Raw genomic sequence first — 41,407 nt, 5'->3', positions numbered from 1 at the left:
CTGCCCGCGGCATCGCTTCCGGTCACTCGCGCCCACACGGCGCAGCCACAGGTCGCCGGGCCTCGTACCCCAGGCGGGCACCCGCCCCGGAAGCTACGGTGCTCATTGATCACGACCCGATACGCGCCCTAGGCACCTTCCGCCGGCACCGAGAACAGGGGGCGGAAGTAGGAAGGGTCCGCCTTCTCCTCGACCATGCGTCCCTCAGCCTCCACCCACGCATGGGCGCCGAAGGGCAGGCGGGCCCGTACGCCCACCGTCCAGGTGGGCCAGGTGCCGCGGGCCCGGCACAGCAGGACGATCGCCAGTGAACGAGGCAGGCACCCTTCGTCCCCGGCGCAGCGGAGGCTGACGGCCACCACGGCCTCCCGGGCGGCGCGGGCCTCCTCGTACGTGGCCGGGCGGGCGCCCCCGCGCAGGCGGGTCAGTATGGCGCGGGTCCGGGCCGGCGGCTTGGCGGCCAGGCGACGGGCGACGGCCACGGCGAGCAGCACCAGCAGGCGGCGGCCCGGGGAGAGCCGGACCTTCGTCCGGTGCGGTACGACCGAACTCAACGCTGCTGCACCACCTTCGCCTGCTGGAGACTGGCCATCAGCCCCTCCACGTCCGCGCGGGCGCGTGGCTCGTCGACGTCGTAGACGGCCATCAGCCGCTCGGTGGCCTCCTGCACCGTGCTGCCGTCGACCAGGGCGCGGAAGGCGAGGGACGCGGTCCCGTTGAGCTGCCAGTAGCGGCCGTCCCTGCCGTCCAGCAGAACCGTCCCGTAGTCGGTGTCCACGGTTGAGACGTCGGGGTGCAGTCTCCATGTCATGGTTGTCTCCTGCCTCCGGCCTGTGGCTCAGGGGTGGGTGGCGGCTGTCGGCCGGGTGGCCGTGGCCCGGGCCCACAGTTCGCAGCTGAGCGCGGACTGCATCGCGCCTCGGTGGAGGCTGTCGTTGTAGGACAGATCGAACAGCTCGCGCAGCGGACCGGGGTCGATCAGGCCCAGGGCGGCCAGGCGGGAGCCGTCCCACAGTTCCGCGAGTTCCCGCCGGTGCGCTTCGAAGCCCTCGGCGACGAGCGTGGTGCCGTCGCCCTTGGTCCGCCGGGTCAGCACCCCTGGCGGCATGATGTCCGCCATCGCCGTCTTGATGAGGGGTTTGAACTCCCAGGGGGTGACACGCTCTTCGGGCCGGACGGCCAGGCACACCTGGATCACCTGGTCGTCGAGGAAGGGGGAGGTATGGCTGAAGTCCTGGGTTTCGGTCAGTTGGTGGCACTGACGGACGAGCCGTCCGGCGTCCTGGATGCCGAGGAGGTCGTTGTGCCGCCCCCGCGTCGGCGCCAGCGGCTCAGCCGTCGCGGCCGCGTCGTGCAGGGTGCGGGCCACCAGGTCCCTGGCGTCCGGGGTGAGCCATACGGGCAGGCTGGGGAAGTGGCCCCAGTCCGACAGGGGGTTCGGGGTGCGGCGGACGCGGCCGTGGGCCCGATCCGCGAACCAGCGGCGGTAGGAGCGGCCGTCCAGCAGACCTCTGGCCTCCACGCCCCAGCTGCTTCGCCGCAGTTGGCTCAGCACCCGCAGGCGCTGGGCGGCCAGCAGCGGCCTGTGGCGCAGCAGGTCGTGCTGATAGGCCGGGTGACCGCGCAGCAGTTGGTCGCCCCCGAGCCCGTCGAGGTGCAGCCGCGAGCGGTGCGCGAGGGCCCGCTGTCGTATGGCGCGCAGTCGGGGCGCGCTCAGTACGGCGGTGGACGGCTCGTCGGGAACGCCGTCCATCTCCATGAGGCCGCCGAAGAACGGCGGAAGTTCGCGGTTGGAGTAGACGATGTGGTTGAGGTCCGGCAGGCCGGCAGCGGCCTGCCTGGCCCACTGGACGTCCTCATCGGCCTGGTCGTCGTTCTCCATGGTGAACGTGGTGAACGTGGTGGGCGAGGGCCGGTGCCGGGCGGCCAGCAGGGCGATGCTGGTGGAGTCCATGCCACCGGAGAGGTCCGCGCTGACGGGCTGGGTGCCGCGGGTGCGCACCCGTATGGCGTCGTCCAGCGCCTGGCGCAGCAGTTGGCCGCCCTCGGTCAGTGAAACCACCGGTTCGGGGGCTTGCCACCAGCGTTTGACCAGGGGCTGCCGGCCGTCCGGATCCAGCGCCAGGTACGAGCCCGGAGGCACCGCGGAGACGTTCTGCCACGGCGGTAGGTCACCCAGTGGGTGCGGCAGCGCGTCCAGGGTGCGCAGGGCGAGCAGGGCCGGGTCGAGCGGGGCGTCCAATACGGCCGCCAGGACGTCCGCGCGGTCCGCGGCGACGGTGAGTGCGCGCAGCTCACCGTGCGCACCCAGTTCACCGTGCGCGCCCAGCTCACCGTGGAAGACCCGGCGCAGTCCGGAGGCGGTGCCCTGTACGCGCAGGCGGCCACGTACGGAGGCGACGAGGTGGTAGCTGCCGGCCCAGGCCAGGCCCAGTCGGTCGAGGTCGGTCAGATCGTCGATTCGGGCGGCCGCCGCAGCGAGTTCGTCCTGGGTCGCCGAGCAGTGGCCGATCACGGCGAGCCGGGTGTCGCCTCGCTCCGCCACCAGGGCCCGGCTTTCGGCCGTCCGGCCGGCCACACAGGGCCGGCCGGACGGGTGCCTCAGCAGGATGTGCACGCCGTCCGTGGGGAGCCGGCCGATAGCGGCTGCCGCGCCCTCAACATCCGGCAGCGCGACGAAGTAATGCCAACCGGCATCGGCCATGTCAATGTCCTTAGGGGGTGTGCCGCATCAGCGTCGGCCTCAGAGGCTTAGAGCCTGTCGTAGAAATGAATCACGTTCTCGTAGCCGGTCAGGCCGAAATAGCCGGTGTCCTCCTGGAAGGAGCCACACTCGACCATCTTGGGCGTTTCATAGGCCTGGAGCTCGTTGGTCTCCTGGAGTTCGTCGCCCTGCATCACAGTTCACCTCCCCGTTGACTGGTGTGACCGCTCAGGGCAACGCGTTCCGAAGCGGAAGGTTTCGCGGACGCCGGAATAACTCCCAACTGACCGCTGACCAAAGGGACTTGAGCCCCTATCGCCGCCCTGGGCGTGATCGACAGCGAATCACGCGGCTCACCGCGATTCAAGATTCACGATCGACCGCCCTGCCATGAATATTCCGGAATGCTCCCTCTTACTTTTGCCCCGACCCCACAGGGCACAGCTCCGGCCGATCTCCGCCCGGGCACGCCGGCTGGTTTGACGCCTCTTTAGATAACCGCTATCTATTGGGGAGTCGCAGAGGAGGGTGGTCCGTGCAGGACGTGGTGCTGGCGCTGCTGGCCAAGGAGCCATCGCACGGGTACGACCTGCGCGGGCGGTTGGTGGCGGCGCTCGGGCCGCTGGGGGAGACGCTGAACGCGGGGCAGATCTATGTGACGCTCACCCGGCTCGAAAAGGCGGGCCTGGTCGTCCAGGAGCGTGAGGACGAGCCGGTGCGCGGCCCGCGCCGCAAGGTGTACGCGCTGACCGCGGCCGGGCAGGAGCGGGTGGCCGCGTGGATGGCCGAGGACCCCGGGCCCAGAGCGGACGTGGCGGAGTTCCACCTGAAGCTGGTGGCCGCCGGCGAGTCGGGCCTGGCTGATCCGCTCGCGCTCGTGGACGCGCGGCGGCGGGAGCTGATGCGCAGCCTCGCCGAAACCCAGCGCGCCGCCCTCGCTCACGACACGGGCTCGGAGGCCGGGCTGCTTCTGGAGGGCATCGCGCTCCGATTGCAGGCCGATCTGCGCTGGTTGGAGGCGTGCGAGCGGACCTGGTCCGCCCACATACGGCGTGGGAAAGGCAGAGGAAACGGATGACGAGTGACGGTCAGCGGGCCAGGGGCCGGTCGCGGCGGCAGGGGGCGGACGACAGCCCGGGCGCGGGGTGGTCCGGCCGCGGGCACGGTACGGCGGCCGGGCCGGTGCTGCGCACGGTCGGCCTGGCCCGGGTGTACGGCGAGGACGAGAGCGCGGTGTGGGCCGTCGACGGGGTCGACCTCGATGTTCCCACCGGGCAGACGCTCGCCGTGACCGGGCCCAGCGGCTGTGGCAAGTCCACGCTGCTCCAGCTTCTCGGCGGTCTCGACCGGCCCACCGAGGGAGAGGTGTGGCTCGGTGGGCGGCGCGTCGACGACCTCGGCGAGCGGGCGCTGGCCCGGCTACGGCGCCGCGCCGTCGGGTTCGTCTTCCAGGCCTACCACCTGATGGACGAGCTGACCGCGGCGGAGAACGTCGAGCTGCCCGCGCTGCTCGCCGGCGCCTCACCGCGCACCGCCCGCCGCCGTGCCGCCGAACTCCTCGATCAGGTCGGGCTCGCCGACCGGGCCCGGCATCTGCCCTCGGAGCTGTCCGGCGGGCAGCGGCAGCGGGTCGCCATCGCCCGCGCCCTGGTCAACAAGCCGCTGGTGGTCCTCGCCGACGAGCCCACCGGAAACCTCGACAGCGCCGCGACCCACGACATCCTCCGGCTCTTCGACGAGCTGCGCGCCGCCGGCCAGACCCTGGTCATGGTCACCCACGACGAACGCGTCGCCGCCACCGCCGACCGCATCGTCTCCCTGCGCGACGGCACGCTGGCCCACGACACCCCCTTGGGCACCTCCCTGTACACCGACAGCGGCAGCGACAGCGACAGCGACAGCGGCACCACACGGCTCGGCACGCTCTTGAGCTGGGAGGACTGACCGTGGGGCATCTGCTGCTGATGTGGCGCCTGGTCCTGCGCGATATGCGCCGCCGGCCCGGCGAGGCCGTCATGTTCCTGCTCGCCGTCACCATCGCCGGCGCCAGCCTGACCCTCGGACTGGCGACCAACGACGCCGTGGTCACCGGGTACGAGAAGACCCGCGCGGCCACCGCGGGACCCGACATCATCGCCACCACGACGGCCACTGACCCGTCCCGCGTGGCCGAACGCCTCGCGGACGCGCCCGGTGTGGCCGCGCACGCCGACCCGGTCTTCGCGTTCGACACCTACATCAAGGCACACGGCGAAACCGCGCACTCCTCCGTCGAGGGGCGCGAGACCTCACCGTCCGCCGTGGACCGACCGCTGGTGACCTCCGGCACCTGGGTGCGTCCCGGCGGCGCGGTGGTCGAGCGCGGGTTCGCGCAAGCACTCGGCGTGCGCGTCGGCGACCGCGTCACCATCAGCGGACGCGGCTATCCCGTCGTCGGGACCGCGATCAGCGCGGCCACCGGGGTGTATCCGGCGAGCGACGCCGCGCAGGGGGCCGGGCCGTCCGACTACGGCGGCAGGATCTGGCTCACCTCCACCGACACCCGCGCCGCGGCGGGGGACGAGCCCAGTGTCCACCTGATCCTTCTGAAGCTGACCGATCCCACGGCGACGAAACGATGGCAGGACACCGTGTTCGGCCACGACCGCGAGGTCGACTCCTCGGTCAACGTCCACTACTGGCAGGACGTCCTCCAGTCGGACCTGTCCATGATCCGGGCCATCCAGCCTGCCCTGGTGGTCGGCGGCTGGCTGCTCGCCGTCGCCGCGATGGTCACCCTCGCCGCGCTCGCCACCACCCGCGCCGCCCGCGACAACCGGCGTGCCGCACTGCTCAAGGCCGTCGGCGCCGGACCCGCCACCGTCACCTCCGCCCTGCTGGCGCAGTACCTGCTGCTGACCCTCCTGGCCTCCGCGCTCGGGCTGACCGCCGGGACGCTGGCCGCGCCCCACCTGGTCGATCCCAGCGCCGGGCTGCTCAACACCGTCAGCCCTCCGGACTCCGACACCGTCACCGCCGCGATCTTCCTCGCCGTGGTGGTCGCCCTGACCGGTGCGCTCGGCCCCGCCCTGCGCGCCGCCCGCACCAGCACCGTCCACGCCCTGGCCGACCCGGCGCACCTGCTCACGCGCCACCCGCGGCTGAACGCCATGACGGCGCATCTGCCCACCTCGCTCCTGCTCGGCATCCGGCTGCTCGCCCGCCGGCCCGGCCGCGCCGTCCTGGCCTCCGCCGGTACGGCCACCACCACCCTCATGGTCACCGCCCTGCTCACCTGGCACACCGAACTCGGCGGGAGGCCCGACTTCAAGCGGTTCGGCCCCGTCGAAGTGCGGGTCGACCTGACCGGCGAGGTGCTGCTCGCCGTCACGGTCACGCTGGTGGCGCTGTCCACGCTCAACACCGTGCTGCTCGGCTGGAGCACCGCCGTACAGGCCCGGCGCGCCCTGTCCATCGCCCGTACCCTCGGCGCCACACCCGGCCAGGTCGTCGCGGCGCTCTGCGCCGCGCAACTCCTGCCCGCCGTGCCCGGAGTGGCGGTGGGTGTTCCGGCCGGGCTCGGCCTGTACTGGTTGTTCGGCACGCAGGTCACGCCCCCGGGATCGTGGCTGCTCACCGCCGCGCTCACCATCCTGCTGGCCATCGCGGCGCTGACCGCGCTGCCCGCATGGGTCCACACCCGCAGCCCCGCCGGGCGCGTCCTCAACGCCGAACCCGCCTGACAGACCCGTCCCCCGCCTGACGGACTCCTCCCGCCTGCTCAGAGTCTGCACACGATGATGCGGCCGGTGTCGCCGCCAGAGGCGACGAGCGAGCCGTCCGCGGAGACCCTGACCGTATAGGTGCGCCCCGTGCCGCGCTCTCCTGGGTGGCGTACGAAGGCGGGGTCGCTGTGGCGGGTAGCGGCGTCGACGACGTCGGTGTCGCCCCGTCGGCCGATGGCCAGGGTGGCGCCGTCGGGCGAGTAGGCCCAGCCGAAGCAGGTGGCCCAGCGGTCGGTGAGGTGCGGGTTCGGGTGCGGGAAGTGCCAGACGAGTTCGCCGGTCTCCAGGGAGTACGCGCAGGGTCCCTCGGCGGACTCGGGGTTGGCGACCAGCAGCGTGTCGGCCGGGTCGAAGCCGATCGCATGCGGTTTGCGGTCCATCGGGATACGGCACAGGACCGCACCCCGGTCGAGGTCCCAGATCTCGACCTCGGTGACCTCGGGGTCGTCCTCCTTGTACCGGGACCCCTTGGTGAAGCACAGCGCCATGAGCTTCCCGGACGGCGAAAGCGCGCCCGCCCAGCAGCGCATGGCGGGCCTTTCCGCGGACGTCGCGAACACCTCGTTCCATTCCTGGTCGAGTGCGTCGAGGATGCGTACGCGGTCGCCCGTGTCGAAGAGCAGCAGCAGCCGCCGGGCCGCGTCCCACGAAGGACGGACGCGGAAAGGGTTGAAGTCGGCGTCCTGGAACTCCCGGTACTGGCCGAGAATCCGGGTTCGGCCGCTTGCCGGATCAAAGAGCCGCGTTTCCTCGTTGAGCGCGTAGACGATGCGCTCACCGCCGGCGTCGAAGTGCACGGCGTGCACGAATGTCTGCCTCTTGCCCACTGGTTCGGCGTGGATCAGCCGGCGGTGTCCGGTGGCGACGTCGATCAGGTGGATCTCGGCGCCGTACGCGTCCTTGAGCATGGTGCCGACGGCGATGGTCCGGCCGTCCGGAGACAGGTCGAACGCCTCGGCCCAGGACCGGTTGGGGACCTTGACGTCGAGCACGATGTCGCCGCGCGCCGCCTGGGCGGCGTCGGCGACGCAGGCGAAGCCCTCCCGCAGCTTCTTCCAGCGCAGTTCCTCGAACTCCCGCGCCGCCTCTTGCTCGTTCGCGCACTCCGTCACGGTCTCCCGGGGCCGCCTTCCCTCGGTCCACGCCGAGCGGATCAGCCGCGGGCCCTCGACGGCGATCCGGTAGAACTTCACCTTCGCCGGGTCGGCCGACGACCTCATCGTTGTGTCCAGGCTGGTCATGGCAGGTCACCTTCTCGGCCGTGAACGGCCGACCTTGTACGCTCGGCCGTTCACACCTCGTCGCGCTCCCGACTGTCCCCTACGACAGGACGGTAACGGGTCGCATCCACCCAGCCCCCGACAGGTGTCAGGGGGAGGGTGCGGGGGCGGTGACAAACACCCACGCCGAGCGTGCGCGATCACGCACGTTGACCCCGGCGACGACAGTGGAAATGGTCCCGGTCGGGCCGGTTGGCCCGCTCGGTATGCCCGCAGCGCGGACAGCGCTGCGAGGTGTAGGCCGCGTCCACCTCGAGGAACGGCACCCCGGCCCTGCGGGCCTTGTAGGCCAGGTGCGCTCCGAGCTGGCGGAAAGGCCAGGAGGAGAGAGTGCCCCGCTGGTCGCGGCGTAGCCGTACCCGCTCGCGGATCCCGCCGAGTGCCTCGACGGCGATGCCGCGACCGGTGCGTTGCGCGACGGACACGATCTCCTTGCTGATCCGGTGGTTCACATGCGTGGCATGACGCTGTTCCTTCCGCCTGCGGCGGGCAAGGCGCCGCCGGGCTGAACGGCCTTCTTCTTCTGGAGTTCGGCGCGTTTGCGGGCCTGTCGGCGCCGATAGCGGGACAGGCGCCGTCCCTGGTAATTCGTGCCATCGGATGTGGTGGCGAGGTTCAAGCTGATCCGGGGAGCAGGCGAACCGGATCCCCCGCATCCGCCCGGCCACCGTCCAGATCGACACCGTGCGCGCATCGTACTGCCAGGACAGACAGCGATCATCGAACGGCTGCGCCGCCTGCGGACGGAAGCCGATGAGGGTACCGACAGCCGCACGGTACCGCTTGCACGTGGGCGGGCCCAGACTCCCCGCCCGCACATTGGCCCCCAGCGCCGCATACGCATCGACGACCTTCTTCACCGCCCGCACCGCTGGCTGCGCCGACAGCCCGAACCTCGCCTTCAGCTCCCCATACACCCCTTGCAGGCCATTGCGGTCCTTCAGGTCCTTGGCGAAGGCGACCTGCGAGGCACAGGTAGCGGCCCGGTTGCAAGCGCGCAGGGTCGCCTCCAGCGCCGACGCCTCCTCGGGCGTCGGCAGCAATCTCACCTGCGCCACCAGCTTCATAACATCGGACCATAGTGCGATAACCGCACACGCGACCGCCCCTTCCCCAGCGGCCATCCGTCCCGGTGACACATGGGACAGATGTTCGCTTCCCCGTCTGCCCGGTGGACGTGCGGGCGCTCAGCGCCCGGAAAGCGGATGCCGCGACGCTCCGCATCGCCAGGACGGGAGGCGATCCCTCCCCAGCGTGAACGCCGGGGCATCCTCGCCAGAACCAGGTGAAGCTATACGGAGGGGCTGACACGGGCCCCGCCCGGGTTCGACATGGAGTTGAGGGTTGTCCGCTCATCGGCCGCGGGTCGCGGGGCACGGCTACACCACCGCCCTGGCGGTCGGCTTCGGCATCCTCCTCGCCGCCGTATGCGTCACGGCACCGCTGGTCCGGAAACCACGACGGTCATAAGTTCAGCCCACGGTCCAGAACACGAGCGTGTCCATGGTGTGGCCGTACTCCAGGGAGCTCTGCCACTCCTCGTGCTCCACATTGAATTTGTCGATGAGGAGTTTCGCGTCGTAGGTGAAGTTGTGGTCCAAGCGGTCGAGTACGGCCGTGTAGGCGTCGGCGACGGACTTGGCCTTGGAGAGGGGGAGGTAGCCGATGGCCGGGTAGCCGTCCGTGGGGCTCGGGACGGAGAACGGGAGCAGGTCGGTGAAGTCCGCGAACAGGAAGCTGCACGGCAACAGGTCGGCGGGGACTCCCAGAGCGCGGAGTTCGTCGTCCATGCGGCCGAAGAAGGTGGACGGTTTGGAATACACGCCCACGTCGATGGGGTCGGATCCGATGCATTCGAGGACGGCCAGCAGCGCGGCGTAGTACGCGTATCCGACGCGCTCGCCCTCGGCGTCGGCCCGGCCCATGATGAGGTGCTCCAGGGCCTCGGGGACGGTGAGGCCCCAGTCGATGCGCTGGTAGTCGATGCGGCGCTGGACGGCCCGCGCCTGCTCGCGCATGGTGTCGTGGATCTGCCGCTGCTGGGCGGTGAACTCGCCGCCTTGCAGATAGGCGAGAGTCCGGCTCATGGTTAGCACCTTCATGCTGATCACGTGGCTCATGCGGGTCATGGTCGCAAGCCCTGCCGACAGGGCCGCCACCGAGAGTGGTTCGGGCGGCACCGAAACGTTCCGCGCTTAGCGTCGGGCCATGACGCACACGACGCATGAGTTCAACCGCTTCGCGGACGTACGGGCGGCGCTCGCCGACCCGGCCCTCGTCCCGGAACTCCCGGCTACGGACGGGGGTCCCGTGGGGGCGAGCGTCGCCTGGCTGCGTGCCACCGTCGCCCGGTTCAGCTCCGGCGAGCCGCATCGGCGGCGGCGGGCTCTGGTGGAGGCCGAACTGGCCCGGCTGGAGCCCGCCGCGCTGTGGCGGGCGGCGGCGACCGGGCCCAAGGGGGAGGTCCGGGTGCGGGTGGTGCGTGCCCTCGCCGAAGCCCTGGGGATGCCGGAGCCCGGGGCGGTCGCGGAGGCGGTGACCGTGGTGGCCGGGGCCTACTTCGGGGGTACGGACCCGGCCGCGGACGAGGCGGTGGCTCGGCTGGTGGCGTGTCTGGCGCCGGCCGGTGCCGATGAGGCCGCTCTGGAGGCCGTCGCCAACCGCATCGGGCTGCTGGTGCAGGCATGCGACGCGACGGCCACGCTGGTGGAGTCCTGCGCGGGGGCCGCGCTGGTGAAGTCCCCGGCGGGCAGCGACGTACCACCTGCTGCGGGGGCCGCGCCGGTGAGGGCCGCGACGGGCCGCGCCGTACCACCTGCCGCAGGCGACACACCGACGGACGCCGCGACCAGCCCCGACGTACCGCCGGCCCGGGTACTCCGGGAGGATCCGCCGGTACGGACCATGCGCCGGATCGCCGCCCGCGCCACCCGGGTCGGCGGCCGGGAGATCGCCGAGGGCGATGTGGTGCTCCTGGACCTCGCGACCGCCCAGCGCACGCGCCCCGTACCCCTGACCTTCGGCGCACCGCCGCGGGTCTGCCCCGGCCGGGCCCACGCCCTCGCCCTGGCCGACGGACTGCTCCAGCGCCCGCTGACGGCCTTCGCCCGGCTGCACCACCAGGCCGCCGCCACCCCGCTGCTGCTGCCCAACGCCTGGGACTACGCCTCCGCCGCCGCCCTGGCGGCGCAGGGCTTCCCGGCGATCGGCACCACGAGCCTGGGCGTGGCCGCGGCGGCCGGTCTGCCGGACGGGGCGGCCGCGACCGCGGACGCGACCTTGGCCCTGGCCCGCAGCCTCGGACGGGGGTCCTTCCTGTTCACCGTCGACGCCGAAGGGGGCTTCAGCGACGACGTGGAGGAAGTGGCCGCGCTGGCCCGCGAGCTGTACGACGCGGGCGCCGCGGGGATCAACCTGGAGGACGGCCGGCCGGACGGCACCCTCGCCCCCGTGGAGCTGCACGCCGCGAAGATCGCCGCCGTCAAGGCCGCCGTACCCGCCCTGTTCGTGAACGCCCGCACCGACACCCACTGGCTCGGACGCCAGCGGGAGGAGACCGCGGCGCGCCTCGCACGCTACGAACAGGCCGGGGCGGACGGGGTGTTCGTACCGGGGCTGTCGGATCCGGGCGGGATCGCCGCGCTGACGGCGACTCTCCTCGTCCCGCTGAACATCCTGTACACGCCGACCGGGCCCACCGTCGCCGAGCTGGCCGCGCTGGGCGTACGCAGGGTCAGCCTCGGCTCGCTGCTCTACCGCAGGGCCCTGGCCGCGGCCGTGACCGCCGCGACCGCCGTCCGCGACGGCCGGCCGGCAGACCTCACGGCCCCCTCCTACGCGGAGGTACAGACACTGGCGGAGCCCTGATGTCACCGTGAATCCGCCGTCCCGGCGGATGGTTACTGTGCTGGCATGTCCGAGACCTCTGGCCAACTCTCGTTCGACACCGACACCGACACCGACACCGATCCAGCCACGTCCGCCGCCGCGGTGCCCGGGCTGCGCTACATCGCCGACTGGCTCGCCCCCGATGCCGGTGCGGCCCTGCTCGCGGGGATCGATGCGGCGGCGTGGTCGGCGCAGCTGAAGCGGCGCGTACAGCACTACGGCCATCGGTACGACTACGGCCGCCGCTCCGTGGCCACCGTGGCCGCCGATGCGTCGCAGCCGACCGCGCCGCCGCTTCCGGTGTGGGCCCGGGAGCCGGCCGCCCGGCTGGTGGACGAGGGGTTGCTGGACCGGGAGGCGGACCAGGTGATCGTCAACGAGTACCAGCCGGGGCAGGGGATCAGCGCCCATGTCGACTGCGTGCCGTGCTTCGGGCCGGTCGTCGCCGCGATATCCCTGGGTTCCAGCTGTCTGATGGACTTCACCGACCCCGACGACGGCACCAAGCTGGCGGTGCCGCTGGCGCCGGGCAGCCTGCTGGTCATGGCCGGTCCGGCCCGATACGCCTGGCGGCATGCCATCGCCGCGCGCAAGAGCGACCCCGGGGCGGCCGGACGGGTGCTCCGTGGTCGCCGGGTGTCGGTGACCTTCCGCACGGTCCTCCACGCAGGTCAATGACCCCCGGATGCGACCCCGGCGGCGGCCACCGATGTAACGGTTGGCCGCCGCCGCGCCAAGTAGCGGGTGAAGGGACCACCGACCACGTTGGAGGAACGGGTGCCCTTGATACCCGAACGGGCCGCCGTGCCCGAACGACATGCGAGCCGGGCCGCGCCGCCCCGGCCGGACGCCGCCGGATTCGCGGTGTTCTACGAAGAGAACTTCGACACCGTCCTCGGCTTTGTGACCCGGCGCACCACCTGCCCGCAGCTGGCCGCTGACCTCACCGCCGACATCTTCGTCGCCGCGCTGGAGGCCGCGGGCCAGTACGACCCGAAGCGCGGGGCGCCCGCCGCCTGGCTGTACGGCATCGCCCGCAACGTCCTGGCCGCGCACTACCGGGGCAGCGCCCGCGAGCAGCAGGTGATGGCCCGGCTGAACGGGCGTCGGCTGCTGGACGAGGAGGACATCGCCGCGCTGGAGGAGCGGATCGACGCGGCGCGGGCGGCGCGCGAACTGGTCGAGCGGCACCGCGCGCTGAGCGAGCCGCTGCGCGAAGTCCTCGATCTGGTGGCCGTCGACGGCCTCACCCCGCGCGAGGCCGCACAGGCCCTCGGGCTCAACCAGGCGACCGTACGGGTCCGCCTGCACCGCGCGAAGCGCGCGCTGCGCGCCGGACGCCCGCCCATCACCGAACCCGCCGAACGCACAGGCCACACCCTGGAGGTTGTCTCATGAGCGCGCCCACCCAGTTCAAGCAGCGCCTGGCGGCGGAGCTGTCGGCCATGGCCACCGCCCAGGCTCCCGCCCCGGCCACCCGGGCCCCGGCCCGCCGTCTTCGCCTCCCGCTCGCGGTCGCGACGGTGGCGGCGGCCGCCGCGGCGGCGGTGGTCGTGCCGGCGCTGAGCGGATCGGGCGGCTCGCCCGCGTACGCCGTGACCAAGAAGGACGACGGCTCCCTGCTCCTGCACCTGAACCGCCCCGAGGGCCTGCCCGGCCTCCAGCAGCAGTTGAAGAAGATGGGCGTACGGGCGGCTGCCCTGGAGGGGGACGAGAACTGCCCCACGGGCGCGCCGCCCCACGCCCCCTGGGCCACCGCGGGCTACGCGCTGACGTTCCCGTCCGAGCCCGGGAAGGCCGTCATCCACCCGGACCTGATCCCGGACGACACCACCGCGTCGGACGGCCGGCGGGTAGCCGGGGCGACGCTGCTCATCGTGGCGGAGTTCGGCAAGGACAACGCGACCAAGGCGGTGTCCTTCCGGCTGGTGTCGAAGGTCCCGAAGTGCAGCGTGCCGGGGATCGGCGGCGGTCCGGACGCGCACGCCTGACCCGTAGGCGCGAGCTCAGATCGCCCGGAAGTCCCGGACCGAGAAGCGCGGGGCGCGGCGGGGCGGGACGCGGCCGGAGAGGAGGATCAGGCGGGCGGCGCGGTGGCGCTGGCCGGCGTAGGGGGCCAGCAGCCGCAGCATCGCCGCGTCGTCGGTGCCGCGCTCACCGGTGAGGGCATAGCCGATGATCTTCGGAAGGTGCAGATCGCCGACCGTGATCGCGTCCGGCGTGCCATTGCTGCGCTGCAGCGTCTCGGCCGCCGTCCACGGGCCGATGCCCGGGATGGCCTGGAGCCGGGCCGAGGCCGCGGCGAGGTCCATGGCCGCGGCCTCCTCCAGCCGCCGGGCGGCCCGTACGGCCCGCAGGATGGTCGACGAGCGCTTGGCGTCGACCCCGGCCCGGTGCCACTCCCACGACGGGATCAGCGCCCAGGCGCGCGGCTCCGGCATGACCCGCAGCCGCTCGGCGGGGCCGGGCGCGGGCTCGCCGTGGCGCTGCAGCAGCAGCCGCCAGCCCCGGTACGCCTCGTCGCTGGTGACCTTCTGCTCCAGGATCGAGGGGATCAGCGACTCCAGGACAAGCCCGGTGCGGATCAGCCTGAGGCCCGGGTGGCGGCGGTGCGCCTGGTGCACCAGGCGGTGGCGTGGGGTGAAGGCGGAGGGGTCGTCCTCGGCGCCGAGCAGGGCGGGCAGACGCTCCAGCAGCCAGTCCGCGCCCGGCCCCCACGCCTGCGCCTCGACCGCCTCGCCCCGGCGTACGAGCCGTATCGTCCCCGCGCCCTGAGGGGTGCGGCTGGCCCGCCAGACGGCGCCGTCGGCGGACACCTGGAACGCCGGGTCCCCCGGCCCCCGCCGCAGCACGCTCAGGTTGCGCGCGAGGTCGTACGGACCGGAGGGGGTCCAACTGCGGTGGGCGGGCACACCGCCAGCCTACGGCGCGCCCCCGACACGCCCGCACAAGCCCTCACTGGTCCGACGAGAAGCGCACCGCCCCCGCCGGGATGTCCGCCCCGCACCACACCCGCACCCCGTCCCGCAGCTCGTTGTCCGGCCCCACCAGCGCGCCGTCCCCGACCACCGCGCCCTGGAGCACCGTACGGGCCCCGATCCGGGCCCGCGCGCCGATGAGGGAGTCGCGGACCTGCGCGCCCTCCTCCACCACCGCGCCGGCCAGCACCGTGGAGCCGTCGATGCTGGCGCCCGCGCCCACCCGGGCCGCGGGGCCGATGACGGTGCCGCCGGTGAGCTTGGCGTCACGCGCCACCTGCGCGCTGTCCAGGATCAGCCGGTCGCCGCAGCGGCCGGGGACCGCCGGGGAGGGGGCGCGGCCCAGCACCAGGTCGGCGGAGCCGCGGACGAATGCCTGCGGGGTGCCGAGGTCGAGCCAGTACGTGGAGTCGACCATGCCCTGGAGATGGGCGCCCGCGGCCAGCAGGCCGGGGAAGGTCTCGCGTTCGACGGAGACGGGGCGGCCGGCCGGGATGGCGTCGATCACCGAGCGGTTGAAGACGTAGGCGCCCGCGTTTATCTGGTCGGTGACGATCTCCTCGGCGGTCTGCGGCTTTTCGAGGAAGGCGGTGACCCGCCCGGTGGCGTCGGTCGGCACCAGCCCGTACGCGCGCGGGTCGGTGACGCGGGTGAGGTGCAGGGAGACATCGGCGCCGGTGGTGCGGTGGGTGCCGACGAGGGCGCGTATGTCGAGCCCGGTGAGGATGTCGCCGTTGAAGACGAGCACGGGGTCGTCCGGGCCCGAGCGCAGCCGGGAGGCGACGTTGCGGATGGCGCCGCCGGTGCCCAGCGGCTCCTGCTCCGTCACGTATTCGAGGTGCAGGCCGAGTGACGAGCCGTCACCGAAGTACGGCTCGAACACCTCGGCCAGGTACGACGTGGCGAGCACGATGTGCTCGACCCCGGCCGCGCGGGCGCGCGCCAGCTGGTGGGTGAGGAACGGGACGCCGGCCGCCGGGACCATCGGCTTGGGGGTGTTCACCGTCATCGGCCGCAGTCGGGTGCCCTTGCCGCCGACCAGGAGGATCGCTTCTGGCGTCGCTGGCGCTGTGGTCACGTATCGTCTCTGCTTCCTGCTGGGGCTCGCCGGGTCGGCGGCCAGTGTATGCAGACCTCGAGTACCCGGCCCGCGCCTGGTCAGCGGCCTTGCGGTCGGCGACCCCGAGGTCGCTGACCCCGCGGTCGCCGACCACGCGGTCAGCGGCCCTGCAGCCGGGCGGCCGTGCTGCGCACGGTGCCGAGTTTGGCGTACAGGGCGTTGCCCGGGCACTCGGTGTTGTAGCCGTCGCGGTGTCCGGAGATGACACGCAGCTTGGCCTTGGTGCCCTTCTTGAATCTGTTGCCGCCGGCGGACTTCAGATGAGTGGTGCCGCTCGGGTTCCGGCCGAACAGGCCGAGCTTCCAGGCGGTGAGCTTGGCCACGGCCTTGACCGCCTTGCTGGAGGGCTTCTTGGAGGAGTAGGTGCCGAGCACCGCGATCCCCATGCTGTTCGTGTTGAATCCGCGCGTGTGCGCGCCCTGAACGGCCTTCGACACGCCCCCGGATCTGCCCTCGTAGATGTTTCCGCACTTGTCGACGGCGAAGTTGTAGCCGAAGTCACGCCACCCCAGGCTGCTGACGTGGTAGCGGTAGATGCTCCGCATCATGGACGGCGCCTGCGAGCAGCTGTACGCGTTGCCCGTCACGGTGTGGTGGACGAAGGCGGCCTTGACGGTCTTGGTGTAGCGGTGGCCCTTCTCACGCAGCTTCTCGTCGGCGCCCCAGCCGGCGCGGGTGACGATACGGGGCCGCGGCGCGGTGTACGGATGGGCCGAGCTGGTGTTCGGCGGCTCCTCGGGGAGCTCGAGCGGGGGCGCGGTGGAGGGTTCGGGGGTGAGCTCGGAGGGCTCCGGCTCCGGGGGCGCCGACGCGTCGTCCGGGTCGGCCTGCGGGGCCTCGGGCGACGCGGAGAGGTCCGCCGGGGGCTCCTCCACCGCGGTCTCGGAACCGGTCTCGGAGCTGGGGGCCGAACCGGTTTCGGAGCTCGGCTCGGGACTCGGCTCGGCGCTGGGCTCGGCGCTGGGCTCGGCGCTGGGGTCGGTGGTCAGCGGCCGGGCGAGCGTCGCGGGGCCACGGCCCGGGTCGACGAGCTCCAGCCGGAGCCCGGAGGGCAGGCCGGCCGGCTGGGCGGAGAGCACACCGGAGCCGCCGCGGGGGCTGACCCGCGCCTGGACGCCGTTGGAGTCGCCGACCCACAGGGGCGTGGTGCCGCCGCGCTGCCGGCCCCGGGCGCCCTCGGGCGAATCGGGGTCGGGGGCGTCGTCGTCGAACGCTTCCAGGTCGCGCCAGGCCGACCACGCGCCGGTGGCCGCCTCGCGGGTGCGGACCTGCACCTGTCCGCCCAGCCGCGCGGAGGCGTCGTCCCAGACCACGCCGACGAGGGAGAAGGGCCGCACGCTCCGTGGCTCGACCCCCAGCGCGGCGCCGGAGGACATCGCCGCGCCCCGGTCGAGGCCGCCGCCGCCCAGCGGGAGCAGCGGCAGCGACTGGGTGCTGCCGTCGACTGATCCTGTACGGCCCTCGAGGTCCGCGCGGGCGGGGGCCGGGTTGAGGGTGAGGGGGAGAGCGAGGGCGGCGGTGCACGCGACGCCGATCGAAGATGCCAGAAATGCACGCATGGAAAAAATACTGGACATAACGCAACAAATCTGTCCATTCGAGAAGGCGTTGACCGGACCCGGAATCCGGCGTCCACGGCCCCCCGCACCGCCCGTGGCGCGCCCCGGCGCCGCGTACCCTGGCGCCGATGAACGCTACCGAGCACACCCCCGCCGACCTGCTGCGATCCGCGCTCGCCGCGGATCCGGCGCGTCCGCTTGTCACCTTCTACGACGACGCGACCGGCGAGCGCGTCGAACTGTCCGTGGCCACCTTCGCCAATTGGGTGGCGAAAACCGCGAATCTCCTCCAGGGCGACCTCGCCGCAGCGCCCGGCGACCGGCTGGCGCTGCTGCTGCCCGCCCACTGGCAGACCGCGGTGTGGCTGCTGGCCTGCTCCTCCGTGGGCGTGGTGGCCGAGGTGGGCGGCGATCCGGCCGCCGCGGACCTCGTGGTCAGCGGCCCCGACACGCTGGAGGCGGCGCGCGCCTGCTCCGGGGAGCGGGTGGCGCTGGCGCTGCGCCCCCTGGGCGGGCGGTTCCCGCAGCCGCCGGAGGGCTTCACCGACTACGCCGTGGAGGTGCCCGGCCAGGGCGACCGCTTCGCGCCGTACGCGCCGGTGGACCCGCACGCCCCCGCGCTCACCGTGGCCGGTCTCGAGCTGACGGCGGCGGAGCTGGTGGAGCGGGCGCGTGCCGACGCGGCCGGGCGGGGGCTCGGCCCCGGCTCCCGGATGCTGTCCGGGCTGCCGTACGACACCTGGGAGGGACTGTCGTACGGGCTGTACGCGCCGCTGGCCACGGGCGGCTCGGTGGTGCTGTGCCGCCATCTGGACCGGCTGGACGAGGGCCGGCTCGCCGAGCGCCGGGCCAGCGAGCGGGTCACCGCGACCGCGCCGTAGCGGCCCCACGGAAGCAGAGGCGCTTCCCCGGGGCCCATTGGGGCCACTCCCCCGAAGAAAATCCGCCGGCCCCTGACCCGTCCGGCGGACCCGTGGGCCGAGCCCACGGGCTCCGCCGCCCACCCCGCGCGATGATCGACGCTACGTACAACCATGTGCGGGGTTCGCATGTCTGTTCCGGTAATCACGGCCCCGGCACGGGCCGATGCCGCTCCTCCCGGCCGAGGAGGTGGACGGGTGGGAGGACGCAGACGTGACGGCGGAGAGCACCGAAGAAAACGCCGAAGACAGCACCGAAGAGACGCCGAAACGAAGACGCCGGGGCCGCTGGCTGCGTCTGTTCGCGCTGGCGGTGGCCCTGCTGGTGCTGTCCGGGGCCGGGGTGGGCTGGTGGCTCTACGAACGGCTCGACGGCAACATCAAGACGGACACCCGCACCGAGAACGAGCTGCGGAAGTTCGCGGCCGAGCGGCCGGTGGCACTGGTCAGGGACGCACAGAACATCCTGCTCATCGGCTCCGACAACCGCGGCGGCAAGGGCAACGGCAAGTACGGCAAGGACACCGGCACCCAGCGCTCGGACACCACGATCCTGCTGCATCTGCAGGCCGGTGGGAAGAGCGCCACCGCCATCTCCATCCCGCGCGACCTGATGGTGGACATCCCCAGCTGCACCCAGGCGGACGGGAAGCGCGGCAAGGCGAAGTTCGCCCAATTCAACTGGGCGTTCGAATTCGGCGGGCCGGCCTGCACGATCCGCACCGTCGAAAAGCTCACCGGCATCCGGGTCGATCACCACATGATCGTGGATTTCAGCGGCTTCAAGAAGATGGTCAACGCCGTCGGCGGCGTCGAGGTGTGCCTGAAGGACCCCATCGACGACGACGAGGCGCATCTGCGGCTGCCCGAGGGCCGCCAGGTGCTCCGCGGCGAGCAGGCCCTCGGCTATGTCCGGGCGCGGTACAGCATCGGTGACGGCAGCGACACCGAGCGTATCGGGCGGCAGCAGGAATTCCTCGGCGCGCTTGTGAAGAAGTTGCAGAGCAATGGTGTGCTGCTCAATCCGACCCGGCTGTATCCGGTGCTCGACGCCGCGACGTCCTCGCTGACCACAGATCCGGGCCTGAGCTCGCTCAAGGACCTGTACGACCTGGTGCGCGGCATGCGGAGCATCCCTCGCGAGAAGATCCGGTTCCTCACGATTCCGCGGCAGCCCTACACCTACAACCGAAACCGCGATGAGCTGGTCCAGCCCGATGCCGACCGGCTGTTTCGCCAACTCCGCCTGGATCACCCGGTGTCGGTGGCCAAGACGGTCACCCACGCCTCCGGCGACGACCCCAAGGGCGGGAAGTCCACACCGTACGAAGGAACTACCGCGGCACATGACATGTGCCGATAAAAGCTCCAAAAGGTACGCTCAACAGTTCCTCAAAGATCTCGAAAGGATTGGGCAGATTGCCCAGTTGTAGGGAAGTGGAATTTGTCACCGGCGTCGCTTGACGCTGAACTGGACGGATAGTGTGAGCGATCCAGTGCGCTTACCAGGTGGCCGCGCACTACCTTTTAACGATCGACCGGTGCGCCTTGAGGGGGAGGCGCCGCGTGGCACCAACGGAGGACTCAGGGGACCGTGGACGCGCAAGGCCATGGGCAGGCGGACGATTTTGATCCCGCCGATCAGTGGGTGTTCGACCCGAACACCGGCAGCTATGAGCTGCGGCTGAATCCTGCCGGGGATTCAGCGGATATCACCCCCGAGGAACGGCCGGCCCCCAGATCCAGGAGCCGTCGCCGCGCCGAGCCCGAGCCACCGACGGCGACGCCGTCGCGCGGGCGGCGGAGGGCGGCGGGCAAGCCGGAGAAGCCGACGGGACCCACCAGTCGGCGTAAGCCGAAGCCGAAGAAGTCCAAGGCGAAGAAGGTGCTGTACTGGACCAGCGGCACCCTCGCCTTCATCCTGGTCGGCGGGTCCGTCGCGGCGTACCTCGTCTACCAGCACCTCAACAACAACATCAAGAAGGTCGACGTCGGCGAGAACAACGCCGCGGTCAGCGACGGCCCGATGAACATCCTGGTCATCGGCACCGACAAACGCGATGGCAAGGGCAACGAGGGGTACGGCGACGCGGGTAGCGTCGGCCACGCCGACACCACCCTCCTCTTCCATGTCTCCAAGGACCGGACGAACGCCACCGCGCTGTCCATCCCGCGCGACATGATCACCGACATCCCGGACTGCGTCACCAGGAAAGACGGCACCAAAAAGACCATCCCGGGCGAGGAAGGGGTGCGCTTCAACACCAGCCTCGGGCAGGAGGAGCGCGACCCCAGCTGCACCTGGGCGACGGTCGAGAAGATCACCGGGCTGCAGATCAACCACTTCCTGATGGCGGACTTCAACGCCGTCAAGACGCTCTCCAGCGCCGTCGGCGGGGTCGAGGTCTGTCTGGGCAAGGACATCGACGACCCCAAGTCGCATCTCAAGCTGAGCAAGGGCCGGCACACCATCGAGGGCGAGCAGGCCCTGGCGTTCGTACGGACCCGGCACAGCGTCGGCTTCGAGAGCGACCTGGACCGGATCAAGCTCCAGCAGCAGTTCCTCAGCTCGATGATGCGCAAGATGAAGTCGAGCGGCACCCTGACCAGCCCCACGAAGATGTGGGACCTGGCCAACTCCGCCACCAAGGCGCTCACGGTGGACACCGGCATCGGCACCGTGAACAAGCTCAAGGACCTGGCGCTGAACCTCAGCAAGGTCGATCTGAAGAACGTCACCTTCGCCACCGTCCCGGTGGTCGACAACACCGACGGCGCGACGGTGCTGCTCGACAAGGCCAAGGCGGAGCCGCTGTTCGCCATGGTCAGGCAGGATGTGTCGCTGACCGAGGTGAAGAAGAAGGAGAAGGCCGACAAGGCCAAGGAAGCCGCCAGGCTCAAGGGCCCCAAGGCCGACCCGGCGAACGTCCGGGTGAAGGTCCTCAACGGCAGCGGGAAGATGGGCGCTGCCCAGGAGACGGTCGACTGGATGCAGAACACCGAGGGGATGCTCCGCACCAGCAACGGCGGAAACGCTTCGGCGAATCTGAAGAAGACGACGCTGGAGTACGCCCCGAACCAGGCCGACCAGGCGCGCCGTCTGGCCGACAGCATGGGACTGCCCGGCTCCGCCCTCAAGGAGGGCACCAAGGACGCCGCCCCCATGGCGGAGATGACTCTCACCCTCGGCGCCGACTTCAAGGGCGCCGGCACACCGATCACCGCTCCGGCAAAGGCGCCGAAGGACATTCAGAGAGTCGAGGCGGACGACAAGAGCGTCTGCGCGAAGTAATCACCGCCGGCCATCGGAGCACTCTCACCCATCCGGCCGGAACCATTGATGAGCAGGGGAGGCCGGGTGCGGCAGAGCAGTGTGCGCGGGGAGGGCTCCCGTCGGCGGGTGCCCGAACCCCGTGACGGAGGCGGGGACCGCGCCCCGCACGAGGAGAGCGGCGCAGGCGCGCCGCATGACACCGAGGCCAGAAGCCGCGAGGGCGCCGGAGCCAGGGACACCGCGAGTGCCGCCGGGGCGGGGGCCGGCGGCCGTGCGGCGTCCCGGCGCGCCGCCCGGGCCGATGGTGCGGGCGGCGGACGCCGCCGCAAGGGCAAGGGCCCGCGCCGCAAGAGGAGCAGAGGTGTGCGAATACTTCGCTGGACCGCGCTGACCCTGGCCGTGCTGATAGTCGGCGCGGCCGGCGCGGGCTATCTCTACTACGAGCACCTGAACAGCAACATCAAGAAGGCTGAGCTCGACCTCGGCGACAGCAAGCTCACCAAACCCGAGCCCAACGCCGCGGGCCAGACCCCCCTGAACATCCTCCTGATCGGCCAGGACAGCCGTAACGACAAGGAGAACCTGAAACTCGGCGGCGCCAAGCAGGACGTCGGCCGCAAGGGGCTCGCCGATGTGGAGATGCTGGTGCACGTCTCGGCCGACCGCAGCAACATGACGGTGATCAGCATCCCGCGCGACACCAGGGTCACCATCCCCAAGTGCACGGACCCCAAGACCGACGAGGTCTACGAGAAGACGGTCGCGCCGATCAACGAATCGCTCACGCACGGCGGACCCGGCTGCACGGTGGCCACCTGGAAGGAGCTCACCGGCATCTACATCGACCACTTCATGATGGTCGACTTCAAGGGCGTGGTGGACATGGCGGACGCCATCGGCGGCGTCCCGGTGTGCGTGGACAAGAACATCTACTCCCACGACAGCCGCGGCCACGGCTCCGGTCTGCGGCTGACCAAGGGCACCCACCCGGTCAAGGGCGTCCAGGCCCTCCAGTGGCTGCGTACGCGGTACGGCTTCGAGGACAACACCGACATCGGCCGGGCCAAGGCCCAGCACATGTACATGAGCTCCATGATCCGGCAGCTCAAGTCCGGCACCAAGCTCTCCGACCCGGGCCAGCTGATGGACCTGGCGGAGGCCGCGACCAACTCGCTGACCGTCGACCACGGCCTCGGCACCGTCAAGAAGCTCTACGACCTGGGCAACGACCTCAAGCGGGTGCCGACCAAGCGGACCACGATGATCACCATGCCGTGGGAGTACCGCGGCCCCTCTGACGCCCTGTACCCGGTGCCCAAGCCCGGCGACGCCGAGAAGACCTTCTCGCTCGTCCGCAACGACATCGCGCTGGACGGCAAGGACAAGAAGAAGAAGGACAAGGTCCCGGCCCCCAGCCGGCCCAAGGGCGAGCTCCCGGTCGTCGTGCAGAACGGCACCGGCTCCACCGTCCTGGGACCGGTCGGCGGCCGGGCCGGCGACATCACCAATGAGCTGATCCGGCTCGGCTACGCCAAGGCCGAGGCCAACACTCAGCTGACCTCGCAGGCCGACACCACCATCAGCTACCCGGGCGAGGCCAAGCAGGGCGACGCGCTGGCCGTGGCCAAGGCGCTGGGGCTACCGAAGAGCGCGGTCAAGGAGTCCAAGTCGGTCACCGAGGTGACCCTGGTCGTCGGCAACGACTGGCGCGAGGGCACGGCCTTCCCGAAGTCCGAGGCCGACGACGAGGACAAGGCGCCCGAGATCGCGGACAAGACCAACGGCGAGGAGAAGAAGTGCATGAGCGTCAACGACGACTACACGTTCTGAGCACGACGTTCTGAGCACGCGCCGCTGAGCAGGCCGAAGGGGCCGGATCCAACCAGGTTCGCCTGGCTGGATCCGGCCCCTTCGGCGTACGCGTAACCGGTGGGTGGGCTACTGGCTCGCCGTGACCGCCGGGCGGCGGCTGGCGATGACCTTCCTGGCCAGCGCGCGCGGGCTGGTGAGAAAGCCCCAGCCCCACGACATGTGCATGGTCGCCAGCGCCACCGGGATCTGCAGCCGGGCCTTCAGCGGCAGCCCCTTGCCGGCCGGGACGGAGCCCGCCGCGATGGCCGCCAGATAGCCGCCCGGCACCAGCAGCCCCCACGGGGTCAGCGCGGCGCCGACCACGACGCCCGCCGCGATGGCGACGACGGCGGTCGGCGGCGCCAGATAGCGCAGATTGATCGAGCCCTGGTGGAAGCGGGCCACCACATGCCGCCAGCGGCCGTAGTTCCTGTACTGCTTGGCCAGCTCCCGCACATTGGGGCGCGGCCGGTACGAGACCTTGAGCTCGGGCGAGAACCAGATCAGCCCGCCCGCCTCGCGGATCCGGAAGTTCAGCTCCCAGTCCTGGGCCCGGATGAACTCCTCGTTGTATCCGCCCTGCTGTTCCAGCACCTCACGGCGGAACACCCCGAGGTACACGGTCTCGGCCGGGGCCGCCTCGCCGCCGGTGTGGAAGGCGGCGTTGCCCACGCCGATCTTCGAGGTCATGGCGGCGGCGACGGCGCGCTCCCAGTCGTTCTCGCCCTCGGCGTGCATGATGCCGCCGACGTTCTGCGCGCCGGTCTCCTCCATGAGCCGCACCGCGGTCGCGATGTAGTCCGGCGACAGCATGCCGTGGCCGTCGACCCGCACCACCACCGGATGGCGGGACGCCTTGATCGCGGCGTTCAGGGCGGCGGGGGTGCGGCCCGTGGGGTTGGGCACCGTATGCACCCGCGGATCCTCGCGCACCAGCTCGGCGGCGATCTCGTCGGTACGGTCCTTCGACGGGCCGAGGGCGATCACCACCTCCAGTTCCCCGGTGTACTCCTGCTCCAGGATGTGCCGGACGGAGTTGCGCAGATGACGTTCCTCATTGAGCACCGGCATGATCACGGAGACGGCCGGGAGCTGATGCGGGGGCATGGCACCTCGGGGGTCGGGGGGAGGTCCCCCAGAAGCTGTGGTTGTCGAATTTCGAGAGGCCACGTTACCGCGAATGGTGGACACCGGAGCGCGCCGCCCGGGTGGCAGCGGGCGGGGCGGGCGGCGTGGGGCCGCCGCTCCGCTCATCGTATGGCCCTACGGTGTCCGCGGTTGTGCCCCGCAGTCCCAGCCAGGCCCGTCGCCTGCCCCGCAGACCCACCAGACCGCCCCGCAGACCCACCAGACCCCTCGCCGTCACGGAGGTCCCCCGCAGTGAGTGCACCGGCCCGCCCGCCGCGCCCCCGGCAGCCCTCCCGGCCCCGCTGGGGCCTGCGGATCGTCTCGGGCGCCGCAGCCCTGGTGCTGCTCGCCGGCGGCGTGGGGCATCTGCTGGTCACCGAGCTGGAGTCCGGCATCCACCGGGTCGACGCGTTCGGTGGCCTCGACGACCGGCCCATGGACAGCGACCGGGGCGTCAACATCCTGGTCGTCGGCACCGACGGCCGGGACAAGATCACCCGCGCGCAGAAGCGGCGCTACCGGCTGGGCGGCGCCCCCTGCCACTGCACCGACACCATCATGTTGGTGCATCTGTCGGCCGACCGGGACCGCGCCAGCGTGGTCAGCCTCCCCCGCGACTCGTACGCCCGGATCCCCGCGTACACCACACCGTCCGGGCGGGTGCGCCCGGCGCACCACCAGAAGCTCAACGCCGCCTATGCCGAGGGCGGCCCCAGCCTGACCGTACGCACCGTGGAGCATATGACCCGGGTGCACATCGACCACTACCTGGAAGTGGACTTCACCAGCTTCATGAAGACCGTGGACGTGGTGGGCGGGGTCACGGTCTGTACGACGCGGCCGCTCAAGGATCCCTACACCGGTCTGAACCTGTCGGCCGGCACCCATGCCCTGGACGGCGGCCAGGCGCTCCAGTACGTACGCTCCCGGCATCTCGACGGCGCCGCGGACCTGGGCCGGATCCGCCGCCAGCAGCGGTTCCTGGCCGCCGTCATCCACCAGGTGACCGGCAGCGGCACCCTGCTGAACCCGGTGAAGTTCGGCCGGGTCGCGGCCACCCTGTTCGGCTCGGTCCGCGCCGACCGCGGCTTCGGCGCGGCGGACATGGTCGCGCTGGGCCAGGCCATGCGCGGCTTCACCGTCGAGTCCTCGGAGTTCGTCTCGGTCCCGGTCCAGCTGCCCGGCACCCAGGTCAAGGGCCTCGGCTCGACGCTCCGCTGGGACCGGGTACGGGCCGCGCGCCTGTTCCAGGCCCTCCGCGAGGACCGCCCGCTCGCCGTCCACCGCCGCAAGCGGCTGCGGGCCACCCCGGTCGACGTACCGCCCGCCCAGGTCCGCGTCCGGGTGTTCAACGGCACCAGCACCACGGGCCTGGCCCGGCGCACCCTCCGCACGCTGCGCACCCAGGGCTTCGCCACCACCGGGACCCCGGCGGACGCCAGGTCCTCGGCGGTGCGGCGCACGCTGATCGAGTACGACCCGATCTGGAACCGCTCGGTGCGCACCCTGGCCGCCGCCCTGCCCGGCGCCCGGCTGAAGCCGGTGGCGCGGCAGGGGTCGGTGATGCGGGTCACGCTGGGCTCTGACTTCCGGGCGGTGCACCCGGTACGGGCCGAGGACCCCACGGCGGAGAAGGGCGCGGGCACGGCGGTCAGCGGTGCCGAGGTCGCCTGCCCCTAGGGGTGCGGACGGTGCCGGTGTTGCGAACGGGGCGGGTGTCGCGGGGCCCCGCGGGCTGCGGCTCCCCCCGGGCGGCCGCACCGGCCCGCCGCCCGCCCACGTACAGCCCGATCAGGGCGGTCAGCAGGGCCAGGACCTGGGTGCACAGGCCCACCAGGGCCGTCGCGATCGCCGGCACATTGGCCTGGAGCGTCGTCCCGTCCTGCCCGCTGTCCTGCCGCCGCGCCGCGGGCAGGGCCGCCGCGCTGTGCAGGGCGGCGGGGCGCCACAGCGCCCTCGGCTGCCCGCCCTGCGGCTGCTGCTGGGGCTGCTGGGGTTGCTGCTGGGGCTGCTGGGGCTGGTTCGGTGACTCCTGGGGCCCCGGTGAGTTCGTGTCGGGCCCGCCGGTCGGGGGTGACGTCGGCGGTGAGGTCGGAGGTGAGGTCGGGATGACGTCAGTGTCCGTCGGGGTCGGCGTGACCGGCGCCTGGCCCGGCGTGGTGGACCAGGTGGGGTTGGGTTCGGGGGTGACGGTGCGCACGGGCCTGACCGTCAGCGTGACGAGTCCGCCCGCGTTGATGACCGTCCCGCCGACCATCAGCCCGACGGCGACGAACAGCAGGGTGGCCGGGATGTGGATGACGGCCAGCGAACCGGCGCGGGGAAGGCGTGGCATGCGCCCACTGTACGAACCATGGGTGAGTGAGCGATCACGCACCGTTGCGCCTGTCGGGGGGCAACCCCTGGAGCCCTCACCGAGGCGCCGGTCCGCGGGCGGCGCAGACCAGGACCATCCCTTCGTGGGTGCCGACGGCGAAGACGCCCCGGATATGCGGGTGGGCGGCGAGCGCGGTCGCGTAGTCGGAGATCACCACATCGACCCGCCCGCCGGTGTCGAGATCCAGCACCGACACTCGCTCGCCGGCGATCGCCGCGAGATGCGCCGAGCGGGTTCCGGGGGGATGGTTGATCGCGAAATCGGACGCCATGTCCGCGAAAGCGGCACTGCCGGGCACGGAGTGGTGCCCGCTCGTGTCCCCGGCGACCACCATGCCCAGCTCGGCCCACTCGCGGTGGTGGAACAGCAAGGGCACCCGCGGATCCGCGACCGCCGGCAGCCCGGCGGCGTGGCGGACGACGCATCGGCCGCTGCGGACGTGCCAGAGGTACAGCTGGTCCGGGCTGCAGCCCGCGACATGGTCGCCGTCACCCGGCACACACAGCTGGTGCAGGCTCCATGACGACAGTTGTTCTTCGTCCGGCGGCGCATCGAGGATGCGCAGCAGGCGTCCGGTGCGGCGGCTCCACACGGCGACCCGCGGTGCCGATCCGTCCGAAGCCAGGATCCACCGCCCGCCGCGCGCCTCGCCCAGCTGAAGGAGCGGCCCCGGCAGCCCCTCCAGCCGCCGTAGCGGCTTTCCGTCGTCGGCACGGTACAGGTGGACGGTCCAGTCCGAGGCCCCCACGGCGAGCGTGCGCCCCTGGTCGAGGAACCGCACCGGGGGCGCGCCGCTCACGACGACCCGCGGGGACAGCTCGCGGACCAGGCCGCCGTCAGCCGTGCGCCAGAGGCGGACCCGCCCCTCGGTGTCGACCGTGACGGCCCGCCGCCCGTGGCGGTCGATGTCCACCGCGCGGGCGTCCCGCGTCTCATGGTGCAGCACGAGACGGCCGTCCCCGCTCGCGGCCGTCCAGACCCGCGCCGTCCCGTCCGCGGAACAGCTCGCGAGCGTCCTTCCGTCCCAGGAGAAGACCAGGCCGGTCACCGTGCCCGAGTGGACCTGGACCGCCGTGGTCCCATCCGGAGCCTCTGGCGCCCCCGAGGTCGTGGTAAGCGGCGCCGGGGGCCGCGGGTCCCAGACCCGGAGGTCCTCGTCCGAGGCCGTCGTCATGGTGACCACACGGCTCCCGTCCGCGCTGATGGCGACCCCGGTGATGGCGGCGGGATGTCCGGGCAGTGTGGCCGTCGTGCTGCGCTCTGCCGGGTCCAGCACCCGCGCGACTTGGTCCGCGCAGCCCACCACGGCCCGCCTGCCGTCGGGTGTGACGTCGATCGCCGTGAGAGCGCCGCGGTAGCCGGTGGGGACGGTGGCGCGGACCTCTCCCGTGGCGAGGTCGTGTACGACGACATCACCGCTCCCCGTGCCGTAGAGGGCGAGCCCCGCTTCCTGTGCGACGGCGAAAAGAGGCGTCGGCCGGTGGGTCGGCCAGTGCGTGGAGGAGCCGTTCGCCGCGGCGGAGACGGCCGGCGGGAGCGGCGCCGCCAGGCGGATCGGCCGGCCGCTCGCCGGCAGATTCCAGACCCGCACGGCGCCGTCGGCCCCGACCCCGTAGAGCAGCCCGACGGCCGTCGGCCCGGTCGGTTCCAGGAGGTGGAGGGCCACCAGCGGACTCCGCTCCCGCCAGCGGGCCACCGCACGGCCGGTGCGGGTGGCACAGACGGCGACGCGCCCGTCCCACGCCGCCGCCGCGACGTGCCGACCGTCGTCGGACAGCGCCAGCGCCGAGACCCGGTCGGCCAGTCCGATGAACCGACGGCGCTCCCGGAACGGCGGTGGTCCGGTCCAGACCTCCACGATCCCCTCACCGCTACCCAAAGCGAACGTCTCGCCCTCCCGCGCCGCCGTGGCGGCGTGGGTGAAGTTCTTGCCGCTCTCACGGACGACCGGCTGCTCGGCAGCGGTCAGATCCCACACCGCGGCGCTGCCGTCCTCTCCGACCTCGATCACATAGCGCGCCTCCGACGACACCCTTGCCGCCATCGGCATGCCCTTGACCCTGGTCAGGCGGTGCAGCCGCCGCCCCGCACCCGGGGCGGCGGCCCACAGAAGAAGCAGACGCTCGTGCCCGTCCCGCTCCAGCTGCCCCGCGAACACGTTCGCCAGGCCGCGCGCCCCGTTGACCGCGCACTCGAAGTGCAGCGCCTGGCACAGGTGAACCGCCGCCTCACGGGCATCCGGCTCCTCGATCGGGAGGTCCATCCTCGCCCGGTGGAGGGTGTAGGCCGACGACTCGCCCGCCCGAAGCCGCCTCCTTCCCAGCAGCAGCACCGCCCGGTGCAGCTCGGCCAGCAGACGCGGCGGCGCCCCGCCGTAACAGCCCAGGCAGCGCGCCAGATCGCGGTGGAGCGGCCGCACCATCCCGGCGGCCAGCCGGGCACCGAGGTACCCGGCGTCGGCGAGCACCGACAGCGGCCACGGCCACCCGTCCGGGTCGCCGTCCACTCTCTCCTCCGCATCCGCGAGCGCCATGTGCTCCGCCACATGGTCGAGCGCGTACGCCTCGTCGCACTCGTGCCACCTCCCCTCCCACCGGTCGAGCAGCGACTGGGCGATGGCCCGGTGCACACCGTCCGTGGAGACGCTGTAGAGCTTCGTCGCGATGCCCTCGCCGGGCGCGCGCAGATAGTCGCGGAACGACTCGTGGTAGAGGCGGTGCGGGCCCTCCGGCGGCGCCTCCCGCAGAAACGGCGCGCACTTGCGCAGGACGTCCGTGACCCGCTCCGGCGGAAGGCCGCTGAGCCGGACCAGGCGGTCGTGCGACAGCCCCTCGCCCAACGCCGCGGCCAGATACCTCAGGACGGGGCGCCAGAGCCCCTCCCACTCCTCGGTCGGCCGCTCCGCCTCGTTCAGCCGGCGCCCCAGGAACTCCTGGTACACCTCGGTGAGGTCGGCGGGCAGCGGGATCGAGACGTCCAGCGGGAGGTCGTGCGCGCGGTCGCGCAGATCCCGGGTGACATAGCGGGCGTAGAGGAAGTTGCCTTCCGCCGCCTCGGCGACGCGGCGCGCCAGCCGCCTCACCACGCCGTGGGGCAACCGAGTCCCGGCCAGTTCACGGCGCGCGTACTCGGCCACGTCCGCCAGGTCCGCGGGCCGCGCCTCGCCCAGGTCCAGGCCGTCCTGCCGGTGCAGCACGCTGACGATCCGAGGGTCGGGGCGCGAGGTCAGGACCAGTTTGAGGCCTGGGATGTCGGCGGCCCGCAGCGCCTGCGCGAGCTGCTGCGCCTCGGCCCCCGGCAGCATGTCCACCCCGTCGACGAGGACCACCGTCGGCTCCCGCGCCGCGCCCTGTTCCACCACCTGCGCCATGGGCCGCCGCAGGAACCGGTCCACGAGGTGGTCCACGGGTGGTGTCCCGCCGAGGTCCACGCCGGTGATGCTGCCGAGGTTGTCCAACACGTTGATGTCGACGCGGATGTCGAGATGTCCGCCCGACGCGTCGGACAACACCGGGCGGAAACCGGGCACATGGTCGGCGAGCTGCTCGCTCAGCCTCCGGACCACCTCCCCCGAGCGGTCCCGGTAGGCGCAGAAGTACGCGGCGCGCACCCGGAAGGGCCGCCCGCCGCTCTCCGCACCCGGCTCGGAGGCCTCGCCCCGGGAGATCTGCACCAGGCGCCCGGCGAACGAGCTCTTCCCGACCCCCGGCGCCCCGGTGACCAGCAGAATGCCACCGTCGGTGTCCTCCGCCGTCGCCCATCGCACCACCTCGCGCAGCGCCCCGGCACGGCCGGTGAACCCCGCGACCTTCTGGGCGATCTCGCCCGGCAGCGGGCCGGGGACGCTTCGTAAAGCCCTGCCCGTCGTCACTCGATGTCGTCGATCCGTACGCCGACGACCTCTGCCCCGGCTTCCACGCTCGTGCCGCGCTGCCGCACCGAGATGCCGCGGTCCCCCGCGATCCGCCGCGCCCGGACGCCGGTGGCCGACCCGGCGACCCGGCCCAGCTCCTGGTCCACTTCGATGCGGGTGCCCGTGGGCTCACGGTCCTCTCCGACCAGGGTGAACCGCCGCCCGTACACGGCCTCCAGGGCGGACCGCAGCTCCGCGAGCACCTCCAGAAGCCGCTCGTCGGGGACATCGGGCAGCTCGGTGCCGGTGTCTGTCAGGTACCGGGCGGCATACGGGGCGAGCTCGCCGTCCAGGCGCTGCAACTGCGTCCGTCGCTCCTCCACCACAGCCTCGTCGGCCTCCAGCTCCCCCACCGGGCCGTCGAGCGCGCCGCCGGGGTCGCCCTCCGGCCGCGACCGCTCCCTCCGGCGCCCCAAGACCTCGCCGAGTTGGGCGTAGAGAAATCCGAATCCCTGAGTGACCGCACTGGCGCCCAGCGCGCCCCAGGCGAACACGTCGTCCACAGCTTCCCCCTCCGCAGCATGCACCGATGGGCCAAGGTTAGAGCGCTGGGAGTCGAGGAGCAGCGTCCGCGTCGCCGAGGACACCGCACCTTTGCAGGCCCCTGTCGCCCGCCTCAGTCCTCGATGCCCTCGGCGGCCCGCTGCGCCCGCAGCTCCTTGATCGCGCGGCGCCTGGCAAGCCGGTGCGTACGCCGGATCTGGGCCTCCTCGTAGCGCCGCTTGTCCCGCTCGGTCTCCGGTATGACCGGCGGTACGAGGCGCGGCTTGCCGTCGGCGTCGACGGCCGCGAAGACCAGATAGGCGCTGCCGACCTGGGTCGCGGGGGTGGACTCGTTCCACCGCTCGGCCATCACCCGCACCCCGATCTCCATCGAGGACCGCCCGGTCCAGTTCACCTGGGCCTTCACATGGACGAGGTCCCCGACCCTGACCGGCTCCAGAAAGGCCATCTCGTCCATCGAGGCCGTGACGGCGGGGCCCTCGGAGTGACGCCCGGCGACCGCTCCCGCCGCGTCATCGACCAATTTCATGATCACGCCGCCGTGCACGGTGCCGAGGAGATTGGTGTCACTGCCGGTCATGATGTGCGAGAGGGTGATGCGTGCGGCGGACGTGGGCTTACCCGGAATGTCTGACTCCGGATTCGAGGCCTGAATGGTCATGCCGTCAACCATATGCCGGGGGATTCTTATCAGGTCTGCAACAGCCGTGCCCCGATCCGGCACCCGCCCTGTAAGGCGACCGACCCGGGAAGGCACACTTCCCTTCATGAATGATTGGCCCGACGGGTGGACGAGCGACCGCAGGGACCGGTACGGCAGCGGCAGCGGCAGCGCCGAACCGGAAGGCGCCCGCGCCATGCCGCAAGTGCGGCGCGCGGGCCAGGGCGTCGGCGGCCCGCCGCGGCACACCGAACCGCCACTCCCCCCTGATCTGTCGCCGCGCCGCTCCGTCCCGCACCAGCAGCAGGCGTCCCAGGACGACTACGACGACTACGGCGGCCACGCCGACGACGGCTACAACACCGGTCAGGTCTACGGCCGCGGCGGCCCTGGCGACCCCGGCGGGCCCGGCGGACCGGGTGGACCGGGCGGCCACAGCGGCGCCCCGCGCGCGGCCCGGCCCAAGAACTGGAAGCGCCGGATAACCATCGGCCTGATCACCTTCCTGGTGCTGCTGCTCGCGGTCGGCGTCGGCACGTACTTCTGGGCCGACTCCAAGCTGCGGCGCGAGGTGGACCTCAGCAAGGTCGAGGACCGGCCGGACGGCGGCAAGGGCACCAACTATCTGATCGTCGGCTCGGACAGCCGCGAGGGCATGTCCGCCGAGGACAAGAAGAAGCTGCACACCGGCTCCGCCGACGGCCGCCGCACCGACTCGATCATCATCCTGCACGTCGGTGACAACGGAAACACCATGCTCAGCCTGCCCCGTGACTCCTGGGTCACCATCCCGGCCTTCACCGGCCCGGACACCGGCAAGCGGTACCAGAACTCGCAGAACAAGCTGAACGCCTCCTTCTCGATGGCCGGCCCCGAGCTGTTGGTCCGCACGGTCGAGTACAACACCGGCCTGCACATCGACCACTACGCGGAGATCGGCTTCGACGGCTTCGCCAAGATCGTCGACTCGGTCGGCGGCGTGGAGATCGACGTCCCGCAGGACATGAAGGAGAAGCACGCCGGCACCAACCTGAAGAAGGGCAAGCAGACGCTGAACGGCACGGAGGCGCTGGCCTTCGTCCGCCAGCGCTACGGCCTGGCCGGCGGCGACCTGGACCGCACCAGGAACCAGCAGAAGTTCCTGTCCGCGCTGGCCAACAAGGCCGCCACGCCGAGCACCGTCCTCAACCCCTTCAAGCTCTACCCGACCATGGGCGCGGGCCTGGACTCGCTGATCGTGGACAAGGACATGAGCCTGTGGGACGTGAAGGACATGTTCTTCGCGATGAAGAGCGTCTCCGGCGGTGACGGCAAGCAGATGAACATGCCCGTCTCCAACCCCGGCCTGGCCACCTCCAAGGGCAGCGCGGTGCAGTGGGACATGCCGAAGGTCAAGCAGCTGGTGGAGGAGCTGAAGAACGACGAGAAGGTGACCGTCTCCAGCAAGTGAGGCCACCGCGAGACCTCCGCAGAACGTAAACGGCTGCCGCACCTGATCCGGTGCGGCAGCCGTTCCGCTTTTCTGGTACGCGGGTACGGGGGTGCGTCGGCTACGACTCCGCCGTCCCGCCGAATCCGGCTATCCGCTTACTGCTCAGCACCCACATGAGCAGCAGATAGCCGAGCAGCACACCGAAGTAGACGGCCGTCGTGCCGTCGACCGGGCCGAAGAACACCTGCCGCAGCAGCGAAGAGGCGTAGAAGGCGGGGTTCGCCCAGCCGATCCAGACCAGGAAGTCCGGCAGCAGATGGGCCGGGACCGCCACGGGCCCGAGCGAGACCATGGCCAGGACGGACAGCAGGCTCAGCGAACCGGCCTCCTCCAGGCTGTTCGCCCGGCTCCCGAGCCACGCGCCGTAGCCGACGAACGGCAGGACCACCGCGAGCAGCACGGGGACGGCCAGCGGTGACAGGCTGACGTCCAGCCCGAGGATCAGCACGCCGAACAGCGTGGTGCACACCAGCGCGGGCAGCGCCAGCAGGGTGAACGCGGCCGCCGTGGCGACGATGAACGCCTGCGGGCGCACCGGCAGCGCGGCGTAGAAGTCGAAGGCGTCGTTGAACTTCATGAAGGCGAAGTTGCCCGCGACCTTGTTCTGCGTCTCGAAGAGCAGCGCCAGGGTCAGGCTGCCGACGAATACCTGATGCACCGCCTGCCCGCCCGACTCCTTGGCGAAAACCCCCATCGCGGCCAGGGTGAGGATGGGCGCCACCATGCCGGTGATCACCATTCCCCGCCAGGACCACCGCCAGTTGGAGAGCTGCACCAGAAACAGGGTCCATACCGCGTGATGAAACGGCAGCGGCTTGCGCCCGATTCCCGCACTTCTCTCAGTTTCCTCAATTTCCGTACTCAAAATACACCTCCTCCAGCGTCTTGGACTGCAGGCGGAATTCCAGGACTTCATCGAGATCGAGGTCGGCGGTCAGCCGCGCGACGTCTGTACGGGAGACCTGCGCGACCACCTTGCCCCGGTGCCGGCTCTGCACCTGGAGGTAGTCGGGGAGTTCGGCGGCCATCCCCTCGCGCAGGGTCAGATGCACGCTCAGCGTTTTGGCCAGCCCGCTCTTGAGCTCCGCCGGCCGCCCCACGGCCACCAGCCTGCCCTCGCGGAGGATGCCCACCCGCTCGATCACCTGCTCGGCCTCGAGCGCGTTGTGGGTGATCAGGACGATGGTCTGCCCTTGTTCATGGTTGAGTTCGCGCAGCAGGTCCCAGACCATGCGCCGGCGCGCCGGGTCCAGCTCGTTCGTCGGCTCGTCGAGGATCAGCACGGGCAGATCGGCCACCAGCGCCACCGCCAGCTGAAGCAGCCGCCGCTCCCCGCCGGACATCCGCCGGGCGGCCTTGTTCCGCATCGCCCCGATGTCCAGCCGCTCGATGAGCGCGTCCCGCCGGCGCCTGGCCTCCCGCCGCCCGAGCCCCCTGAGATGCGCCGTGACATAGATCGCCTCGGCGGCCGTCAGGCTGTTGAGGGCGAACGCGGTCTGGGGCATGTACGAGACCCGCATACTGGTGAAAACGGGGTCGGCGAGCACGTCCTCGCCGTAGAGCCGGATGGCGCCCGAATTGCTCTTCAGCAGTCCCACCATCTGTTTGATCAGGGTGGTTTTTCCGGCGCCATTGCTGCCGAGCATGCCGAAGAACTCACCCTGTTCAATGGTGAACGAAATATCGTCGTTGGCCGCCCAATCGGCACCGGCGAATCTCTTCGTAACGCCGCTGATTTCATAAACGACCTGGCCGTCCCCCATCCCCGCTCCTTACCCCCATGGTGAAATCAGTCGGGATGCTAGCAGCCGTCGGACGGCCTGACCGAGTATCGCCGAGCGCCGGCTGCCCGGTTGTCGGTGCCTCATGGCAACATCGGTTCGGATTCGGCCACTTGGCCTTGGCAGGGAGAGGGCGACGATGTCGACCGATATGTATGGCGTGCGGGTGCTTGCCGTCGACCGGGAGCGGCTGCGCGCCCGGTTCCAGGTGTTCGTGGTCTACTACGACACCCCGGGCCGTACGCACGCCGCCATACCGGACGACCCCACGTTCTTCTTCTTTCTGCTGTGGGAAGGGGCGTCCGGCCGTTCGGGGACTCCCGGCACGGGACCCCTGTGGCAGCTGGTGGACACCAGGACCGCGCTGGACTTCGCCTGGGTCGACGCCCATGCGCGCCGGTTCGTATCCGGAGTCGAGCGCGTCGCCACCCGCAACCATCCGCTCGCCGCGCGGCAGTGGGAGCGGCTGCACGACTTCTATTACGAGCGCGACGGGGCCTGGAAGGACGAAGACCTGCTCGTCCAGTGCGAGTACGAGGTCACGGTCACCGACCCGCGCTGGCTGGAGCCGCTGCGCGAGGGTGCCGCCTGGGGGACGACGGCGTTTCCGCTCATCGCGGACACCTGGACGGCGGTGGACGCCCCGCATATCCCGGACCTGGCCGGCCCCGCGATCACCCTGCGCCCGTTCGACAGCGCCACAGGCGACCTGGCCTACGACCATCTCCTGCAGGTGGAGTTCTCCGACGACGGCACGTATCTGGCCGTATGCAGCGACCAGAACCGGGTGTGGGTGTACGACACCGCCGACTGGAGCGAGGTGCTGCACACCTCGGCGGGTGACGAGTGGATCGTGCCGGTGCTGATGTGGGTGCCAGGGGAGCACATCCTCACGGTCAAGACATACCCCCAGCCGGAGGATCCCGAGATCCAGCCGCAGTGGGCCTTCGACGTCGACGCTCGTGCGGAGGTCGAGGTCCCCTTCCAGGGCGGGGAGGTCCGCTCGCGGGACGGCGCCTACCGGCTCCACCCCAACGACGCGCGCGACGGCGGCTATGACCTGCTCGCCACGGAGCGGTCCCCGCGCCGACGCGTGGCCCACGCCGACAGCTGGGACCCCATCCAGTGCGAAAGCTTCTCCGGAGACGGCTCCCGGCTGTTCCTGGGTGCGCAGGAGAACCTGTACGTCGTCGATCCGGAGACGGGCGAGGTCGTCGACAAGGTCATGGACGCCTCGGAACGGCTGTTCCAGCTCGAGTCGAGCCCCGACGGCAGCTACCTCGTGGTCAACTGCTCCAGCCGCAAGTTGTCCTATCTGTACGAGGGCCAGGAGGGCCTGCAGGAGCTCTGTGTGTGGCGGATGGCCGATAAGGAGATCATCATGGGTCGACAGCTGACCACCTGGGTCGAAGGGCTCTCCTGGTCACCGGACGGGCGGTGGCTGGCCGCCCTCCTGGAGCCCCGCGGCGAAGACGATTTCCACAACGGCCGGACCGAGCTCGTCCTCTTCGCCATGGGCCCGTCCGACGACTAGCGCAAGGAGATACCGGATTGACCCCCGAGCAGCTTCGCTCCTTCTGCCTCTCCTTCAACGCGGCGGTGGAGGAGTTCCCCTTTCCCAGAGTCCCGGAAGTCTCCGTCTACAAGGTGGGCGGCAAGATGTTCGCCCTGACGACCCTGGACGCGCGCCCCCTCACGGCGAACCTGAAGTGCGACCCGGAGCAGGCGATCAGTCTCCGCGCCGAGCACCCCGGGCTGATCGTTCCGGGATGGCATATGAACAAGCGCCACTGGAACACGGTGACGGTCGACGCGGAGCTTCCGGACCGGCTGGTGCGAGAGCTCATCGAGGACTCGTACGACCTGGTGGTCGCGGGTCTGCCACGAGCCGAACGCCTGCGCCTGGACCGCCCCTGACAAGACCGGCCCTTCAGGGCCGGGCACCCGTTACACAGTGCGGAGGATCAGTCGTAGTGGAGGCTGCCGTCCTCGCTCATCGTCGGATGCATCTTCGAAGGACCGTACTCGTCAACGTCCGTGCGGCGCGGCGGCTCCGGCCCGTCCGGACCGCAGCGGACCAGCCGTTCGATACGGCAGATGCGGTACAGGCGGTCGCCCACGCGCACATCATTGGCGTGGCCGGCGGTTTTGAACTCCTCGGCCGCCTTGATGTACTCGGCTTTCTCATGCTGGTCGAGTTGGTAGAGCACAGGCCAGATATCCGTCATCGCTCCGTACAGCAGGTCCCGTGCCTCGTGCGGGGTGGCCATGATGGCGCCATGTGGCCGCCACCACTTCTCATCGCGTTCCACCACGCCGAAGCCGACAGGGAGCAGGACAATGTCCGGATAGGTGGCGGCTGCCCCTTTCGAGTCCGCGCGTACTTCGGCCGGGAATCGGGAGTCGTCGTAGGCGAAATCGCGCAGGCCCAGCTTCAAGGCGCCTGCGATCAGGCCGCCGTTCTGGTCGGGGTCGAGGACGAAGCCCGTGTCCGGCGAGGGCGTCCTGCTGAGTACGCCCCAGGTTCTGTCGACCGGTTCCCTGTCGGTGGGGCGGGGTGGCTCCAGCCCGTCCTCCCCGCTGCGCGCGAACTCGTCTCCCCGTACAACCCGGTAGCGCACGCCGAGGGCCTCCACGTCGTTGACCGGCTCGCGTTCCAGCACGGCCACGGCCGCCAATAGTTCGCGTCGTACGGCAGGGTCGTCGGTGTCGTCCTTGGCCTTGAACCACAGGTGCGAGTTCAGCCCGTCCCGGGCCTGCTGGGGCATCCCGTTCACGACCGGCAGAAGCAGACGCCAGTCGGGACCGACGGCGGGTTCCTGCACAGCAATACCGAAGACAGGCCCACGCAGTGCCAAGTACGGGTACAGCCGCGAAGCGTTCACCGCGTCGGCCTCAGTCACCCACGCGACGGGGTCGTCGCGGCGGACCAACTCTGCATGAAGCGCGTCAAGGTGTCGCTTCCAGTCGTCAACCATGCACACATTGTCATGGCTCCGGGTATGCGTGCAGGCCGAATCCACTCAAATGCTGAAGGAATTCCCGAGTAGTTCCCGTACGACCTGGTGGTCGCGGGTCTGCCACGAGCCGAACGCCTGTGCCTCGGCCGCCTGATCCCGGAAACCCTCCGAAGGCTCAGTCGCACCTGGGCGCGGTCTCCTTCGTCGCAGTGAAGTACACCGGCGAGAAAGCCGCCGCCTCGAACACCGCCTCGTCCTTCGCCATCAGCGTCATGTAGCCCGCGAGGACATCGGCCCCCTCCGGGGCATCACCCTCGACCTGCCTGCCGACGCTGGGGCCGACTCCGGAGATCTTCCAGGTCCTGCCGCCGAAGGTCGCCCATGCGATGCCGCAGTGGCCCGGCATGTCGTACGGATACGCCACATGCGCCTTGGGGCGCTTGGGCCCCTCCTCCCAGCGCTCCCCTGCCATCTTCCGCGCCTTCAGCCGCTCCCCGGTCGGCGGCTCCTCCGACGAGCCGCCGTCCCCACCGCACGGCACACCGCCGGTGCGACGGCACCGTGATGAGGACGGCTGAAATCCTGCAGGACAACGGGTTCGCCGTGGACGATGAACTGTGGGCCATGGATGCGGCGGAATGCTCACCGTGTGACAACAAGGTGCCCGACAGCCACTGAGCACCACCCCGCGCAGGTGTCCTCGCCTTACCCCGGGGCGGGGACACCGAACCATCCGTGAAGACCGAGGACGACAGTTGCCCGCACAGCACGACCAGTTCCGGACCGGGCCCGTGCCCGGCGTACTGGGTCCAGCAGACGACGGACGCGGAGTTCATCTGCGCGGAAGTGCTCGATCACTTGGCGGCCGGCGCGGACACCTACGACGCGATCTATTCAATCTTCGGGGCCGTCTGGTTCACCGACCCGGCAAAGCTTCTTCCGCTGATCGCGCAGCGGCTCACCCCCGGTGGCACCCTGGTCTTCTCCCAGCCCCCGGCCATCCCGGGGGCGTACGGCCCCCAGGGCATGCACAAGGGCGGTTTCGCAGGAAAGGCCATGTTCACCCACCGGTACAGCTACACGCCTCGCAAGTGGACCGCGCTTCTCGCCAAGAGTGGGTTCCGGGACATTGATGCGACCGTCCTGGAGGCTCCGACAGAGGGGCACATCGGTACGCTGATCGTGCGCGGCGTAAAACACTGATCTTCCAGCACGGCCCCGAACACCCCTGCTGTGCATGGCGATCGGCAGGGGTGTTCTCTTGACTTCCGTCGGGCCGCTACGGCAAGTTACGCGCCATCACGATCCGCTGGACTTGGTTCGTACCCTCGTAAATCTGCGTGATCTTGGCATCGCGCATCATGCGCTCGACCGGGTAGTCACGGGTGTAGCCGTAGCCGCCGAGGAGCTGGACCGCGTCGGTGGTGATCTCCATGGCGGCGTCGGAGGCGTAGCACTTGGCGGCGGCGCCGAAGAAGGTGAGATCTTCCTTCCCGGCTCCGGCGGCGACGCGCTCGGACCTGGCGGCGGCCGCGTAGGTGAGCTGGCGGGCGGCTTCGAGCTTCATGGCCATGTCGGCGAGCATGAACTGGATGCCCTGGAAGTCGGCGATCGGCTTGCCGAACTGCTTGCGCTCCTGGACATAGCCCTTGGCGTAGTCCAGGGCGCCCTGGGCGATGCCGAGGGCCTGGGCGGCGATGGTGATACGGGTGTGGTCGAGGGTCTTCATGGCGGTGGCGAAGCCGGTGCCCTCGGCGCCGATCATGCGGTCGGCGGGGATCCGGACGTTGTCGAGGTAGACCTCGCGGGTCGGGGAGCCCTTGATGCCGAGCTTCTTCTCGGGAGCGCCGAAGGAGACGCCCTCGTCGGACTTCTCGACGACGAACGCGGATATGCCCTTGGAGCGCTTGTCGGGGTCGGTCACGGCCATGACGGTGTAGTACTCGGAGACCCCGGCGTTGGTGATCCAGCGCTTGACGCCGTTGAGGACGTAAGCGTCGCCGTCGCGCACGGCCTTGGTCTTCATACCGGCCGCGTCGGAGCCCGCGTCCGGCTCGCTCAGACAGTACGAGAACATCGCGTCGCCCTTGGCCAGCGGCGCCAGGTACTTCTTCTTCAGCTCCTCGGAGCCGGAGAGGATCACCGGGAGGGAGCCCAGCTTGTTGACGGCGGGGATCAGGGAGGAGGAAGCGCAGACGCGGGCGACCTCCTCGATGACGATCACGGTCGCGAGGGCGTCCGCGCCCGCGCCGCCGTACGACTCGGGTACGTGCACCGCGTGCAGGTCGTTGGCGACCAGGGCCTCCAGCGCCTCCTGAGGGAAGCGGGCCTCCTCGTCGACCTCTGCGGCGTGGGGGGCGATCTTCGCCTCGGCGAGCGAGCGCACCGATTCGCGGAGCATGTCGTGCTCCTCCAACGGCCGGTACAGGTCGAAGTCCACGGAACTCGCCAAGATCTTCTCACTCCCCTGAGTGCTAACTACCGTTAAGTAACTGAATTCTAGAGCGCCCTCCTGATCAGGTACAGGTGACTTTGCCGACAGCGGACGGCAGTGAGAAGGGGCAGCGGACCGGAGCTCGCGCGCGGGCGCGACTATGCTCAGGCAGCGCATCCCGTCCACACGCCTTCTGGAGCACGCATGGCCCTCAAGATCACCGTGATCGGCACCGGCTACCTGGGCGCCACACACGCCGCGGCCATGGCCGAGCTCGGCTTCGAGGTGCTGGGCCTGGACGTGGTCCCGGAGAAGATCGAGAAGCTCGCGGCCGGCAAGGCCCCGATGTACGAACCGGGCCTGGAGGAACTGCTGCGGCGGCATGTCCCGGGGTTCGAGGGATCGACCGGGCGGCTGCGCTTCACCACCTCCTACGAGGAGGTCGGCGAGTTCGGCGATATCCACTTCGTCTGTGTGAACACTCCGCAGAAGCACGGCGAGTACGCCTGTGACATGAGTTACGTCGACGCCGCCATCGACTCGCTCGCCCCGCATCTGCGCCGCCCGGCCCTGGTCGTGGGCAAGTCCACCGTCCCGGTCGGCAGCGCGGTCCGGCTCGCGGCCCGGCTGGCGGAGCTGGCTCCGGCGGGGGCGGACGCCGAGCTGGCCTGGAACCCGGAGTTTCTGCGCGAGGGCTTCGCCGTACAGGACACCCTGCACCCGGACCGCATCGTGGTCGGCGTGACGAGTGACCGTGCGGAAAAGCTGCTGCGCGAGGTTTACGAGACGCCGCTCGCTGAAGGCTCGCCGTTCGTCCTC

The 41,407-nt window shown here is 71.0% G+C and carries 37 protein-coding genes and 1 pseudogene (1 of these 38 only partly in view); 18 read left to right on the top strand and 20 right to left on the bottom strand.

The genetic code is table 11. The features are described from left to right. Positions 1 to 128: 128 nt before the first annotated feature. The 4 genes from ACFV2X_RS24660 to ACFV2X_RS24645 are packed head-to-tail and all read right to left on the bottom strand — an operon-like array spanning position 129 to position 2,898. Complete coding sequence (locus ACFV2X_RS24660; protein ID WP_089507160.1) at positions 129 to 554, bottom strand: lasso peptide biosynthesis B2 protein; 426 nt, start codon at positions 552 to 554, stop codon at positions 129 to 131. Continuing rightward, a complete protein-coding gene (locus ACFV2X_RS24655) occupies positions 551 to 811 on the bottom strand; it encodes a lasso peptide biosynthesis PqqD family chaperone (RefSeq protein ID WP_385620007.1) in 261 nt (86 codons plus the stop codon). Before ACFV2X_RS24655 ends, ACFV2X_RS24660 begins: the two co-directional genes overlap by 4 nt. Before the next feature lie 27 nt (positions 812 to 838). Next, positions 839 to 2,704 (bottom strand): asparagine synthase-related protein, encoded by a 1,866-nt coding sequence (locus ACFV2X_RS24650; RefSeq protein ID WP_385620006.1) that lies wholly within the window; start codon positions 2,702 to 2,704, stop codon positions 839 to 841. A gap of 47 nt (positions 2,705 to 2,751) precedes the next feature. Continuing rightward, the gene (locus tag ACFV2X_RS24645; RefSeq protein WP_107485598.1) at positions 2,752 to 2,898 is read right to left on the bottom strand and encodes a keywimysin-related RiPP; all 147 of its coding nucleotides are present in this window, start codon (positions 2,896 to 2,898) and stop codon (positions 2,752 to 2,754) included. A gap of 341 nt (positions 2,899 to 3,239) precedes the next feature. On the opposite strand from ACFV2X_RS24645, the gene ACFV2X_RS24640 reads away from it, so the two are divergent. From ACFV2X_RS24640 to ACFV2X_RS24630, 3 genes are read left to right on the top strand one after another with little or no spacing between them, the layout of a single operon-like run. After that, positions 3,240 to 3,782 carry a PadR family transcriptional regulator gene (locus tag ACFV2X_RS24640; RefSeq protein WP_089507157.1) on the top strand — a complete coding sequence of 181 codons (543 nt, stop codon included), beginning with the start codon at positions 3,240 to 3,242 and terminating at the stop codon, positions 3,780 to 3,782. Next, the gene (locus tag ACFV2X_RS24635) at positions 3,779 to 4,648 is read left to right on the top strand and encodes an ABC transporter ATP-binding protein (protein WP_385620003.1); all 870 of its coding nucleotides are present in this window, start codon (positions 3,779 to 3,781) and stop codon (positions 4,646 to 4,648) included. The genes ACFV2X_RS24640 and ACFV2X_RS24635 overlap by 4 nt, the downstream gene beginning before the upstream one ends. 2 nt (positions 4,649 to 4,650) lie before the next feature. After that, a complete protein-coding gene (locus ACFV2X_RS24630) occupies positions 4,651 to 6,426 on the top strand; it encodes an FtsX-like permease family protein (protein ID WP_385620001.1) in 1,776 nt (591 codons plus the stop codon). Positions 6,427 to 6,464: 38 nt separating this feature from the next. Here the strand turns inward: ACFV2X_RS24630 and ACFV2X_RS24625 are convergent, their stop codons facing one another. Further along, on the bottom strand, positions 6,465 to 7,709 hold the full coding sequence (locus ACFV2X_RS24625) for a WD40 repeat domain-containing protein (RefSeq protein ID WP_385619999.1): 1,245 nt from the start codon (positions 7,707 to 7,709) through the stop codon (positions 6,465 to 6,467). A 179-nt stretch (positions 7,710 to 7,888) separates the two neighbouring features. Then, complete coding sequence (locus tag ACFV2X_RS24620) at positions 7,889 to 8,815, bottom strand: IS200/IS605 family accessory protein TnpB-related protein (RefSeq protein ID WP_385619998.1); 927 nt, start codon at positions 8,813 to 8,815, stop codon at positions 7,889 to 7,891. A 277-nt stretch (positions 8,816 to 9,092) separates the two neighbouring features. Between ACFV2X_RS24620 and ACFV2X_RS24615 the strand changes: the two genes are divergently transcribed. Further along, a complete protein-coding gene (locus ACFV2X_RS24615; RefSeq protein ID WP_385619996.1) occupies positions 9,093 to 9,218 on the top strand; it encodes a hypothetical protein in 126 nt (41 codons plus the stop codon). A gap of 2 nt (positions 9,219 to 9,220) precedes the next feature. Here ACFV2X_RS24615 and ACFV2X_RS24610 read toward each other — a convergent pair whose 3' ends face one another. Next, on the bottom strand, positions 9,221 to 9,835 hold the full coding sequence (locus ACFV2X_RS24610; RefSeq protein ID WP_385619993.1) for a hypothetical protein: 615 nt from the start codon (positions 9,833 to 9,835) through the stop codon (positions 9,221 to 9,223). Positions 9,836 to 9,956: 121 nt separating this feature from the next. On the opposite strand from ACFV2X_RS24610, the gene ACFV2X_RS24605 reads away from it, so the two are divergent. The 4 genes from ACFV2X_RS24605 (at position 9,957) to ACFV2X_RS24590 (ending at position 13,627) form a co-directional block, all read left to right on the top strand. Further along, a complete protein-coding gene (locus ACFV2X_RS24605) occupies positions 9,957 to 11,615 on the top strand; it encodes an isocitrate lyase/phosphoenolpyruvate mutase family protein (protein WP_385619990.1) in 1,659 nt (552 codons plus the stop codon). Between the two features lie 45 nt (positions 11,616 to 11,660). Then, a complete protein-coding gene (locus tag ACFV2X_RS24600) occupies positions 11,661 to 12,314 on the top strand; it encodes an alpha-ketoglutarate-dependent dioxygenase AlkB (protein ID WP_385619988.1) in 654 nt (217 codons plus the stop codon). Between the two features lie 99 nt (positions 12,315 to 12,413). Then, the gene (locus tag ACFV2X_RS24595; protein ID WP_385619985.1) at positions 12,414 to 13,034 is read left to right on the top strand and encodes an RNA polymerase sigma factor; all 621 of its coding nucleotides are present in this window, start codon (positions 12,414 to 12,416) and stop codon (positions 13,032 to 13,034) included. Then, positions 13,031 to 13,627, top strand: a complete 597-nt coding sequence (locus ACFV2X_RS24590; RefSeq protein ID WP_385619983.1) for a hypothetical protein — start codon at positions 13,031 to 13,033, stop codon at positions 13,625 to 13,627. The genes ACFV2X_RS24595 and ACFV2X_RS24590 overlap by 4 nt, the downstream gene beginning before the upstream one ends. A 15-nt stretch (positions 13,628 to 13,642) precedes the next feature. On the opposite strand, the gene ACFV2X_RS24585 is transcribed toward ACFV2X_RS24590, so the two are convergent. The 3 genes from ACFV2X_RS24585 to ACFV2X_RS24575 all read right to left on the bottom strand — a co-directional run bounded on the left by ACFV2X_RS24585 (position 13,643) and on the right by ACFV2X_RS24575 (position 17,293). Beyond that, a complete protein-coding gene (locus tag ACFV2X_RS24585; RefSeq protein ID WP_385619980.1) occupies positions 13,643 to 14,548 on the bottom strand; it encodes a DNA-3-methyladenine glycosylase family protein in 906 nt (301 codons plus the stop codon). Positions 14,549 to 14,591: 43 nt separating this feature from the next. Continuing rightward, a complete protein-coding gene (locus ACFV2X_RS24580) occupies positions 14,592 to 15,692 on the bottom strand; it encodes a sugar phosphate nucleotidyltransferase (RefSeq protein ID WP_385619977.1) in 1,101 nt (366 codons plus the stop codon). Between the two features lie 140 nt (positions 15,693 to 15,832). Next, the gene (locus ACFV2X_RS24575; RefSeq protein WP_385619975.1) at positions 15,833 to 17,293 is read right to left on the bottom strand and encodes an N-acetylmuramoyl-L-alanine amidase; all 1,461 of its coding nucleotides are present in this window, start codon (positions 17,291 to 17,293) and stop codon (positions 15,833 to 15,835) included. Between the two features lie 128 nt (positions 17,294 to 17,421). On the opposite strand from ACFV2X_RS24575, the gene ACFV2X_RS24570 reads away from it, so the two are divergent. The 4 genes from ACFV2X_RS24570 (at position 17,422) to ACFV2X_RS24555 (ending at position 23,317) form a co-directional block, all read left to right on the top strand. Beyond that, entirely contained in the window at positions 17,422 to 18,174 is a 753-nt protein-coding gene (locus ACFV2X_RS24570; protein WP_385619973.1) for a TIGR03089 family protein, read from the top strand. Positions 18,175 to 18,379: 205 nt separating this feature from the next. Next, positions 18,380 to 19,576 carry an LCP family protein gene (locus ACFV2X_RS24565; protein ID WP_385619971.1) on the top strand — a complete coding sequence of 399 codons (1,197 nt, stop codon included), beginning with the start codon at positions 18,380 to 18,382 and terminating at the stop codon, positions 19,574 to 19,576. A 231-nt stretch (positions 19,577 to 19,807) separates the two neighbouring features. Next, positions 19,808 to 21,505 (top strand): LCP family protein, encoded by a 1,698-nt coding sequence (locus ACFV2X_RS24560; protein WP_385619969.1) that lies wholly within the window; start codon positions 19,808 to 19,810, stop codon positions 21,503 to 21,505. A 48-nt stretch (positions 21,506 to 21,553) separates the two neighbouring features. Continuing rightward, positions 21,554 to 23,317, top strand: coding sequence for an LCP family protein (locus ACFV2X_RS24555; RefSeq protein WP_385619966.1), 1,764 nt, complete (start codon positions 21,554 to 21,556; stop codon positions 23,315 to 23,317). Positions 23,318 to 23,425: 108 nt separating this feature from the next. Here the strand turns inward: ACFV2X_RS24555 and ACFV2X_RS24550 are convergent, their stop codons facing one another. After that, positions 23,426 to 24,445, bottom strand: a complete 1,020-nt coding sequence (locus tag ACFV2X_RS24550) for a glycosyltransferase family 2 protein (protein ID WP_385619963.1) — start codon at positions 24,443 to 24,445, stop codon at positions 23,426 to 23,428. Between the two features lie 273 nt (positions 24,446 to 24,718). Between ACFV2X_RS24550 and ACFV2X_RS24545 the strand changes: the two genes are divergently transcribed. Next, positions 24,719 to 26,146 carry an LCP family protein gene (locus ACFV2X_RS24545; RefSeq protein WP_385619960.1) on the top strand — a complete coding sequence of 476 codons (1,428 nt, stop codon included), beginning with the start codon at positions 24,719 to 24,721 and terminating at the stop codon, positions 26,144 to 26,146. On the opposite strand, the gene ACFV2X_RS24540 is transcribed toward ACFV2X_RS24545, so the two are convergent. From ACFV2X_RS24540 to ACFV2X_RS24525, 4 genes are all read right to left on the bottom strand, one after another. Then, a complete protein-coding gene (locus ACFV2X_RS24540; RefSeq protein ID WP_385619958.1) occupies positions 26,118 to 26,801 on the bottom strand; it encodes a hypothetical protein in 684 nt (227 codons plus the stop codon). The genes ACFV2X_RS24545 and ACFV2X_RS24540 overlap by 29 nt on opposite strands. A 76-nt stretch (positions 26,802 to 26,877) precedes the next feature. After that, the gene (locus ACFV2X_RS24535) at positions 26,878 to 30,714 is read right to left on the bottom strand and encodes a hypothetical protein (RefSeq protein WP_385619955.1); all 3,837 of its coding nucleotides are present in this window, start codon (positions 30,712 to 30,714) and stop codon (positions 26,878 to 26,880) included. Continuing rightward, positions 30,711 to 31,259 carry a hypothetical protein gene (locus tag ACFV2X_RS24530; RefSeq protein ID WP_385619953.1) on the bottom strand — a complete coding sequence of 183 codons (549 nt, stop codon included), beginning with the start codon at positions 31,257 to 31,259 and terminating at the stop codon, positions 30,711 to 30,713. Before ACFV2X_RS24530 ends, ACFV2X_RS24535 begins: the two co-directional genes overlap by 4 nt. Positions 31,260 to 31,372: 113 nt before the next feature. Further along, the gene (locus ACFV2X_RS24525; protein WP_385619950.1) at positions 31,373 to 31,921 is read right to left on the bottom strand and encodes an acyl-CoA thioesterase; all 549 of its coding nucleotides are present in this window, start codon (positions 31,919 to 31,921) and stop codon (positions 31,373 to 31,375) included. A gap of 106 nt (positions 31,922 to 32,027) precedes the next feature. Between ACFV2X_RS24525 and ACFV2X_RS24520 the strand changes: the two genes are divergently transcribed. Beyond that, positions 32,028 to 33,371, top strand: coding sequence for an LCP family protein (locus ACFV2X_RS24520; RefSeq protein WP_385619948.1), 1,344 nt, complete (start codon positions 32,028 to 32,030; stop codon positions 33,369 to 33,371). Positions 33,372 to 33,471: 100 nt separating this feature from the next. Here ACFV2X_RS24520 and ACFV2X_RS24515 read toward each other — a convergent pair whose 3' ends face one another. Both ACFV2X_RS24515 and ACFV2X_RS24510 read right to left on the bottom strand, forming a co-directional pair. Further along, the gene (locus ACFV2X_RS24515; RefSeq protein WP_385619946.1) at positions 33,472 to 34,278 is read right to left on the bottom strand and encodes an ABC transporter permease; all 807 of its coding nucleotides are present in this window, start codon (positions 34,276 to 34,278) and stop codon (positions 33,472 to 33,474) included. Further along, positions 34,262 to 35,176 carry an ABC transporter ATP-binding protein gene (locus tag ACFV2X_RS24510; protein ID WP_385619943.1) on the bottom strand — a complete coding sequence of 305 codons (915 nt, stop codon included), beginning with the start codon at positions 35,174 to 35,176 and terminating at the stop codon, positions 34,262 to 34,264. The genes ACFV2X_RS24515 and ACFV2X_RS24510 overlap by 17 nt, the downstream gene beginning before the upstream one ends. A 157-nt stretch (positions 35,177 to 35,333) precedes the next feature. On the opposite strand from ACFV2X_RS24510, the gene ACFV2X_RS24505 reads away from it, so the two are divergent. Further along, on the top strand, positions 35,334 to 36,728 hold the full coding sequence (locus ACFV2X_RS24505) for a WD40 repeat domain-containing protein (RefSeq protein ID WP_385619941.1): 1,395 nt from the start codon (positions 35,334 to 35,336) through the stop codon (positions 36,726 to 36,728). Between the two features lie 17 nt (positions 36,729 to 36,745). Further along, positions 36,746 to 37,111, top strand: a complete 366-nt coding sequence (locus tag ACFV2X_RS24500) for an MmcQ/YjbR family DNA-binding protein (RefSeq protein ID WP_385619939.1) — start codon at positions 36,746 to 36,748, stop codon at positions 37,109 to 37,111. A gap of 47 nt (positions 37,112 to 37,158) precedes the next feature. Here the strand turns inward: ACFV2X_RS24500 and ACFV2X_RS24495 are convergent, their stop codons facing one another. Together ACFV2X_RS24495 and ACFV2X_RS24490 are read right to left on the bottom strand one after the other, a co-directional pair. Continuing rightward, positions 37,159 to 38,172 carry a DUF5954 family protein gene (locus ACFV2X_RS24495; RefSeq protein WP_385619937.1) on the bottom strand — a complete coding sequence of 338 codons (1,014 nt, stop codon included), beginning with the start codon at positions 38,170 to 38,172 and terminating at the stop codon, positions 37,159 to 37,161. 157 nt (positions 38,173 to 38,329) lie between these two features. Next, positions 38,330 to 38,626 (bottom strand): hypothetical protein, encoded by a 297-nt coding sequence (locus ACFV2X_RS24490; RefSeq protein ID WP_385620035.1) that lies wholly within the window; start codon positions 38,624 to 38,626, stop codon positions 38,330 to 38,332. Between the two features lie 347 nt (positions 38,627 to 38,973). Here ACFV2X_RS24490 and ACFV2X_RS24485 point away from each other — a divergent pair. Continuing rightward, positions 38,974 to 39,357 (top strand): annotated as a pseudogene (locus ACFV2X_RS24485) (methyltransferase domain-containing protein); the annotation flags it as partial. Between the two features lie 76 nt (positions 39,358 to 39,433). Here ACFV2X_RS24485 and ACFV2X_RS24480 read toward each other — a convergent pair. Next, positions 39,434 to 40,606 (bottom strand): acyl-CoA dehydrogenase, encoded by a 1,173-nt coding sequence (locus tag ACFV2X_RS24480; protein ID WP_385619935.1) that lies wholly within the window; start codon positions 40,604 to 40,606, stop codon positions 39,434 to 39,436. 186 nt (positions 40,607 to 40,792) lie between these two features. Between ACFV2X_RS24480 and ACFV2X_RS24475 the strand changes: the two genes are divergently transcribed. Further along, a protein-coding gene (locus tag ACFV2X_RS24475) for a UDP-glucose dehydrogenase family protein (RefSeq protein WP_385619933.1) crosses the window boundary here: on the top strand, positions 40,793 to 41,407 show its beginning. It continues 726 nt past the right edge of the window; 615 of the gene's 1,341 nt are visible here — the first part of the coding sequence; it begins with the start codon at positions 40,793 to 40,795; the stop codon falls past the right edge of the window.

The organism is Streptomyces sp. NPDC059679 (assembly GCF_042734105.1).
Lineage (GTDB): Bacteria > Actinomycetota > Actinomycetes > Streptomycetales > Streptomycetaceae > Streptomyces.
This window is presented reverse-complemented; position numbering and strand designations above follow the sequence as displayed.

Excerpts from the sequence above, each read along its gene's own strand:
- ACFV2X_RS24655 (WP_385620007.1), bottom strand. The coding sequence starts at position 811 with ATGACATGGAGACTGCACCCCGACGTCTCAACCGTGGACACCGACTAC.
- ACFV2X_RS24650 (WP_385620006.1), bottom strand. The coding sequence starts at position 2,704 with ATGGCCGATGCCGGTTGGCATTACTTCGTCGCGCTGCCGGATGTTGAG.
- ACFV2X_RS24645 (WP_107485598.1), bottom strand. The coding sequence starts at position 2,898 with ATGCAGGGCGACGAACTCCAGGAGACCAACGAGCTCCAGGCCTATGAA.
- ACFV2X_RS24635 (WP_385620003.1), top strand. The coding sequence starts at position 3,779 with ATGACGAGTGACGGTCAGCGGGCCAGGGGCCGGTCGCGGCGGCAGGGG.
- ACFV2X_RS24625 (WP_385619999.1), bottom strand. The coding sequence starts at position 7,709 with ATGACCAGCCTGGACACAACGATGAGGTCGTCGGCCGACCCGGCGAAG.
- ACFV2X_RS24620 (WP_385619998.1), bottom strand. The coding sequence starts at position 8,815 with ATGAAGCTGGTGGCGCAGGTGAGATTGCTGCCGACGCCCGAGGAGGCG.
- ACFV2X_RS24610 (WP_385619993.1), bottom strand. The coding sequence starts at position 9,835 with ATGAGCCGGACTCTCGCCTATCTGCAAGGCGGCGAGTTCACCGCCCAG.
- ACFV2X_RS24605 (WP_385619990.1), top strand. The coding sequence starts at position 9,957 with ATGACGCACACGACGCATGAGTTCAACCGCTTCGCGGACGTACGGGCG.
- ACFV2X_RS24600 (WP_385619988.1), top strand. The coding sequence starts at position 11,661 with ATGTCCGAGACCTCTGGCCAACTCTCGTTCGACACCGACACCGACACC.
- ACFV2X_RS24590 (WP_385619983.1), top strand. The coding sequence starts at position 13,031 with ATGAGCGCGCCCACCCAGTTCAAGCAGCGCCTGGCGGCGGAGCTGTCG.
- ACFV2X_RS24575 (WP_385619975.1), bottom strand. The coding sequence starts at position 17,293 with ATGCGTGCATTTCTGGCATCTTCGATCGGCGTCGCGTGCACCGCCGCC.
- ACFV2X_RS24570 (WP_385619973.1), top strand. The coding sequence starts at position 17,422 with ATGAACGCTACCGAGCACACCCCCGCCGACCTGCTGCGATCCGCGCTC.
- ACFV2X_RS24565 (WP_385619971.1), top strand. The coding sequence starts at position 18,380 with ATGCCGCTCCTCCCGGCCGAGGAGGTGGACGGGTGGGAGGACGCAGAC.
- ACFV2X_RS24555 (WP_385619966.1), top strand. The coding sequence starts at position 21,554 with ATGAGCAGGGGAGGCCGGGTGCGGCAGAGCAGTGTGCGCGGGGAGGGC.
- ACFV2X_RS24550 (WP_385619963.1), bottom strand. The coding sequence starts at position 24,445 with ATGCCCCCGCATCAGCTCCCGGCCGTCTCCGTGATCATGCCGGTGCTC.
- ACFV2X_RS24540 (WP_385619958.1), bottom strand. The coding sequence starts at position 26,801 with ATGCCACGCCTTCCCCGCGCCGGTTCGCTGGCCGTCATCCACATCCCG.
- ACFV2X_RS24525 (WP_385619950.1), bottom strand. The coding sequence starts at position 31,921 with ATGACCATTCAGGCCTCGAATCCGGAGTCAGACATTCCGGGTAAGCCC.
- ACFV2X_RS24520 (WP_385619948.1), top strand. The coding sequence starts at position 32,028 with ATGAATGATTGGCCCGACGGGTGGACGAGCGACCGCAGGGACCGGTAC.
- ACFV2X_RS24510 (WP_385619943.1), bottom strand. The coding sequence starts at position 35,176 with ATGGGGGACGGCCAGGTCGTTTATGAAATCAGCGGCGTTACGAAGAGA.
- ACFV2X_RS24505 (WP_385619941.1), top strand. The coding sequence starts at position 35,334 with ATGTCGACCGATATGTATGGCGTGCGGGTGCTTGCCGTCGACCGGGAG.
- ACFV2X_RS24495 (WP_385619937.1), bottom strand. The coding sequence starts at position 38,172 with ATGGTTGACGACTGGAAGCGACACCTTGACGCGCTTCATGCAGAGTTG.
- ACFV2X_RS24490 (WP_385620035.1), bottom strand. The coding sequence starts at position 38,626 with ATGGCAGGGGAGCGCTGGGAGGAGGGGCCCAAGCGCCCCAAGGCGCAT.